The 55,023-nt window shown below is 63.2% G+C and carries 57 protein-coding genes and 1 pseudogene (1 of these 58 only partly in view); 16 read left to right on the top strand and 42 right to left on the bottom strand.

Annotation, left to right across the window (positions count from 1 at the left end):
- Positions 1-186, top strand: a pseudogene (locus F758_RS51420) (hypothetical protein); the annotation flags it as partial.
- 167 nt (positions 187-353) lie between these two features.
- Here the strand turns inward: F758_RS51420 and F758_RS0116960 are convergent.
- The 8 genes from F758_RS0116960 to F758_RS0116995 form a co-directional block, all read right to left on the bottom strand.
- Positions 354-3,035: a PAS domain S-box protein gene (locus F758_RS0116960; RefSeq protein WP_024508978.1), complete on the bottom strand. Its 2,682-nt coding sequence runs from the start codon at positions 3,033-3,035 to the stop codon at positions 354-356.
- A gap of 126 nt (positions 3,036-3,161) precedes the next feature.
- Positions 3,162-3,962: an NUDIX hydrolase gene (locus F758_RS0116965; protein WP_024508979.1), complete on the bottom strand. Its 801-nt coding sequence runs from the start codon at positions 3,960-3,962 to the stop codon at positions 3,162-3,164.
- A 3-nt stretch (positions 3,963-3,965) separates the two neighbouring features.
- Positions 3,966-4,934 (bottom strand): dihydrodipicolinate synthase family protein, encoded by a 969-nt coding sequence (locus tag F758_RS0116970; RefSeq protein ID WP_024508980.1) that lies wholly within the window; start codon positions 4,932-4,934, stop codon positions 3,966-3,968.
- Between the two features lie 104 nt (positions 4,935-5,038).
- Positions 5,039-5,917 (bottom strand): SDR family oxidoreductase, encoded by an 879-nt coding sequence (locus tag F758_RS0116975; protein WP_024508981.1) that lies wholly within the window; start codon positions 5,915-5,917, stop codon positions 5,039-5,041.
- A 106-nt stretch (positions 5,918-6,023) separates the two neighbouring features.
- Positions 6,024-6,884 carry a MaoC family dehydratase gene (locus F758_RS0116980; RefSeq protein WP_024508982.1) on the bottom strand — a complete coding sequence of 287 codons (861 nt, stop codon included), beginning with the start codon at positions 6,882-6,884 and terminating at the stop codon, positions 6,024-6,026.
- A 147-nt stretch (positions 6,885-7,031) separates the two neighbouring features.
- Entirely contained in the window at positions 7,032-7,421 is a 390-nt protein-coding gene (locus tag F758_RS0116985) for a Zn-ribbon domain-containing OB-fold protein (protein ID WP_024508983.1), read from the bottom strand.
- Positions 7,422-8,570 (bottom strand): thiolase family protein, encoded by a 1,149-nt coding sequence (locus tag F758_RS0116990; RefSeq protein ID WP_024508984.1) that lies wholly within the window; start codon positions 8,568-8,570, stop codon positions 7,422-7,424.
- Between the two features lie 102 nt (positions 8,571-8,672).
- On the bottom strand, positions 8,673-12,167 hold the full coding sequence (locus tag F758_RS0116995) for an indolepyruvate ferredoxin oxidoreductase family protein (RefSeq protein ID WP_024508985.1): 3,495 nt from the start codon (positions 12,165-12,167) through the stop codon (positions 8,673-8,675).
- A 278-nt stretch (positions 12,168-12,445) separates the two neighbouring features.
- Here F758_RS0116995 and F758_RS0117000 point away from each other — a divergent pair, with 278 nt between their 5' ends.
- Positions 12,446-13,654, top strand: a complete 1,209-nt coding sequence (locus F758_RS0117000) for a c-type cytochrome (protein ID WP_024508986.1) — start codon at positions 12,446-12,448, stop codon at positions 13,652-13,654.
- 231 nt (positions 13,655-13,885) lie between these two features.
- Complete coding sequence (locus F758_RS0117005) at positions 13,886-14,275, top strand: hypothetical protein (protein ID WP_024508987.1); 390 nt, start codon at positions 13,886-13,888, stop codon at positions 14,273-14,275.
- A gap of 63 nt (positions 14,276-14,338) precedes the next feature.
- Here F758_RS0117005 and F758_RS0117010 read toward each other — a convergent pair whose 3' ends face one another.
- Together F758_RS0117010 and F758_RS0117015 are read right to left on the bottom strand one after the other, a co-directional pair.
- Entirely contained in the window at positions 14,339-15,154 is an 816-nt protein-coding gene (locus F758_RS0117010) for an isocitrate lyase/PEP mutase family protein (RefSeq protein ID WP_024508988.1), read from the bottom strand.
- Positions 15,155-15,204: 50 nt separating this feature from the next.
- Positions 15,205-15,513 (bottom strand): NIPSNAP family protein, encoded by a 309-nt coding sequence (locus F758_RS0117015; protein ID WP_024508989.1) that lies wholly within the window; start codon positions 15,511-15,513, stop codon positions 15,205-15,207.
- Between the two features lie 202 nt (positions 15,514-15,715).
- Here F758_RS0117015 and F758_RS0117020 point away from each other — a divergent pair, with 202 nt between their 5' ends.
- The 3 genes from F758_RS0117020 (at position 15,716) to F758_RS47860 (ending at position 18,005) form a co-directional block, all read left to right on the top strand.
- Complete coding sequence (locus tag F758_RS0117020) at positions 15,716-16,411, top strand: ArsR/SmtB family transcription factor (protein WP_024508990.1); 696 nt, start codon at positions 15,716-15,718, stop codon at positions 16,409-16,411.
- A 135-nt stretch (positions 16,412-16,546) separates the two neighbouring features.
- On the top strand, positions 16,547-17,554 hold the full coding sequence (locus tag F758_RS0117025; protein WP_024508991.1) for an alpha/beta fold hydrolase: 1,008 nt from the start codon (positions 16,547-16,549) through the stop codon (positions 17,552-17,554).
- Between the two features lie 220 nt (positions 17,555-17,774).
- Positions 17,775-18,005: a GCG_CRPN prefix-to-repeats domain-containing protein gene (locus tag F758_RS47860; RefSeq protein WP_084305467.1), complete on the top strand. Its 231-nt coding sequence runs from the start codon at positions 17,775-17,777 to the stop codon at positions 18,003-18,005.
- 364 nt (positions 18,006-18,369) lie between these two features.
- On the opposite strand, the gene F758_RS0117035 is transcribed toward F758_RS47860, so the two are convergent.
- Entirely contained in the window at positions 18,370-18,684 is a 315-nt protein-coding gene (locus F758_RS0117035; RefSeq protein WP_024508993.1) for a hypothetical protein, read from the bottom strand.
- A gap of 207 nt (positions 18,685-18,891) precedes the next feature.
- Between F758_RS0117035 and F758_RS0117040 the strand changes: the two genes are divergently transcribed.
- Together F758_RS0117040 and F758_RS44120 are read left to right on the top strand one after the other, a co-directional pair.
- Positions 18,892-19,353 carry a VOC family protein gene (locus F758_RS0117040; RefSeq protein ID WP_024508994.1) on the top strand — a complete coding sequence of 154 codons (462 nt, stop codon included), beginning with the start codon at positions 18,892-18,894 and terminating at the stop codon, positions 19,351-19,353.
- 322 nt (positions 19,354-19,675) lie between these two features.
- On the top strand, positions 19,676-20,131 hold the full coding sequence (locus tag F758_RS44120) for a hypothetical protein (protein ID WP_198026513.1): 456 nt from the start codon (positions 19,676-19,678) through the stop codon (positions 20,129-20,131).
- A 601-nt stretch (positions 20,132-20,732) separates the two neighbouring features.
- On the opposite strand, the gene F758_RS0117055 is transcribed toward F758_RS44120, so the two are convergent.
- From F758_RS0117055 to F758_RS0117065, 3 genes are all read right to left on the bottom strand, one after another.
- Positions 20,733-21,752 carry a nucleoside hydrolase gene (locus tag F758_RS0117055; RefSeq protein WP_024508997.1) on the bottom strand — a complete coding sequence of 340 codons (1,020 nt, stop codon included), beginning with the start codon at positions 21,750-21,752 and terminating at the stop codon, positions 20,733-20,735.
- 65 nt (positions 21,753-21,817) lie between these two features.
- A complete protein-coding gene (locus F758_RS0117060; RefSeq protein ID WP_024508998.1) occupies positions 21,818-22,168 on the bottom strand; it encodes a hypothetical protein in 351 nt (116 codons plus the stop codon).
- A gap of 11 nt (positions 22,169-22,179) precedes the next feature.
- Entirely contained in the window at positions 22,180-23,712 is a 1,533-nt protein-coding gene (locus F758_RS0117065; RefSeq protein ID WP_024508999.1) for an acyl-CoA carboxylase subunit beta, read from the bottom strand.
- Between the two features lie 142 nt (positions 23,713-23,854).
- On the opposite strand from F758_RS0117065, the gene F758_RS0117070 reads away from it, so the two are divergent.
- The 3 genes from F758_RS0117070 (at position 23,855) to F758_RS0117080 (ending at position 25,242) form a co-directional block, all read left to right on the top strand.
- Positions 23,855-24,283 (top strand): DUF4260 domain-containing protein, encoded by a 429-nt coding sequence (locus F758_RS0117070; protein WP_024509000.1) that lies wholly within the window; start codon positions 23,855-23,857, stop codon positions 24,281-24,283.
- 121 nt (positions 24,284-24,404) lie between these two features.
- Complete coding sequence (locus F758_RS0117075) at positions 24,405-24,893, top strand: hypothetical protein (RefSeq protein ID WP_024509001.1); 489 nt, start codon at positions 24,405-24,407, stop codon at positions 24,891-24,893.
- Between the two features lie 169 nt (positions 24,894-25,062).
- Positions 25,063-25,242, top strand: a complete 180-nt coding sequence (locus tag F758_RS0117080; RefSeq protein ID WP_024509002.1) for a hypothetical protein — start codon at positions 25,063-25,065, stop codon at positions 25,240-25,242.
- 33 nt (positions 25,243-25,275) lie between these two features.
- On the opposite strand, the gene blaOXA is transcribed toward F758_RS0117080, so the two are convergent.
- From blaOXA to F758_RS0117100, 4 genes are all read right to left on the bottom strand, one after another.
- Entirely contained in the window at positions 25,276-26,094 is an 819-nt protein-coding gene (gene blaOXA, locus F758_RS0117085; protein ID WP_024509003.1) for a class D beta-lactamase, read from the bottom strand.
- Positions 26,095-26,165: 71 nt separating this feature from the next.
- Positions 26,166-26,438 carry an EscU/YscU/HrcU family type III secretion system export apparatus switch protein gene (locus F758_RS0117090; protein WP_024509004.1) on the bottom strand — a complete coding sequence of 91 codons (273 nt, stop codon included), beginning with the start codon at positions 26,436-26,438 and terminating at the stop codon, positions 26,166-26,168.
- On the bottom strand, positions 26,435-28,111 hold the full coding sequence (gene fliK / locus F758_RS0117095) for a flagellar hook-length control protein FliK (protein ID WP_024509005.1): 1,677 nt from the start codon (positions 28,109-28,111) through the stop codon (positions 26,435-26,437). The genes F758_RS0117090 and fliK overlap by 4 nt, the downstream gene beginning before the upstream one ends.
- Positions 28,112-28,165: 54 nt before the next feature.
- Entirely contained in the window at positions 28,166-28,960 is a 795-nt protein-coding gene (locus tag F758_RS0117100) for an ATP12 family chaperone protein (RefSeq protein WP_024509006.1), read from the bottom strand.
- Positions 28,961-29,112: 152 nt separating this feature from the next.
- Here F758_RS0117100 and F758_RS0117105 point away from each other — a divergent pair, with 152 nt between their 5' ends.
- Entirely contained in the window at positions 29,113-29,538 is a 426-nt protein-coding gene (locus tag F758_RS0117105) for a hypothetical protein (RefSeq protein ID WP_502689158.1), read from the top strand.
- 96 nt (positions 29,539-29,634) lie between these two features.
- Here the strand turns inward: F758_RS0117105 and F758_RS0117110 are convergent, their stop codons facing one another.
- Both F758_RS0117110 and F758_RS0117115 read right to left on the bottom strand, forming a co-directional pair.
- Complete coding sequence (locus F758_RS0117110) at positions 29,635-30,858, bottom strand: NAD(P)/FAD-dependent oxidoreductase (RefSeq protein ID WP_024509008.1); 1,224 nt, start codon at positions 30,856-30,858, stop codon at positions 29,635-29,637.
- 153 nt (positions 30,859-31,011) lie between these two features.
- Entirely contained in the window at positions 31,012-32,481 is a 1,470-nt protein-coding gene (locus F758_RS0117115; RefSeq protein ID WP_024509009.1) for a L,D-transpeptidase family protein, read from the bottom strand.
- Between the two features lie 358 nt (positions 32,482-32,839).
- Between F758_RS0117115 and F758_RS0117120 the strand changes: the two genes are divergently transcribed.
- Together F758_RS0117120 and F758_RS0117125 are read left to right on the top strand one after the other, a co-directional pair.
- Positions 32,840-33,364, top strand: a complete 525-nt coding sequence (locus F758_RS0117120; RefSeq protein WP_198026514.1) for a class I SAM-dependent methyltransferase — start codon at positions 32,840-32,842, stop codon at positions 33,362-33,364.
- 215 nt (positions 33,365-33,579) lie between these two features.
- Complete coding sequence (locus F758_RS0117125; RefSeq protein ID WP_035722319.1) at positions 33,580-34,410, top strand: class I SAM-dependent methyltransferase; 831 nt, start codon at positions 33,580-33,582, stop codon at positions 34,408-34,410.
- 68 nt (positions 34,411-34,478) lie between these two features.
- Here F758_RS0117125 and F758_RS0117130 read toward each other — a convergent pair whose 3' ends face one another.
- Together F758_RS0117130 and F758_RS0117135 are read right to left on the bottom strand one after the other, a co-directional pair.
- Positions 34,479-36,242: a hypothetical protein gene (locus F758_RS0117130; protein ID WP_198026515.1), complete on the bottom strand. Its 1,764-nt coding sequence runs from the start codon at positions 36,240-36,242 to the stop codon at positions 34,479-34,481.
- Between the two features lie 572 nt (positions 36,243-36,814).
- Positions 36,815-38,023: an RluA family pseudouridine synthase gene (locus F758_RS0117135; protein ID WP_024509013.1), complete on the bottom strand. Its 1,209-nt coding sequence runs from the start codon at positions 38,021-38,023 to the stop codon at positions 36,815-36,817.
- 110 nt (positions 38,024-38,133) lie between these two features.
- Here F758_RS0117135 and F758_RS0117140 point away from each other — a divergent pair, with 110 nt between their 5' ends.
- Positions 38,134-39,078: an alpha/beta hydrolase gene (locus F758_RS0117140; RefSeq protein WP_024509014.1), complete on the top strand. Its 945-nt coding sequence runs from the start codon at positions 38,134-38,136 to the stop codon at positions 39,076-39,078.
- A 3-nt stretch (positions 39,079-39,081) separates the two neighbouring features.
- On the opposite strand, the gene F758_RS0117145 is transcribed toward F758_RS0117140, so the two are convergent.
- From F758_RS0117145 to F758_RS0117155, 3 genes are all read right to left on the bottom strand, one after another.
- The gene (locus F758_RS0117145; RefSeq protein ID WP_024509015.1) at positions 39,082-40,419 is read right to left on the bottom strand and encodes a replication-associated recombination protein A; all 1,338 of its coding nucleotides are present in this window, start codon (positions 40,417-40,419) and stop codon (positions 39,082-39,084) included.
- Complete coding sequence (locus F758_RS0117150) at positions 40,416-41,810, bottom strand: DegQ family serine endoprotease (RefSeq protein WP_024509016.1); 1,395 nt, start codon at positions 41,808-41,810, stop codon at positions 40,416-40,418. Before F758_RS0117150 ends, F758_RS0117145 begins: the two co-directional genes overlap by 4 nt.
- 66 nt (positions 41,811-41,876) lie before the next feature.
- The gene (locus tag F758_RS0117155; protein WP_024509017.1) at positions 41,877-42,254 is read right to left on the bottom strand and encodes a winged helix-turn-helix transcriptional regulator; all 378 of its coding nucleotides are present in this window, start codon (positions 42,252-42,254) and stop codon (positions 41,877-41,879) included.
- Positions 42,255-42,372: 118 nt separating this feature from the next.
- On the opposite strand from F758_RS0117155, the gene F758_RS0117160 reads away from it, so the two are divergent.
- Complete coding sequence (locus tag F758_RS0117160) at positions 42,373-43,386, top strand: zinc-binding alcohol dehydrogenase family protein (protein ID WP_024509018.1); 1,014 nt, start codon at positions 42,373-42,375, stop codon at positions 43,384-43,386.
- A gap of 153 nt (positions 43,387-43,539) precedes the next feature.
- On the opposite strand, the gene F758_RS0117165 is transcribed toward F758_RS0117160, so the two are convergent.
- The 17 genes from F758_RS0117165 to rplE form a co-directional block, all read right to left on the bottom strand.
- Positions 43,540-44,850 (bottom strand): chloride channel protein, encoded by a 1,311-nt coding sequence (locus F758_RS0117165; protein WP_024509019.1) that lies wholly within the window; start codon positions 44,848-44,850, stop codon positions 43,540-43,542.
- 103 nt (positions 44,851-44,953) lie between these two features.
- Positions 44,954-45,250 (bottom strand): DUF1330 domain-containing protein, encoded by a 297-nt coding sequence (locus tag F758_RS0117170; RefSeq protein WP_024509020.1) that lies wholly within the window; start codon positions 45,248-45,250, stop codon positions 44,954-44,956.
- Positions 45,251-45,261: 11 nt separating this feature from the next.
- Complete coding sequence (locus F758_RS0117175) at positions 45,262-46,056, bottom strand: SDR family NAD(P)-dependent oxidoreductase (RefSeq protein WP_024509021.1); 795 nt, start codon at positions 46,054-46,056, stop codon at positions 45,262-45,264.
- Positions 46,057-46,371: 315 nt separating this feature from the next.
- Complete coding sequence (gene rplQ / locus F758_RS0117180) at positions 46,372-46,788, bottom strand: 50S ribosomal protein L17 (RefSeq protein ID WP_024509022.1); 417 nt, start codon at positions 46,786-46,788, stop codon at positions 46,372-46,374.
- Positions 46,789-46,899: 111 nt separating this feature from the next.
- Entirely contained in the window at positions 46,900-47,943 is a 1,044-nt protein-coding gene (locus F758_RS0117185; protein ID WP_198026520.1) for a DNA-directed RNA polymerase subunit alpha, read from the bottom strand.
- A gap of 107 nt (positions 47,944-48,050) precedes the next feature.
- Positions 48,051-48,440 carry a 30S ribosomal protein S11 gene (gene rpsK, locus F758_RS0117190; protein WP_007603045.1) on the bottom strand — a complete coding sequence of 130 codons (390 nt, stop codon included), beginning with the start codon at positions 48,438-48,440 and terminating at the stop codon, positions 48,051-48,053.
- A gap of 115 nt (positions 48,441-48,555) precedes the next feature.
- Positions 48,556-48,924: a 30S ribosomal protein S13 gene (gene rpsM, locus F758_RS0117195; protein ID WP_024509024.1), complete on the bottom strand. Its 369-nt coding sequence runs from the start codon at positions 48,922-48,924 to the stop codon at positions 48,556-48,558.
- Between the two features lie 188 nt (positions 48,925-49,112).
- Complete coding sequence (locus F758_RS0117200) at positions 49,113-49,955, bottom strand: adenylate kinase (protein ID WP_024509025.1); 843 nt, start codon at positions 49,953-49,955, stop codon at positions 49,113-49,115.
- A gap of 72 nt (positions 49,956-50,027) precedes the next feature.
- Positions 50,028-51,359: a preprotein translocase subunit SecY gene (secY, locus tag F758_RS0117205; RefSeq protein WP_024509026.1), complete on the bottom strand. Its 1,332-nt coding sequence runs from the start codon at positions 51,357-51,359 to the stop codon at positions 50,028-50,030.
- 149 nt (positions 51,360-51,508) lie between these two features.
- Positions 51,509-51,994 carry a 50S ribosomal protein L15 gene (gene rplO / locus F758_RS0117210; RefSeq protein ID WP_024509027.1) on the bottom strand — a complete coding sequence of 162 codons (486 nt, stop codon included), beginning with the start codon at positions 51,992-51,994 and terminating at the stop codon, positions 51,509-51,511.
- 19 nt (positions 51,995-52,013) lie between these two features.
- Positions 52,014-52,202 carry a 50S ribosomal protein L30 gene (rpmD, locus tag F758_RS0117215; RefSeq protein WP_024509028.1) on the bottom strand — a complete coding sequence of 63 codons (189 nt, stop codon included), beginning with the start codon at positions 52,200-52,202 and terminating at the stop codon, positions 52,014-52,016.
- Between the two features lie 24 nt (positions 52,203-52,226).
- Positions 52,227-52,802: a 30S ribosomal protein S5 gene (rpsE, locus tag F758_RS0117220; RefSeq protein WP_024509029.1), complete on the bottom strand. Its 576-nt coding sequence runs from the start codon at positions 52,800-52,802 to the stop codon at positions 52,227-52,229.
- A gap of 108 nt (positions 52,803-52,910) precedes the next feature.
- A complete protein-coding gene (gene rplR / locus F758_RS0117225; RefSeq protein WP_024509030.1) occupies positions 52,911-53,273 on the bottom strand; it encodes a 50S ribosomal protein L18 in 363 nt (120 codons plus the stop codon).
- 11 nt (positions 53,274-53,284) lie between these two features.
- Positions 53,285-53,818, bottom strand: a complete 534-nt coding sequence (gene rplF / locus F758_RS0117230) for a 50S ribosomal protein L6 (protein ID WP_024509031.1) — start codon at positions 53,816-53,818, stop codon at positions 53,285-53,287.
- 17 nt (positions 53,819-53,835) lie between these two features.
- Positions 53,836-54,234 (bottom strand): 30S ribosomal protein S8, encoded by a 399-nt coding sequence (gene rpsH, locus F758_RS0117235; protein ID WP_024509032.1) that lies wholly within the window; start codon positions 54,232-54,234, stop codon positions 53,836-53,838.
- 13 nt (positions 54,235-54,247) lie between these two features.
- Positions 54,248-54,553: a 30S ribosomal protein S14 gene (rpsN, locus tag F758_RS0117240; protein WP_024509033.1), complete on the bottom strand. Its 306-nt coding sequence runs from the start codon at positions 54,551-54,553 to the stop codon at positions 54,248-54,250.
- Between the two features lie 46 nt (positions 54,554-54,599).
- Positions 54,600-55,023 carry the 3' portion of a 50S ribosomal protein L5 gene (gene rplE, locus F758_RS0117245; RefSeq protein ID WP_035722323.1) on the bottom strand. 134 nt of this gene lie beyond the right edge of the window, so the window shows 424 of its 558 coding nt (coding positions 135-558); its start codon lies beyond the right edge, outside the window — the gene reads right to left on this strand; it ends in the stop codon at positions 54,600-54,602.

The raw sequence follows: 55,023 nt of genomic DNA on the forward strand, positions 1-55,023 counted from the left end.
TCCGCCTGTACCTGTGGTCAACGCGCGCTTCGCGCAATTTCTTTGCGCGGAGGCCCCGGGTGCAGCGGCCACCCGGCCTTCCCTGCGCCCTCTGTTTCCGAAGAGGGCGATGGTGACGCAAAGCTCGGACGCGAAAAGCGCCGCGAGGATGCCGGGGTGCGCCCTTTTTTGGCGCTTGAAAATTGAAACGGGAATATCCCCGCGTCGTCACGGACAAGCTCGCGACAGCGAGCGCCACTCCGCGACCCATAATCACAGGATTTGGTTGTTGCGAAGAATACCTACCGAAGGAAGTCCATGGACAGATCCGCGGCATGCCCCGGGGGCTTCCGCCAGGACCAACATAACCACTCCTATTCCGCCGCCTGCTCCAGCGGCGCGACGCGCGGCAGGATCATCTGGATGCGGGTCCCGCCGCCGGGCTCGGAATCGAGATCGAGCCGGCCGCCGAGCCGGTTGGTCACGATGCTGTAGACGATATGCAGGCCAAGCCCGGTGCCGCCCTGGTCGCGGCGGGTAGTGAAGAACGGATCGAAAGCACGGCGGCGTACGTCCAGACTCATGCCCACCCCGTTGTCGGAAAAAATGATCTCGACATTGTCCTTGCCCGATTCGCGCGCGGAGATCTCGATCACGCCGGGGCGACCATCGGGAAAGGCATGCGCCACCGCGTTGAGGAACAGATTCGTCAGCACCTGCCCGTAAGGACCGGGATAGCTGTTCATCATCAGATTGGGCTGGCAATCGACACTCAACGTCAGATTCTGCTTGCGCAGGCCCGGCCGCAGACTCATCACCACCTGCTCGGTGAGATCGGCGAGATCGAAGCTGCGCTGGTCCGAATAGTTGCGGTCGGCGGCCACCTGTTTGAACGACTGGATGAGCTCGGCGGCACGATTGAGATTGGCGACGAGCTGCGACGACGCATCCTGCGTGGTGTTGAGGAAGTCCTTGAGGCTGGAGCGGCGCAGATCGCCGCGCGCCACTTCCGCGGCGAAATTCGCTGCCTTGCGCTCCAGGGCGGACGCCACCGTGAGGCTGATACCGACGGGGTTGTTGACCTCATGCGCAACACCCGCGACCAGCCGCCCGAGCGCGGCGAGCTTCTCCGCCTCGATCAGGGAAGCCTGCGTCTCCCGCAGATTGCGCAGGGCGGTTTCGGCGGCATCACGCGCCTTCCGCATCTCCTGCTCGCCGCGCTTGCGCTCACCGATATCGAGCGCGACGGTAACGATGTGCTCGATCTCGCCTTCGGTATCGAGCAGCGGCAGCTTGTTGACCAGCCAATGCCGCAGGTTGCCGGCCGAGTCCAGATACGCCTCTTCGTAGAAGCCGAGCCCGTTTTTGGTCCTCAAGACGCGCTGGTCGTTCTCGTCGGTCTTCGCCGCGCCATAGCGCGACATCAGGTCGGTGGTGGTGTGGCCGATGGCCTCATGAGGCTCGATATCGAAGATGCCGGCCATATAGCGGTTCATGAGCACGTAGCGCAGGTTGCGGTCCTTGACGTTGATCACCGCCGGCACGGTATCGATCACCTGCTGCAACAGGCGGCGGCCTTCGGCGATCGCATCCTCGGCGCGCTTCTGGTCGGTGATGTCGCGCACCGTCCCCTCATAGCGCACCACCTCGCCCTTGTCGTCGCGCACCGCGGTCGCACTGTCGGAAAGCCAGAGAATGCCGCCGTTGCGCTGACGCACCTGGTATTCGAAGTCGCGCACCATACCGTGCCGCTGCATCAGGCGCTTGTATTCCTCGCGGGCCTCGGGATGGACATAGACATTTTTGGAGACGTCGCCGATGCCGTTGATGAGCTGTTCGGGCGTGTCATAGCCCATCATCCGCGCCAGCGACGGATTGGCGTTGAGCAGCGCCCCGCCGGGGGTGGTGACGTAAATGCCCTCGACCGAGCCCTCGAACAATTTGCGATAGCTTTCCTCGGCAAGGCGCTGCTCGCTGAGCGCACGCAGCGCCGCCTCGCGCGCAGCATCGGCATCGACCAGGGTGCGCCGGAACACTTCGGCGGCGCGCGCGATGTCGCCGATCTCGTTCCTGATATCGGTCGCCGGGATCGAGGCGCTCTTCTCGCCGGCGGCGAGCGCGCGGATCGAGCTCGCGATCGAGGCCAGGGGACGCACGGTGCGGCGAACCACGAAGGACGCCGCGAATGTGCCGATCAGCACGCCGATGGTGGAGAGAATGATGCTCTGCCATTTCGCTTCGGCGAGCGTACGCGCAAAATCGTGGCTCAGCACCCGCCCCCGCTTCGCGCTGAGCTCGCGCAGCAGCTCGGTCACGCGCCCGATCAGGCGCCCCTCCGCACCGAGCACGTCCTTGTCCAAGGAGGAAATCTCACTTTCCGTTCCAGCGATCGCCGCGATCGCCTGCGCATAGGCATCGGCCGCCTCGTGCAGCGCGGGATCGTCGATCGCAAGCGCCTTCATTCGTCTGGCCGCCTCCTCGGCGCGGGCGGTGTCCCTGGCGAGCAAGGCGTTGGCGATCTCGTTCTGGGCCAAGAACAGGGCGCGGCGGCTGACGCGATCAGGCGCATCGGTGACGGCTTGCTCGAAGCGGGCACGCACCGGCGGCAAAGCCGCAACCAGTTCGGCGCGACGCGAGATCAGGGTCGAGACCCGCTCGATGCCCTCGCGATAGTTCGCAAGGCGCTGACTGACGCCGTCGATCATGGCCTGCTGCTCGGGCGCGAGCTGCAGCCGCGTCTTCTTCAGGAGCATGCTCAGTTCGGAAGCGGCTTGCGCCACGCGGTCCGACTGCGCCCCAGGGTCGGTGACGAAATCGCGCGCGGCGAGCCGCAGTTCGTTCATCTGGCGGTCGATTTCGGCAGCGAGATCGCCGACATCCTGCAGCCGCTGCAACTCGCTGAAGGTGGTATCGATATGACGGATCGCAATCACGCTCGCCATGGAGATCGCGGCAATGACGGCGAGCAGCAGCAAAAAGCTGCCAAAGGTCAGTTGCCCGATCGACAGCGAAAAGGATCGGGCACGTTTCAAGAACGCCGCGAAGGCAGGTGGCATGATAATTTGGGCCTAGGACTAAAGCCCCTATTATACGCTGTATTTTGCGCCGGCGAACATGCAGGAACCGCCCCTGCGGCGGCAAATGGGCCGATTCGGCCGAATCAGGCCTGCGCCGGTGCGGCGTTAACCAAGTGCGCCGACCTCGAAGACCTCGCCATCATAGCCGGCTTCGCGGGGAATGCGGAGCTGGCGGCCGCCGTTGAGCCGGGTCATCACGGGCATTACCGTGACAATCGGCTGGTCGCGGGCATCCGCCAGCGTACCCCCGACACTCGTCTGTTTGCCCAGCTTGATCAGATTGCGCGTGGTCGGAAACGGCAGCTTGAATCGGCCGCTTTCGGCGCCCTCCAACGCCTCGCGGGGCGACAGCCAAATCGAATCGGTCGATTCCCTGCCATCATGCGCGCCGAGTTGGTCCGGCGGCGCTGCCGCGAGGAAGAACCAGGTGTCGAAGCGCTTGGGCATGCCCTCCGGCGTGATCCAATGCGCATAGGGCACGAGTTCGTCCAGCGCCAGCCAGAGCTCGTTCTCGGCCAGCACGTTCAGGAACGTGGTCTTGCCCTCGCACAACGGACCGCGGCACTCCGCCTCGATCTCTTTCGCGCGGGCGGCATCGATCAGGTCCTGCGACCCTTTCGGCCGCGCCAGCAGAATCCCGCTCTCCTCAAAGGTCTCTCGAATGGCCGCCACGCGGAAGCTCGACGCGCTCGGGTCGAGCCCCGCTCCGCCGGCATAGAGCTCCGGCCTTTCGACGATCTCCTTGTCGCCCTGGTCGATGCTGCCGCCGGGAAACACCAGCGCGCCCGAGCTGAACTCGATCTGATGGTGACGGACCATCATGAACACCTCGATGCCGCCAACTCGTGCGCTGTCGCGCAACAGCAGCGTGGTCGACGCAGGACGCGGGGCGACGATCTCAGCCATGGATCATCCTGCGGCGCTCGACTGCGGCTGCAGATTGGCGCGGCGATCGAGGCGGCCAACGCGCGACAGCAGATAATCGACCTCGGCTTTTGCCGTCGGCGTGATGCTCGCGCCGGGCTTGCGCTGCGCGCTGGACGCGATGATGCCGCGCTTCTGCAGCACATATTTGCGCACGGCGAGTCCTGCGCCGGGCTGCTGCTCGTAGCGGATCAGTGGCAGGTGCGCGTCGAACAGATCGTGCGCGGCATCGCGCTGGCCTGCCTTCGACAGCTTTACCACGTCGATCAGGAGCTCGGGGAAAGCGTAGCCCGTCATCGCGCCGTCCGCGCCGCGCTCCATCTCGAAATCCAGGAACAACCCACCATTGCCGCACAGGATCGACAGCGGCCGCAGCGAGCCATCTTTCTGGAAATTGCGCAGCGTCGAGATCTTTTCCAGCCCCGGCCAGTCCTCGTGCTTGAGCATCACGCAGGAGGGATTATCCATGACGATCTTGCGGATCACCGCCGGCGTAAAGACGACATTGAGCGTCAGCGGATAATCCTGCAGCACCCAGGGCACGTCCTCGCCGATCGCTTCCTGCGCCTGCTTGAAGTAGTTGATGATCTGGTCGTCGGTACGCAGGCTCGGCGGCGGCGCGATCATCACGCCGGCCGCCCCGGCATCCATCGAAGCCCGTGCCAGCGAGCGCATCGAGGCAAAGCCCGGCGCCGACACGCCGACGATCACCTGCATGGATTTTTGCCCGGAATTGGCGCGCTTGACAAAGCGGACCGCGACCTGCTCCGCCTCGGCGGCGTCGAGCTTTGGCGCTTCGCCGAGAATGCCGAGCACCGTCACGCCTTCGCAGCCGACCTCGGCGTAAAAATCGGTGAGCCGGTCGATCGACCGCTCGTCAATGCGGCCGTCGTCGTGAAACGGCGTCGGCGCGATCGCAAAGGTACCTGCGGCCTGGGGGGTCAGCTTCGTCACGTGCGTCTCCAATCTCTTCCGTCATTTCGGGGCACGCGAAGCGTGAACCCGGAATCTCGAGGTTCCGGGTTCGATGCTTCGCATCGCCCCGGAACGACAACCCATCAAAACCTCCGCGCCGACTTCTTGATCTCCTCGTCTGAGAAGAAGATCTCGCGCGCGTGCTCCACAATGTCCTGCGCCTTCCAGCCGGTGTGCGGCGGTTTCCAGCCTTCCATCTCCATCATGCGCATTTCGCGCACGCCGCGCGGGCCGGAAACGCCGAGCACCTTGCCGGTTTGGCCGCCCGACAATTCGCTCACCATGTATAGCACGGCCGGCGCGATCCCGTCCGGTCCCAAAGCGGCGCCAGGGTTCTCTTTATATCGGGGCAGGTCTGCCGTCATGCGGGTCAGCGCGCCCGGCGCGAGCGTCCAGACCCGGATGTTGTATTTGCGTCCCTCGATGGCGAGCACGTTGGAAAAGCCCCAGATGCCGCCCTTGGCGGCGCCGTAATTGCTTTGGCCGAAATTGCCGATGAGGCCGGACGTGGAGGACGTATTGACGATGACGCCACCGCCATTCTCGCGCATCCAGCGGAATACCGGGAGCGTGGCGCAGAAGGTGCCCTTCAGGTGCACCTTGATGACCTTGTCCCAGTCCTCCTCGTTGGACTTCGCAAAGGTCTGGTCGCGCAAGATGCCGGCATTGTTGACGAGGATGTCCGCACGGCCGAAATGCCTAATCGCGTCGTCGAAGATCGACTGGCCGCCTTGCATGGTCGAGATGTCCGCGCCATTGGCGACAGCGCGGCCGCCCTCGGCCCTGATCGCCTCCACCACCTTCTCAGCCATCGACTTGTCGGCGCCGGAACCATCGCGGGGACCGCCGAGATCGTTGACCACAACCGCCGCGCCTTCGCGCGCAAACAGCTTTGCATACGCCTCGCCTAACCCGCCGCCCGCACCGGTGATCAGCGCCACCTTACCGTCGAGCAATCCCATGCTGTCCTCCCGATTTTGTGGGTGTCATTCCGGGATGGTCCGAAGGACGAGACCCGGAACCTCGAGATTCCGGGTTCGCGCTATCGCGCACCCCGGAATGACGACGTTAACCGAGCACCGTCATGCCGTTCTTGATGACCGTGACGCCGCGCGCCTTCACCTTGGCCTCGAACGAGATCACGTTTCCATCCTTCCACATCTCCAGCGTCACGGTTTCGCCGGGATAGACCGGCGACGAAAAGCGCGCCGCGTGGCGCTTGAAAGCGCTAGGATCGTAGTCAGCATAGGTCTGAAGAATACCGCGGCAGGTGATGCCATAAGTGCACATGCCGTGCAGGATCGGCTTTGGAAAACCCGCGCGCCTGGCGAATTCCGGGTCGGAGTGCAGCGGGTTGCGGTCGCCGCAGAGACGATAGATCAGCGCCTGGTCCGGCCGGGTCGAGATGTCGATGGTCCTGTCGGGCCTGCGGTCCGGCACCTCGTGCGGCTCGGGCTGGCCTTCCGACGGTCCGCCAAAGCCGCCGTCGCCGCGGGCGAAACGGGAGGCGACCAGCGTTGCCAGCGGTTCACCATCAGCGTTCCTCAACACGGTCTGGTGCCGGATCACCGCGCCTTTGTCCTTGCCTTTGTCATAGACGGCGAGCACCGAAGAATCAGCGGTGATGTGCGCCGCAGTCTGAAGCGGCTTATGGAAGGTGATGTCGCGCTCGCCGTCGACCACCATGACGCGATTGAGATTCATCTCGCCGGGCCCAGCGCCCCAGGCCGCAACGGAGGCAAAGGTCGGCACCACTTTCAGCGGGCGCGGCGTGGCGGCCGCCTCGTTGACGAAGGCGAGTTCCTTCTCATCCAGCGGATCGGCGCCCATTCCGATGCCGTAGGCGTAGAGCATCACCTCGCGATCGGTGTAGCTGTATTTCTGGCCGAGATTTTTCAGGGCCATCAGCTCTTCGTATTTGATCGGCATTTTTGCTGTTTTCCTCCGCTCCCTCTCTTCCTCATGATGAGAAGGCGCTTCGCGCCGTCTCGAACCATGAGGAAGCCCGTATCCTACCAGCGTGTCCTCATCCTTCGAGACGCGCGCTTAGGCGCGCTCCTCAGGACGAGGTTCCGGCTACACCGGCGTGAAAAACGGCAGCGGTGCGCCCTCGGTCGGCTTGAACACCACCTTTACCTTCTGCCCGATTTTCAATTTCTCGATGTCGCAGTCGACGAAATTGGTCTGCAGCGACGGCCCTTCCTTCAGAGTGACATAGCCGATGGCGTAAGGGCCTGTCGGCGATTTGCGCATCAGGCTGAAGGTGTAGATCGTACCCTCGCCCGCACTTTCCTCCCACACAGTTTTGTCCGAAAAGCAGAACGGGCAGATCGAGCGCGGGAAGTAGTGCGCTTCGCCACAGGCGGTGCAGCGCTTGATCAGGAATTTGCCTTGGGCCGCCGCCTCCCAGAACGGCTTCGTCTCAGGATTGGTGACGGGCGCCAGATATTTTCTCGCTTCGGTCATTTAGACGCGCTCCAGAATTGCAGTCGAGGCCGCATGGCGAACACCGAGCAATCCACCCGTGCCATGGGCGATCGCGAGGTCGCAATTTTTCACCTGCACCTTGGGATGCGCTTCGCCGCGCAACTGCCGCACCGCCTCGATGATCTTGGTCATGCCGCCGCGATTGACGGGGTGGTTGCTGCACAGGCCGCCGCCGTCAGTGTTGAACGGCAGCTTGCCGACGCCGGAGATCAGGTTGCCGTCCGCGACGAACTTGCCGCCCTCGCCCTTCCTGCAGAACCCGAGGTCCTCGAGCTGCATCAAAACCGTGATGGTGAAGCTGTCATAGATCGATGCGTATTTGATGTCTTTCGGCGTGACACCTGCCTCTTCGAACGCGCGCGGACCGGACCAGACGCCGGCGGAATAAGTGAGATCGAGATCCTTGCCACCACGCGGTCCCTTCATCGCCTCACCGTGGCCGATCAGGCGCACCAGCGGCTTCTTCAGGCTCTTGGCGATCTCCGGCGTGGTCACAATCAAGGCGCCGCCGCCATCGGTAACGACGCAGCAATCCATGCGATGCAGCGGATCCGAGATCATCGGCGAGTTGAGCACGTCCTCGACCGTGACGACGTCTTTCAGAAACGCATGCGGATTGTATTGCGCGTGGTGCGAAGCGGCGACCTTGATCCAGGCGAGCTGCTCGCTGGTGGTGCCATAGTCGTGCATGTGACGCATAGCACACATGCCGTAGGCATTGTGGGTGGTTGCGCCATAGGCCGCCTCGAAATCGGCCTCGGCGCCGGTGGCGCGCGGCGGCATCGGGCCGGTGCGCGGCTTGCCCGCGAGCGTAATCAACGCGATCGAACATTTGCCGGCGGCGATCGCCTCCGCGGCATGGCCAAGATGAATGATGTAGGAGCAGCCGCCGGTCTCGGTGGAATCGACATGGCGCACTTTCAGGCCGAGATAATCGACCATCGGCCAGGCGCCGCCAGGCGCGTCGCCGGCGCAGAAATAACCGTCGATGTCTTCCTTCGAGAGCCCTGCGTCTTCGATCGCGCCCTTGGCAACCTCGGCATGAAGTTGTGCGGTGGATTTGTCCGGTGCGTGCCGGGTCGGATGCTCATAGATCCCGGCAATGTAGGCCTTGCCTTTGATGGTCAAGTCGTTCTCCGCTGGCGTTTCTTCTTCCAGCGGATTTCTTGGCCTGTTGCTGCGACCTTGGCAAGCGGCGAAATATTCCGCCGCGCGAGATGGAGCGACAACTCACTCCGCCGCGAGCTGCCGCGGCGCCGGTGGCGGATTGGCGAGATCGGCGGCGAGCTGCGCGTGCCGGGCTTTCGCTTCCTTGACAGCCTTCTCCTTCACCGGGCCGAAGCCGCGAATGCGATCGGGGAGCGACAGCAGTTCGACGGCGGTGTCGATCGTTGCCGGCGACAGCAGCTCCAGCGCGCTGGCGACATCCTTTTCGTAAGACGTGATCAGCTCACGCTCGAGCTTGCGATCGGCACTGTACCCGAAAATGTCGAGCGGCGTGCCGCGCAAGAACTTCATCTTCGCGAGGAAGCGGAACACCGGCATCATCCATTCACCGAACGCGCGTTTCTTCGGGCGCCCGAGCGCATCCACACCGCTCGCGAGAATTGGCGGCGCGAGATTGAAGTTGAACTTGAATTCGCCTTCGAACTGATCCCGGAGCTGCTGCTCGAATCGGCCATCGGTATAAAGCCGCGCCACTTCGTATTCGTCCTTGTACGCGAGCAGCTTGGCGTAGTTGATGGCAACTGCACGCGGCAGCGCCTCACCGTAACCTCCGGCAGTGGCGGTGTCGCGCACTTTGTCCACCAGCTTGCGATAGCGCGCGGCCAGGCGCTTGTTCTGGTAATCGGTCAAGAGCGCGCTGCGATGGGCGATCACCTCCTCGAGCGACATCGAATCCAGCGTCTTCGCCGGGGCGGCCGGCGTCTCCTGGCCCCTGATCATGGCGTCCAGCCGGGCCGGATCGACCACGGCGAGCCGCCCGAGCCGGAAGGCTTCGGTGTTCATCTTGATGGAAACGCCATTGACCTCGATCGCCTTCTCGATGGCTTCCGCCGAAAGCGGCAGCAAGCCTTTCTGATAGGCGTAGCCCAACATCATAATGTTGGTGGCGATGGCATCGCCAAGCAGGAGCTCAGCAGGTCTTGTGAAATCGAAGAAGACAGACCCTTTGCGCAGCGCGCTTTCCAGGACCGAATTGATCTTGCGAGTCTGGAAATTGAAGTCGCGGTTGAGGATGAAATCGGCGGTGGGAATAACGTGGCTGTTGATGATGCCGGTGGTGCGATTGGCTTCGCAGAGCGTAATCGTATCTTTGGACGCCGCCACCACCTCGTCGGCCGCGAGTACGAGATCGGCCGTGCCGGTGACGATACGCGAGCAGGTCACATCGGCCGTATGCTCGGAAAGTCGAACATGGCTCAGCACGGCCCCGCCCTTTTGCGCAAGGCCGGACATGTCGAGGATCATGCTGGCCTTGCCCTCGATATGGGCGGCCATCCCCAGCAGCGCGCCGATGGTCAGCACACCAGTGCCGCCGACGCCGGCAACGCCAATGTTGTAGGGCTGCTCCAGCGACGGAAAGGATGCCGGCTCCGGCAGCTCGCCGATATCGCCGAGTTCGGCCGGCGCGCGGCTCCGCAGCTTGGCGCCGTCGACGGTTACAAAGGACGGGCAAAAGCCCTTGAGGCAGGAGTAGTCTTTGTTGCACGCCGATTGATTGATGGCGCGCTTGCGTCCGAGCTCTGTCTCAAGCGGCTCGACCGAGATACAGTTCGACTGCACCGAGCAGTCGCCGCATCCTTCGCACACCGCCGGATTGATGATGACGCGGCGAGCGGGATCCTCCATCAGACCGCGTTTGCGGCGGCGGCGTTTTTCGGCGGCGCATGTCTGCACAAAGACGATGGCGGATGTGCCCTTCGTCTCGCGGCAGGTCTTCATCACAGCGTCGAGCTCATCGCGATGCGCAACCTTGACGCCCGGCGCAATGTCTGACGGCGGATAGAGATGCGGATTTTCCGAGACCAGATAGATTTCGCGGATGCCTTCGGCATGAAGCTGGAAGGTAATCTGCTGCGGCGACAGATCACCGTCGTGCCGCTGACCGCCTGTCATGGCGACGGCATCGTTGTAGAGGATCTTGTAAGTGATATTGGCTTTCGACGCGATCGCCTGGCGGATGGCGAGAATACCGGAATGGAAATAGGTGCCGTCGCCGAGATTGGCGAAGATGTGCTTTTCGCCCGTGAACGGTGCAATGCCGACCCACGGCACGCCTTCACCGCCCATATGGGTGAATGTCTCCGTGTTGCGGTCCATCCAGAGTGCCATGAAGTGGCAACCGATCCCGGCCATGGCGCGGCTGCCTTCCGGCACCTTGGTGGAGGTGTTGTGCGGGCAGCCCGAGCAGAAATAGGGCGTGCGGCTGATCGGGGCGACCTTCTGCACCTGCGTGGCCTCGCGGCCGTTGAACCAATCCGCCTTGGCGCGCAGCATCTCCGCGATTTCGGGATTGAGATTGAGCCGCAACAGGCGTTCGGTCAGCGAGCTTGCCAGCGAAGCGACGGAAAGCTCGGCGGCAAACGTCAAGAAACGCTTGTCGTGCTCGTCCATTTTGCCGACGATCCGCGGGCGCACGTCGTCGCGCCAGTTGAACAGCTCCTGCTTGACCTGGTTCTCGACGATCTCCCGCCGTTCCTCGACGATGAAGATCTCTTCCAGGCCCACGGCGAAATTCCGCACCCCTTCCGGCTCGAGCGGCCAGGGCATGCCGATCTTGTAAAGTCGAAGTCCGATCTTGGCGGCGACTTCTTCGGTGATACCGAGCTCGCGCAGCGCCTGGCGGACATCTTCGTAGCTCTTGCCGGATGCCATGATGCCGTAGCGCGCATTCGGGCTGTCCATGGTGATGCGGTTGACCTTGTTGGCGCGCGCAAAGGCAATCGCGGCAAAACCCTTGTAGTCCTGCAGACGCAGATCCTGCTGATAGCGATCATCGGGCCAGCGCAGGTTCAGCCCACCGGGCGGCAGCTCGAAATCGGTCGGGATGACGAACGGCTTCATCTCATCCGTGAGATCGATCTCGGCGGTGGTCTCCACCACTTCCGTGATCACCTTCATGCCGACCCAGCAACCGGAATAGCGCGACATTGCGATGCCGAGCAGACCCATCTCAATCATCTCGTGGATGCTGGAGGGATAAAGATAAGGCATCAGCGCCGAAATGAACGCGTGGTCCGACTGATGCGGGACGGTCGAAGATTTCGCCCCGTGATCGTCGCCGGCGAGGCAGAGCACGCCACCGTTCTTGGCCGAGCCTGCGGCGTTGCCGTGCCGAAAGACATCGCCGGAACGGTCGACGCCGGGGCCCTTACCGTACCAGATTCCGACCACGCCATCATATTTGGCGCCGGGGGACAAGTTGAGCTGTTGCGAACCCCAGATCGCGGTGGCGGCGAGATCCTCGTTCACGCCGGGCTGAAATCTAATGTTGTACTGCTCAAGGTGCTTGCGGGCGGCGAAGAGTTGCTGGTCGTAGCCGCCAAGGGGCGAACCGCGATAGCCGGAAATGAAACCTGCGGTATTGAGGCCCATGGCGCGATCCCGGCGGATTTGCGCCATGGGCAAGCGGACCAGCGCTTGTATGCCGGTTAGGAAGACGTGGCCGGTGCCCTGAGTATATTTCTGATCGAGGCTGATCGCACCTTGGTTGATTCCCATTCCACCCTCGCTAAAGCCTTTGGCCGTCTCGGCTCTTTGTCAGCCATCGATTAGCTAATGTCGCCGCTTGCGATTGCCAATGTAAGGCGGTTTTTTGCCCCCGCGCACCACAAATCTGGGGCGCCGAGACCGGCACACCCAAATCGCAATTTCGTGGCTTGGCAGCGGCTCTGTTTTTCGTCTTGTGTCGCTGCCAAGCATGCCCGCGAAACGACATAACGCCCATATAATCCGTATAATGCGGCGTGAGCGAACGGGTGCAGGGAAGAGCTAGATCGATGCGGGCGATTCTTGCTTGTGTGTTTTTGTGCAGTGCATTCGCGAGCGGCGGGCAAGCCGCCGATCCCACCGACGAGATGATCGCACACGGGAAAGCGCTGGTGGATGCCGGCGACTGCACGGGCTGCCATACCGCAGATCCGGCAAAACCGTTCGCCGGCGGCGTCCGGATCGACACCCCGTTCGGCGCCATCTATTCCCCCAACCTCACGCCGGATCGAGAGACCGGTATCGGGGCGTGGAGCGACCAGGAATTCTACAATGCGTTGCGGTTCGGGATCGCGCCTGACGGTTCGCGCTACTATCCGGTCTTCCCCTATCCCAATTTTTCCAAACTCACCCGACCCGACATCCTTGCGGTCCGCGCTTACCTCGCCACGCTGACGCCGTTCGCCAACAAGGCACCGCCGCCACAGCTCCGCTTCCCGTTCAATTTCCGCGTGACCATGCGGCTGTGGAACTACCTGTTTTTCCGGCCCGGCATCCTGGAGCCGGACCAGCAGAAGGGTACGGACTGGAATCGCGGTCGTTATCTCGTCGAAGGCCTCGGGCATTGCGGCGTCTGCCATACGCCGAAGAACTTCTTTGGCGCCGACAGACGCGGGCGCGCCTTCAGCGGCGGGACGGTCGACGGCTGGTTCGCGCCGCGGCTCGATAGCGCCCAGCGGAGCGGCCTGAAATCCTGGAGCGTCGATGACATTGCCGAATATCTGGCGAGCGGGCGGAACGGCAGGAGTCACGCCGATGGGCCGATGGCCGATATCATCGTCAATTCCACCTCGAAGATGAGCGATGCCGATGTCCACGCAATCGCGGTCTATCTGAAGAGCCTGCCGCCGGGCCCACCCGAGGCCGCCACCGTGCAGCCGCCTGATGCCAGCATGAGGGAGGGGGCGGCGATCTATGCCCATGCCTGCATCGCCTGCCACGAGGCCGACGGCTCGGGCGCGCCGCGCATCTATCCGCCGCTGCCCGGCAATGCGCTGCTGCAATCGGCCGACCCATCGAGTACGTTGCGCGTCATCCTCGATGGCGCGCAGACCGTCACCACGCCGCGCGCACCCAATACGGGTTCGATGCCGGGCTATGCGAAGCAATTGTCCGATCAGCAGATCGCCGACGTCACGAATTACATCCGAAATTCCTGGGGCAATGCGGCCTCGCTGGTGACGGCAGACCAGGTCGCCAAGGCACGCAATACTCGCTAGGCGCTTACCGCTCCTCTGCGCCATTTGGATGCCCGCGACAATCACGATCACCAGCGAAGCATCCATCTGCCATCGCTTGGTGGCCAGTTCCGCATGGTGTTCCCCGGAAAACAGCTCCGGTTGGGACCGTGAACTGCAGGTTCCAACCTGAACGGGGCCGAAGGAACTGCCTGGCTCCGGGAACGGTGACCTCCATCCGACGATTGTCCTTGCGCAACGGAGGAGCCCATCATGGCACGCATTCCGAATGATCCTTATGATCCCTACCGCTCCGCGTTCAGCGACGATCCCGTCGACCCCCGGTTAGACAGAGAGGCGCAGGTCGATCCCCAGCTATCGGAGGGGCCCGCCAGCAGTGGCAAGGTTATGCTGTACGCAATTGCCATCGCGCTGGTGCTCGGCGCCATTTTCTATGGCCTCAACAACACAAGCATCCACGAAGCCTCGACCGCGCCACCGGCTCAGACCGCGCAGACCCAGCCGGCGAACCCCAATAACCAACCCGGCATGACTACTGGTTCGGCAACCAACCGCCCGACCGCTCCGCAGTCTTCGTCGACGGGCTCGGAGCTCGACCGCTCGGCCAATCCGACGGCCGGTCAAAACAACGACAACCGCTAGTGCGTTCACCCCTTCAGCTCGCGGCGGACATTGGCCATTGTCCGCCGCGTTCGTTCGTCCGGACTATTCGAACATCTTGTTCAGTTCGCCGCCCGGATAGCCGCCGGCCAATTCTGCAAACGTGCCCTTCTCGGCCATCTCGCGCGCCGCCCGCATGAATCCTGCCCAGGCCATGCGCGCCAAGGAGCCGCCGACGCTGATGCGGCGCACGCCAAGCTCGGCCGCTTCATTGAGCGACAGGCCCGATGCCCCGATCAGAAGATTGACCGGCTTCGGTTGCACCGCCTTCACGACAGCTGCAATGTCCTCTCTCGTCTTGATGCCCGGCGCATAAAGGCAATCTGCGCCCGCATCGGCATAGGCAGTGAGCCGATCGATCACCAGCTTGAGATCGCTTTGCCCCCACAGAAACGCCTCGCAACGGCCGACCAGCATCACGCCGGTGTTGTCGGCGTCGATTGCCGTACGCGCCGCCTTGATACGCTCGATCGCCAGCGCGCGATCGTACAGCGGATTGGCCTTGTCGCCGGTGGAGTCTTCGATCGATAGTCCGGCGACGCCCGTCCTCACCCCGCGCGCGACATTGGCGGCAACTTCATCCGGCTCCCGCGCAAATCCGCCCTCGAAATCGGCGTTGACGGGAATATCCACCGCCGCGCAAAGCGCGGTGAGATGCGCGCAAACATCATCGACGGTGACATGGTTATCGGCCTTGCCGATCGACCAGGCGAAACCGGCGCTGGTGGAAGCGATCGCCTTGAAACCGAGGTGCTGCAGCGCCTTCGCCGAGCCGACGTCGAAAGGATTCGGCAGCACGAAACAGCCGCTCTCGTGCATCTTGCGGAACGCGGCGCGCTTGTCAGCAGTTGTCAGCGGCATGGCTCTCTCCCGTTTTGCTTTTGCGAGAGCGCAACATAGCGTTGCGCGGCTTAAGCGACAACCTTGCGCAGGAACGTTCGCTCTTCCGCCAGAATGAACTTGTGCTCCTCGGCGAAATTGAAGTTTGCAACACCATCGGCATCGCCGCGCAGCCTTGCGCGATAGGCTTCATAGGCGGCGAGACTCTCGAACGAGATCAGGCCGTAAGCGATGTTGTTGGTGCCCTCGTGCGGCATGAAATAGCCGATCAATTCGCCGCCGCATTTGGGAATGATGGCGAGCCAGCGCTTGGCATATTGCTCGAACTGCGCGCGCTTGAACGGATCGATCTGGTAGCGGATGAAAACGGTGACGGTCATGGGAACCTCCGATGTTTTGCGTCATTGCGAGAAGGGTAGCGACGAAGCAATTCAGTACCTCTCCCGTGACCCTGGATTGCCTCGCGGAGCCTGTCATCGGGCGCACGTTCGCGCGACCCGTTGGCTCGCAATGACGGCGGCCAATTTTCGTTCCTGACGATAGCCGCTTGCACCTCATCAATGCTTCGGTTATCATCGAAGCATGAAAGCCGGACCCGACATCGCCATGGTTGCATCGTTGGTGGGCGATCCCGCCCGCGCCAACATGCTGACCGCGCTTCTGAGCGGCCGCGCGCTCACCGCAAGCGAGCTCGCGCAGGAGGCCGGCATCACGCCGCAGACCGCAAGCTCCCATCTTGCGAAGCTCGAGGCCGGTGGCCTGGTCGAGCCGGAAAAGCAGGGCCGCCATCGCTACTACCGCCTCTCCGATCCCGATGTTGCGGGCGTCCTCGAAGGTCTTGCCGGGCTTGCCGCGCGCGCCGGCCATATGCGTGTGCGCACGGGACCGAAGGACCCGGCGCTGCGGCGCGCGCGCATCTGCTACGATCATTTGGCCGGCGATCTCGGTGTGCGGATGCTCGAGAGCATGAAGGCACAAAGACTGGTGCGGCAGAAGAAGCAGGATATCGAGCTGACCCCCGAGGGCGAGCGTTTCCTGGAAAAGAATCTGCAGATATCGCCCCACATGCTGGCCCACCCGCGCCGCCCGGTGTGCAAAGCCTGTCTCGACTGGAGCGAGCGGCGTCATCATCTTGCAGGCATGCTGGGCGCTGCGCTGATGGCGCGCTTCACCGAATTGAAATGGGCCGCCCGCGATCCCGCGCCCGGCAGCCGCGTGGTTAATTTTTCGCGAACCGGCGAGAAGCGTTTTGCCGCGCTGTTTGGCAACGGCGAATAACAGAATAACATTCGCGTGTGACTAATCATTGTCCTCACCGCCGGGCTTGACCCGGCCGTCTGCGTGTTTATTGCCTGCCGCACCGTGGAGACGTGGATGCCCGGCGAAGCCAGGCATGACGATGGAGTTCTTCGAATGCACCGCCTACCTGCCGCGACATTGGTCGTGGCCGCCCTGCTCTCACCCTTCATGCCCGCCAACGCGGCCGATGCGCCGCGCGAGCCCTATGGCATCGCGCTCGAGGGTTATCCCTATCCTTATCCCGTCAACCTGCTGCCGCTGGTCAATGACGGGGAGCAACTCCGCATGGCCTACATGGATGTGGCGCCCAATCAGCCGAACGGCCGTACGGTGGTGTTGCTGCACGGGCGCAACTTCCCGGCAAGCTATTGGGCGCCGGTCATCAAGGTGCTGAGCGAGGCCGGCTATCGCGTGGTGGTGCCGGACCAGATCGGCTTTGGCAAATCCTCCAAGCCGATGGGCGAATTGCATTTCGATACGCTGGCGCGCAACACCATCGCGCTGCTCGATCATCTCCAAATCCAAAAGGCCGATATCGTGGCCCATTCCATGGGCGGCATGCTGGCGGTGCGGATTGCGCGCGCCTATCCCGATCGCGTCGCGCACCTCGTGCTCACCGCGCCGATTGGTCTCGAGGACTACCGGCTCTATGTGCCGCCGGTGCCAACCGAGAAGATCCTGGAGAACGAGGACAAGCTGACCGCGGAGGGCTACCGCAAGCAGCTTCAGACTAACTATGCCATCAAGCTGCCGCCGGACCAGATCACGCCGTTCATCGATGCGCGCTTCAACATCAAAGGCAGCGCCGAATATCCGCGCTGGCTGCGCGCCTTTGTCAGCTCGGGACAGATGATCTATCGCGAGCCGGTGGCGCACGAGATCCCGCTCATTACCCAGCCGACGCTGTTCATCATGGGTGCCGACGACCACAACGCACCGGGCCGGCCGAACGCTCCCGAAGCACTGCGGCCGAAGATGGGCCATAACGCCGAGCTGGCGCAGGCGCTCGCCGCCAAAATGCCCAATGCACGCGCCGAGGTGATCCCGAACACCGGTCACCTGGTGTTCCTCGAAGCGCCGCAGAAATACGACGAGCTGGTGCTTGGATTCCTCAAGCAGTGATTCGGAAGCGCATGTGGCGCAATGCGCCATGCCGTTTTTGCTGGCTGCGTTCATCGGGCATATAGCTGGCGTCCTTTAGTCTCAGTGGCGCGTGTCGACATGTCGCAACGATTTTGCATGTCGACTCGCGCAACATGAGAAGGGCCGCACTCGCCTCGATAGCGGTATCCGCTTTTCCGGGTCACGCTCTGATGCGGCTCCAAGAAAAAGGAAGACATCCATGAAGTATCTTGTCGCTATCGCTCTCGTCGCTGGCACGGTCGCGGGCTTCAGCGGCGCAGCCAATGCCGCCGGCGGCTGCGGACCCGGCTTCCACCGCGGTCCGTATGGCGCCTGCCGCCCCAACTATGGGCCGCCGCCGCGCGTGTATGGACCGCGCGTGGTCGTACCGCCCCACCGCTTTTGTCCTCGCGGTTTTGTTTGGCGTTTCGGACGCTGCCGTCCGATCTGACGATTCTTGCCAGGTCAAATCTGGCCAAGTCAAATCTTGCCAAGTCAAATCTGGCCAAGTCAAAGGCCGCGCCGAATACCCGGCGCGGCCTCATTTGCGAATCGCCATTGCCCAATCGCCTTGCCTTGAAGCGTCCGCGCCTCCGCACGATGAAGATCGTACATTGTTCTGTTGACGATACACGCCCCGGACTTTTTGGCCGAGAGAGCAACATCGTGTCCGGTGGATTCGAAACCGATGGCCCGGCGGGCAAATCACCTCGTCGTCCCGGCCAAGCCAACGGGTGGCCCGATGACAGGCCTCGCGCGAAGCCGGGACCATAATCCCAGGACGTCGTTTTTTTGCGACGGTCACGGCGCGACGCCTACGCCCTCACCTCCTGCGCCAGAACAAAGGTCTCTCGCGTCCGCGGAATGCCGGGCCAGTCGCGATCAAAATCCTTCACCAGCCGCTTCAGCTCCTCGCCTTTCAGCATGCGCTCGAGCGAGGTTTCATCATCGAACTGATAGATCGCCTGGTGCAGGGAAGGATCGGACAGGCTCCAGAAGCGCCACGCCTTCGTCACGCCGAACGATTTGATGGCGTCTGGCAGATGCTCGGTCTCGTACCATTTGTCGAAGGCGGCGCGCTTCGAAGCATCGGACACGGTGGCGCGGACGACAAAGAAGGCGGCGGGCATAGGTTTCCTCCCGTGGTTGTTTTGTCCTACGCGGATGAGATGGAACCCGTGCATTGGCTCGATCCATCATGTGGCCGGACCATCACGCTTGTTACACGGCGGTCACACTTTCTGCAAAGAACAGGAGAAGGATTTGGAAAAAAACGAGACGCAGGGGCTGAGTTCATCCTGACGTGAACCATGTCCAGTAAACCAGAGGAGACAGCCATGGCAACAAAAGCAAAACCGGTTCCCGAGGGCTACCACACCATCACGCCGTATCTTGTCGTCGATGGCGCAGAGAAGATCATCCGTTTCATGAAGGAAGCCTTCGGAGCCCAGCCTCTGTTCGAGCCGATGATGCGGCCGGACGGCAAGATCATGCACGCGGAATTCAAGATCGGCGATTCCATCGTGATGATCGCCGATGTGTCCGAACGCGCGCAGGCCACCACTGACGCGTTGCATGTGTACGTACCCAATGTCGATGCGGTCTATCAGAAGGCCCTCAAGGCAGGCGCCAGCTCGCTGATGGAGCCGGCGGATCAATTCTATGGAGACCGCAGCGGCAGCGTCAGGGACCCGGCCGGCAACCGCTGGCACATCGGCACCCATATCGAAGATGTGCCGCCAACCGAGTTGAAGAAGCGTGCGGAGGAATTTATGAAGCAGCAAAACAAGGCGGCGTAAGCCTCGTCTGTCGCATCTGTCGGCGGGCGAGCGAAGCAAAAAATCAAGCGAGAGCGCCCGCCGCAGCATCCAAATGGTCAGTCCTTCGGATGGCTTGAGCAAAGTGAACCCATCACGACGACGAATGGATTGCGGAATCTGTCATCGGGCGCGCGTTCGCGCGACCTGGGTTCAACTCACCTCGATGGTGCGGTCGCGCGGCCCTGTTGCAAGCCGCAATGACGGTTGCGCATGAGGCTCTGCAACCATTGCCGATCACGTTTGAGTCGCGCAAACGTCATTCTGGCTATCGCAGCCCGGTCGGAAGAATTGATGCTGGCCGATGTTCTCCCCTGATCCGGCAATGAAGCCGGACAGCAAAAGCAAAAGAAAAGGGAGACGTAAGGTGGTCAAAAACTTGCTCGCAGCAGCCGCCGTCGCTGCAACCGTCTATGCTTTCGTGCCTGTCCATGCCGCCAAGGTCGGCGTCGGATGCACTGGCGAGAACCTGGCCAGAGCGGAAGGCGCCGTCGAGACCATGGCTGACAGTCCCAGCAAGTCCATCGCGGAAAGGGAGGTCGCCGCGGCGCAGGACGCGATGCTCACGGGCAGGATGAGCGGATGCGCGTTGCATCTTGCGCGGGCCATGCATGCTGGCGCCATGGCTCAAGCCCCCCGCCCGGGAATGCCGGGCCAACCTTCCTACACAAACACGATCGCTCAGCCCTCGGCCGAAACCATGCCGCAAGCCCCATCGCAACCTCAATGGGGATGGAAGCCGCTGCAGTCGGCGCAGTAAGCCTCGTGTGAGAGATACGAACTGACCGGCGGGCCCCGTCTGGATCGGGGCCCGCACACAAAGCCGCGCTCCACCTGGAGCGCAGCAACAGCGACGGATTACGCTCAATCCGCCCTACGTCGCTGTTGAGGCTGGGCGCGGCCCTTACTCCCGCTTCGCGGGCGGGCCGCTCTTGTTTCCAGGCATGCCCTGGATTTTCGCGGGGTCCTGCTGCCGAACCGTGGAATTGTCCTCATTCCCTGTCGCGGAGCCGACTGTACCCGAGCGCGCGGCTGGCCCGCTCTTGCTCCCCGGATGACCCTGTATTCCCGCACCCGAATTCTGGCCGCTGGGAACTGTAACATTCGGGCTTGCATTCGGGCTGTTGCTCGATTGCGCCAACGCTGGCAGGGCCGAGGTCGTCAGCACGATCACTATTGCGCTTGCAATCATCTTCATGGTGTCAACCTCAATGGCGTCTCCATGCTCTGCGAACGTCCGCCCGCATCCGCCGTTCCGGCGCGCGACGAATTTAAGTAGATCAATCTCCCTGCCCTTTCATTGCAGTGCCGAAATCCCTGCAGCGCCACATGCGCCGTCCCAAGGAGAGACCGGTTCCGGCTCAAGGCAACTTCGCACACGAGCCGGCCAATTTCTGCTGCATCAGGCGCGGCATATAGAAGTTGAAGAACCGGTCGGAGTCGGAGTTCAGGCAGACGGAGCTGTTCGCCGCACCGGAAACGGCGCGCGTAAAGCCCTTGTCGTCTATCTCGATCCGCATAGGCGATGCTGGGCACATCGCGGGATCGATCGCGTAGGCCACGGCGACGTCGTCATACAGGATCGGCGTCTGCTGACGGAATCCCTCGGCCCATTGCAGGTACAACAGCGCCAGATCGTCCGTGAGATTTGTGCTCTCGGTGAAGAGCTGCTGCCGCTTCATCTCGTCCAGTTTGAGCTGCGTGGCATCGAGCGGCATCACGGTGAGCGGCACGCCGGCGTTGAAGACCGCGCGCGCCGCCGCGACGTCTCTCGCGATATTGTATTCCGCATCGGGATGCGGATTGGGCGCGTAAGGGTCACCGTAGCCGCGATGGATCGAACCGCCCATGATCACGATCCGCTTCAGCTTCTTGAAAGTGGCCGGATCACGCTCCATCGCCGCGGCCAAATTCGTCAGCGGCGCGATGCCGATCAGAGTAATTTCGCCGGGATGCTGGCGGACCTGCTCGAGCAGAAAATCAACCGCCGCCGGATGGGCCTTCTCCGCCTGCCGCGCGGCCCAGCGCGCCTGGCTGAACATCGCCTCGCCCGGACCGTGCTTCTCGACACCAACCGCAACAGGAATATCGCTGCGCCCGGTGTCGCACAGGAGCCGGTCGAGCAACCGCGCGCGCAAGGCGGTGTCGCCCCAGGCCGAGGTGATGCCGAGAATCTTCAGCTCCGGGCTAGCGAGGGCAAGGCCAATGGCGAAGGCGTCGTCGATGTCGTCGCCGATATCGGTGTCGATGATGACGAGCTGCTGGCGCGGGGCGGCTTCCGCCGCGAGCGCCGGCGGCCCTTTTTCGAAAGCTCCCGATATCAGCGGCGCGATCGCGATGCAGAAGAGCGGGAACAAGAGAGACCGTTTGACAAGGCGCATTTGGCGCACTCCAACAGAACAGCCGCACGCATCTTGCTACCGCCTATGCGTTGCTATTAGTCAAGCTATTCTATAGTGGCCACGTAAGTGAAGGCGTTAGGAAAGGCGATCCGCAAATCAGTATCACACGATGCTGGGTCGAACACCTCTGGACTAGCGGGGATTATTTCTCGGCCGAAAAGTCGGTTTAATCTGCCGGCATCGAGGTTTCCTCGGGGAGAGCTCTGCTGACCATAGAGAGCTATCAGCGTTGCGAGAATCCAACGATCGGCCTTCTGCGCCGCGACACCCGATCCGGTTCTCTCCTTTGCAAACAATGGAGTCAGTGCGCCCGATCTTTCGTTGATCGTCACTTTGTATTGCGCCCCGATCCCCACTATCTCAGGAATGAATTCCGGCATCTTGTGGACGAACATGTCGCCCCCTCTCACAACGGCAGATTATCGTGCTTCTTCACGGGCATCTCGACATGCTTGTCCCGCAGCATCGCGAGCGCGCGGGCGATGCGGCGGCGCGTCGAATGCGGCATGATGACGTCGTCGATATAGCCGCGCTCGGCGGCGATGAAGGGCGACAGGAAGCGATCCTCATATTCCTTGGTGCGGGCGGCGATCTTCTCGGGATCGCCGATGTCGGAGCGGAAGATGATCTCGACCGCGCCCTTGGCGCCCATGACGGCGATCTGCGCGGTCGGCCAGGCGTAGTTCATGTCGGCGCCGATCTCTTTCGAGGCCATGACGTCGAAGGCGCCGCCATAGGCTTTCCGCGTGATCACGGTGACCAGCGGCACGGTGCACTGCGAATAGGCGAACAGGAGCTTCGCGCCGTGCTTGATCAGGCCGCCATATTCCTGCGCGGTGCCCGGCAGGAAGCCCGGCACGTCCACGAAAGTGACGATCGGGATGTTGAAGGCGTCGCAGAAACGAACGAAACGCGCGGCTTTCCGCGAAGCGTCGGAATCCAGCACGCCCGCCAGCACCATCGGCTGGTTGGCGACGAAGCCGACGGTGCGCCCGGCGATGCGGCCGAAGCCGGTGATGATGTTTTTCGCGAACGCCTCGGAGATCTCGAAGAAGTCGCCCTCGTCCACGACCTTCAGGATCAATTCCTTCATGTCGTAGGGCTTGTTCGGATTGTCGGGGATCAGCGTATCCAGCGACATGTCGACGCGCTCGATATCGTCGAAGCTCGGCCATTCCGGCACGCCGTCGGTATTGTTGGAGGGAAGGAAGTCGATCAGCCGGCGCATCTGCAACAGCGTCTCGACGTCGTTCTCGAAGGCGCCATCGGCGATCGAGGAGCGCGTTGCATGCACTGAGGCGCCGCCGAGCTCTTCGGCGGTGACGACCTCGTTGGTCACGGTCTTCACCACGTCGGGGCCGGTGACGAACATGTAGCTCGTGTTCTTCACCATGAAGATGAAGTCGGTCATGGCAGGCGAATAGACGTCGCCGCCGGCGCAGGGGCCCATGATCACGGAGATCTGCGGGATCACGCCCGAGGCGATGACGTTGCGACGGAAGACGTAGGAATAGCCCGCGAGCGCCGCCACGCCCTCCTGGATTCGCGCGCCGCCGGCATCGTAAAGCCCGATGATCGGGGCGCGCGCCTTCATCGCCATGTCCTGGATTTTCACGATTTTCTGCGCGTGGGTTTCGGAGAGCGAGCCTCCGAACACCGTAAAATCCTTGGCGAAGACGAAGGTCTTGCGGCCGTTGACGGTGCCCCATCCCGTGACGACGCCGTCGCCCGGGATCTTGGTTTTCTCCATGCCGAACTCGGAGGAACGGTGTTCGACGAACATGTCGAACTCCTCGAAACTGCCCTTGTCGAGGAGCAGCTCGATGCGCTCGCGCGCGGTCAGCTTGCCGCGCTTGTGCTGCGCCTCGATGCGCTTCTCGCCGCCGCCAAGGCGAGCCCCGGCGCGCCGCTCTTCAAGGGTGTCCAGAATGTCTTTCATTGGCCTTCGCCCGTCCCCGCATTAGGATGGTTTTGAGGGGTTCTACACGGCCATTTCGCAAATCGGAAGGCGCATTCTGCCCATCCGAAAGCCCCTAATACGCGTTAGAAGGGGTCTCGAATCGAAACGGGGAGCGACAGAAATGACCGAAACGACCATGGCCGCCAGCACCGCGCCCGCTCCGGCCGGCGCCGTCACGGGCGGGGTGAAGATCCTGCTCCGACTCGAAGGCCTGACGCTATTCGCCGGCATGGTGGTGCTCTACGACGTCTGGGGTGGCTCCTGGTGGGTGTTCGCGCTGCTGTTTCTCGCGCCCGATCTCAGCTTCATCGCCTATCTCGACAATCCCAAGACCGGCGCGGTCATCTACAACGCGGCCCACAGCTACATGGCGCCGGTGGCGCTGATGACGACGGGATTTGCGTTCGGCGAACCGCTGACGCTATCGATCGCGATGATCTGGCTCGCCCATATCGGCATCGATCGCGCGCTCGGCTATGGATTGAAATATCAGGCCGGTTTCGGTTTCACCCATCTCGGCCGCATCGGCCGCGCGCAAGGCCAGGCCTGACGGCGAGTTGCCGCAGGCCGTGCACCGGCCCTGATGCAGACCAGCGCCGGCAGGCCGTGGAACCGGATTGAACTCCTTCAACATTGCGGAGTTGACGTGCCAAACCGAACGGAGGTCGACCATGACTGCTTCCAATCTGGCGCGAACGGGCTTGCTGGTGATGTCGCTTTCGATCGCCGGCAGCGCCGCTCAGGCAGCCATCAACTCTCCCTTCAGGGCCATGGCGGGCTCGTGGATCGGCGGCGGCACGTTGAGCATGGCCGACGGCCAGCAGGAGCGGCTGCGCTGCCGCGCCGCCTATGACCCCGCCGGCGGCGGCGAGGCGCTTCGCCTCAACATCCGCTGCGCGAGCCCCAGCTATAATTTCGATCTGGCTGGCGACGTGCAGGCGCGCGGCAGCGCGATCTCCGGCTCGTGGAGCGAGGCCAGCCGCAATGCGTCCGGCTCGATCTCGGGACGCGCGATCGGCGATCATATCGAGGCTTCGGCGCAGGGCCAGAATTTCGCGGCGAACCTGTCGCTGACGACGCGCGGCGATCGGCAGAGCATCGTCATCCGCCCGGCCGGCACCGATGTGAGGGCGGTATCGCTGACGCTGGCGCGGCGTTGACGCCAGATTGCCCGTCGCGCGGGCGCGCCTCGCGCGATGTTGGGCGATCTGCCCCCCTCTTTGCCCGCGGGCACCCGAGCCGAGATTAGCGGATCGTTAGATATTTCTTCTGAAGAATCCCTGCTTTGATGAGGGCGTTCGCCCTGCTAACTCGTGCAGGATTCGTGAGATGAAGAAGTTCGTGCTTGGAGATGTGGTCAACAGCGACAAGGGGCGGCGCGGCATTGTCCGTGCCATCTTCCGGTCAAAGGATGGCCAGCAGCTCTACGCGATCGAGAAGGACGGTTCGCTGGATTTTATCGAAGAGGCCCGGCTGTCACCGGCGCCGCGCATTGAGCTCGCCGCTTAGCCGAGACGAGCATCCGCTTCGACCCATCACGCCCTAAATCGCCCCGATGTCGCGCAGGCAGGCCTGCATCAAGGTCATGCGGTCGGCGATGTGGCGCGGCTCGCGGCAATCCATGTTCAGCGCGAACACGGTTTGCGCTGAACCCTTCTCGGCCCAGCCGACCATCCAGCCGAGCGACGGCTCGCCGCGCTCGGCGCCGACCAGCCCGGACTTGAAGTGGATGACGGCGTCACCGACTTTGGTCACGGGCAGAATGTCGCGCACCAGATCCTGGCTGCGCTTGGAAATCGGCAACGCGCCGCGGCGCAGGCGGTCGACGAAATCGACCTGCTGCACCGGATCGATGCGCAGATTGCCGGTGAGCCAGAACTGATCGATGCCGCCGCCGATGTCGCGGTTGCCATAGTCGAAGAGATCGACATATTTCTGCATCCGCTCCTGGCCAATGCGGCGCGCGATTTCCTGATAGACCGGAACGACCGAGGCCGCGATCGCCGAGCGCATGGTGTGATCCTTATTCCAGGCCTCGATCGGACGTTTCACGCCGTCCCATTTGAACACGTCCTTGTCGGGATCCTGCACCACACCGGTTTCCAGCGCGATCAGCGAATTCGCGATCTTGAAGGTCGAGGCCGGCAGTTGCGGTTCGCCCGAGCGCTCCCTGTCGCTGGCGATGATGAGATAGTCATCGACCTTGTAGGCGACGAAGGTGCCCGCCGTCCCGTCATCGCTGAAGCGCGTCGCCAGGCCTTCGCGAATCTCGCTGTTCATCGGTGCGATGTCGGCGAGGCTGCGGCGGGGCAATAAGGTCGCCGCGGCCAGAAGTGTTAGCGCATGACGACGGTCGATCACGACTGGCTCCATTCCGGTTGAAAAACGGCCGCGACGATGCTGATGCGATCGTGGTGAAAGCAAGGCGAGGCTCAGCCCGCGGGCCTGCTGAGCCTGAGAACGAACACCAGGACCTCGGCGACGGCCTTGTAGAGCTCCACCGGAATTTCGTCGCCGAGTTCGACATTGGACAACGCGCCCGCAAGCACCTCGTTCTCCTCGATCGGAATGTCGTGCTCTCTGGCGATCTCAACGATCTTGGCGCCGATCGCGCCCCTGCCCTTGGCGACGACGGTGGGCGCTCCCTTGCGATCGCGGTCGTAGTGCAGCGCGACCGCGAGCTGGTTCTTGGCTGGTGCGTTCATAGCGCGCGGTCCAGGAAATGGCCCGCCTTGGCGAGCGCCGGTTGCGGCGGCACGCCCTCGCGGATCACGATGTCGCCGGGCGACAGTTCGGCCCGGCTCAGCGCCTGGCTGAGCTCGGCGGCGCTGGCGCGCAGGCGCGCCGCGGTCTGCGGCCGTTCCGCCCACATGCGCACCGAGGTGCGCTCGCCGCTCAAGGAAACCAGCGCATGCACCGGACCGGCCGGCTCGATGTCGAGCGTGAAGCGCGCCCGCCAGACCCGTTTTGCGCCTTCGCGCTCGGCGCCCCCGCCGCCATCGCGTGAAATCTCGAACTGTGCCATGGCGGTGCCCTGCTGGGCTGCGAAGGGGATTTCGAAATTCCAGCGCTGCAGGGTGGGATCGATGCGGGTCTGGGAGGGATCGGCCTGGCCGGGCAGCGAGGCGACCTGCAAGAGCGTCTGGCGCGCCAGCGCCGCGTCGGTATCCTCCAGCAAGCGGTGGGCGACCGTTGCCAGCGGCGCGTTCTGCGGGATCGAGGGGGTCGCGACCGGCTGTGCCGACGGCAGCGCGCCGCGAAACGGCGGCGGCGGTGTCAAAGTGTGAAGAGTGACGTCCTCGCTGCGCCCATCCGGCAGGGTGATGGTGGCCGTCGGGCCGCCCGTGGCACGCGGGATCTCCTGCAGCGCCTCCTGCACCAGGGTCAGCACCGCGGCTGTGTTCGCCGAGCCGGTTTCGAGGCTGAGCAGCGCGTCGGACAGCAGGATCTGCGCATTCCCGGCCACACCCTGCTGAGGGGGCGAAAGCTGCGCCTGCGGGAGCAGGATGTCGTGGCCGAGGTCTTGCGCGTTCATGTCCGGCGACAGCGGCGGAGCTTGCGGCGCGGCCGCTGCATAGGTCGCCGGCCTGGCCATGCCGGCCTGCGGACTTGCGGCCGAAGGCCAGGCCGGGGCCGCGCTTGTGGTCTTCACCGTCGCGGCCAGCGCCTCGCGCAGCACGATCAGCGCGGCCTTCAGGTCGGGAATGCCGCCGGATGGCAGAGATGATGGCGAGGCGAGCGAGGCCTCCAGAAACAGCCCGGATTTCTGAAACGCGGCCTGAATGTCGCCGCCGCTGAGATTCGGGCCGAGGCTGGTCTGCTGCGACAGCACATGCATCACCGCCCGCTGCAGGGCTGGGGGCAGGCTGTTGGACGCCGCGGCGGCCGTGAGATTGGCAAACAGCGGGCCCAAGCTTTGCTGCCGGGTCGCGGCGGTTTCAGAAGCGACAGACACCGCCATGCGTTCGAGCGGCGTCAGCGGATCGCTCGGCGCGGCCGCAAGCGGTGATGCGATAGGCGCAGCATTCACCACCGCATTTGGTGCGAGGCTCACGGTATCGGTGATGGTGGCGAGCGCCGTGCCTGCGCCCGTCCCCTGCCCCTGCCCGACGATGGCGAGCCTGACGCCGCCGTCCTGGGTTTGCGAGACCGAGAGCTGCAGCGCCTGACCTGCGGTCAACGGCACTTCCGCGAGTACGTCGAGCGTCAGACCGGCAATGGCAAGCTGCACCAGATTGTCGGCGACCTTGAGTACCTCCGCATTGACCACCGTGCCCGGCTGCAGCGCGACGCCGCCGGTCGCGGTGCCGGCACCGACACCTTGACTGATGCCTTGGACGGCAATGACAGGAAGAGTCGGGTTGATGGAGAGGGCCATACGCGGAACTCGGCTGAAGGCTTGAAGCCTAACCTGTCGTGCGTAAACCTCGCCTTAACCGACGCGCAGCTCGCTCTGGTTCATGATGCGGATGATCTCGGCGGCGGCGCGGAAATCGACCAGCCGCGCCGCACGGCGCTCCGCCGCCTCCTCGTCCTCGCCCCATTGCGACGCATTCCAGTCCTCATCGACATGCGCGGCGGCCCAGACCTGGTCGGGGTCGCGCGCGCCGTGCAGCAGCGCGATCGCAAGCAGCGCCGAGCCCGTCAGCGTCGTCACGACGTGCAGAGCGGCAATCGACCAGGGTTCATCGGGCAAGGCCGCGCGCGCGGCCTCGACCGCCGCTTCCGGCTGGCGCACATGCATGATGCCTTGAGCCAGGATGAAATGCGCACCCAACTCGTCCGCCGCCCAGAACAGCACCGGGTCCCAATGCTCGGCCTCGCGTGCCACCAGGCCTTCCGGATGGCCGGCGCGATAAAACAGGAGATCGGAGTTGAAGTATTTGGCGATGTCCTCGGCGACAAGACCAACCCGGTCGACCACCGCCTCGACTACGCTGTTGGCAAAGCGGGTCATCGGCATGGTCAGCGGATCGATGGCGTCCTGTTGCGCCTCCCATTCGGCCGCAATCGCTTGCGCGATCCCCCGCGCCGGCGCAGTGACGACGCGCCCCGAGGGCGTGCGGATGGGCCTGCCATCCAATGCTACCGCAAAGCCGTTTTCGGCCTCGATCACATCGGCCTTGGCATAGAACCGCTTGCTCTGGGGCGCGCGGGCCGCCCGCCGCGCCGCCTCCTGCGGGTCGAGTGGCGACTGGCCCGCCACTTCGTCAAACAGTTCACGCATGTGATTTTTCGCTTCCTTTGGCCGCGTCAAGATTTGCCGCCATCTATGATAGGCATGGGCCTGAAATAAAGCGAGCGGTGGGTTCTCGAAAGTTCGGCTAGCGGAATATTCGCGCTGAAGGATTTGGGTTGCGAGGGAGCATTCGGGCCGGAGTGATCCTGCTTGTGGGCCTCAGCGCCTGCCGCGCCGAGGCAGGGTTCCGTTCGCCGGAATCGCTGGTCCGCAATGTCTATGCCCATTACGGCGACGGCGCACCCGAACTGTCCAAGGGACTGCCGCGCGACCAGGACACCGCGCGAAAATTCTTCGATCCCAGCCTGCGCGTACCCTGGACTTCCGTGAAGAACGAGCCCTACGACTTTCTGGTGCAGAGCCCGACCTGGAAGCTTTCCGCCATCTCGATTTCGATTTTGCGCAAACAATACGACAAGACCTTCGTGGCCGTCGCCTTCGACAATGAAGGCCGCCGCGTCAGCCTCAATTTCATTCTGGTCAAGGGACCGGAGGGCTGGCTGATCATGGACGTCGAAAGCCCGTATGATTCCTTGCGGATGTTTCTCGAGCAAATCAGGAACTGAGGACCTGCATCTCCCGATTATTGCGCTCCGAACCTCTTCTCGACGACCGCGGCCGCAACGAGTTGATCAGCGCAAGATCGTGCGCGCGGCTTCCGACTATGCAGTCGATGTCCGCGAGCCCGGTGGGCCCTGGATGGTCGGGGCGGCCGCGGCGAGGAGATCCGAGCGGTCGCGTGTTCGCGGCGGATAAATTCGCTTGTGATTGATGGTTTGCTTGGTCAGCTTGGCGGATGCGCCGACCGTGTGGACCTGGCGATCCCAGCCGACGGTGTAGAGCGCACCCCACGCGCCAAGATCGAGCACGGTGACATACCAGTCGATCTCAAGAGGCAGCATGGGAAGACCGAACAGATCCGCGACCACATTGTGTCCCGCAAAGCGTCCCATGGGTCGGGCGAACTGGCATGACATGACCGTCGCGTGAACGCTATCGACCACACTAGAAGCGATATCGCCGGCGGCAAAGACGTGTTTCAATTCGGTAGCGCGCATGAATTGATCCACGAGAAGACGACCCTTGTCGTCTCGCGTGGTCCCTAATGCGGCGGCGACCGGGCTTGCCCGCATCCCTGCGCACCACACCACTGTGTCGGTCGCGATGAACTCGCCCGAGCTGAGGCTGATGCCATCTGCATCAACCGCGCTCACCGAAACGTTCAACCGAGTTTCGATGCCGAGCGCCAAGAGAGCCTCATGGATCGTCGGTCGCGCATTGACCCCAATCGTCGCGCCAACATCCGAATTTGGATCGACGAGTATGATCCGATACGGGCCGGAGACGTGCGCGCTGTCGAGCTTGGCCGGCATCTCGGTCGCAACCTCGATACCGGTAAAGCCGGCTCCAACCACGACAACCGTAGAGCGTTCCAGCGAAGGCGTCCGTCTGCCAAGCTCCGCCAAGTGGGCCCGGAGTCTGGAAGCGGCCGCGTAGGTATCTACGTCAAAGCCGTAGACGGCCAGGCCGGGAATGGCGGGTCGCACCAATTGGCTGCCCAGCGTCAGCACAAGTCGATCATAGTCCAGACACTGTTGGCCATGGTCGATCGCTAGCCTCACCTGCCGGGTGGTTGGATCGACCGCTTCGACCTCCGCGACGACATGCTTGACGCCGATCGGATCAAGCAGTTCGCCAAGCGGGATTGCAACATCACTCAGATCGACTTCGTAATTTCGCACCCGGATGTTGTGATAATCGTTTCGGTCCACGACCAATATCTCGACCTCGGATGCGGCCCGCCCGATTTGATCGAGTTTACGCGCCGCACCGATAGCCGCCCACAGGCCAGCGAACCCCGCTCCAAGGACCAAAATGCGCGGCACCTTGCCCTCCGGTTTACTGCAAGCGAGCCCTGCTTACGCGACTATATCGGAGAGGCCGCCGTTGCGGAATGAGCGCAGTCTGATTTTCGCGTGGTCAGCGGCGCGGGATCATGCTCCAGCTTTTCGAGACCACATGCGCTGCAAGGCCAGCCCTCACCAAGTAGAGAATGGAGCGCCGAAAGGTGAGCCCCAAAACGGCTGGCGTTCGCGCGGACGCGCGTAGCCGAATTCGGTCGCGGGAGCGCGTCGTCGGAACTTGATTCCTCCTTGCGGTTCGCCGCTCAACAGGACCACGAACTCCGTTCCCTTGCCGGTCTCCGTGCTCAACGCCTCGTCCGTCACGATCAGCGACGATCGCGGCACAATCCCTGGGATGCGATCCAGGACGTCCTGCGGAATGACGATCCGGTCGAGCGCGGCCTTTGCACTCTCCGGCTCGCTCGACGCCGGCTTGGCATTTTGGACGCCGCGACGCCTGCTGTGTGGATCAGCATCGCTGTCCACACTTGCATCGTCCAGCGAGACGACGCTCCATCGAATCTTGGCGTCACCGCCAGTCCGCTCCATGGCGGTGAAGACATGCGTGCCAATCGGACGATCAGGATCAACGATCGTGACCGGAGCATCAAAGAGGGGCTCAAAGCCCTGCCGGACGTAAAGCCTCTGTGTCTTGCGGCTAATCAACACCGATACCGGCTCGAGTTCGCGCGCGGCCTGACGCGCCGCCTCGGCCGCAGCGGCGCGCGCAGTCTGCGCCGCCTCCGCTGCCTCACGCGCGGCCGCGCGGGCATCGAGCTTCGGTTGCAACTCCGCCTTGGCGGCGGCCAATTGCGCTTCCAGTTCAGCGATCCTGGCGGCAGCCCTCGCCTTGGCATCTTCGGCCTGTTGCTTGGCGTCATCGGAGATCGCCGAGGCGCGCGCGGTTTCTGCCGTTGCCAGTTCGGCCTCGGCTCTGAGTTTTAGGTTTTCCGCCGTGCGCACCGGCACCATGGCCTTCGAGGCCTCCCGAAACGCCGACGCGGCGGCAGATCTCGCCTGATCGGCTTTTCTGGCCGCCTCGTCCGCCTCCGCGATGCGCGCAGCGATCAAAGCGCCGGCACCTGGTTTTGGCTGGAACAGAAGTGGGTGGGTGATCTCGACGGGGGCTACATCGGTCGGCGCGACAATCACCCGAAGGCCCAGGTCTGTCACGTCGAACAGGCGCGCCGCGAAGTCGAAGGGCATCCGGATGCAGCCATGGGATGCCGGATAGCCCGGCAAGGGACCGCCGTGGAGCGCGATGCCGGACCAGGTGAGGCGTTGCATATTCGGCATGTAAGCGTCGTCATAGATGTTCGAGTAGTGCTCGGCATCCTTTTGGATGACGCTGAAGATTCCGGCAGGCGTCTCGCGTCCCTTCTGCCCGCTCGACACCGGTGCCCTCAAGATCCAACCATTGGCGTCGTAGACGGTGATCCGCTGCCGCTGCAGCGAAACGATGGCCATGATCGGCTCGCCGGCGGTGCGCGACTCCACGGCCTCGACCGAGCGTTCACTGCCCCTGCCTCTGGCGCCGGCAGGATCGCCCGTCGCGATCAGCGCAGCCAGAACGGCGATCGCAAGATGCGCGGCACGTATCGGCATGCGCTTGGGCTTCGATCTCAAAAGGCCACACGTCATGCCCGTCTCATCTGATCAGACTACGCCGGCTTGCGCCTGACCAGACTAACCCCATTCGGTTGAATCAGCCAACTCGGAACTTTCCCAATGTGATGGAATGGTTCCGCGTAGGCTCCAGCGGGAATTGACCTTCGAGGTGCATGAGATAGAAGGTCGTTCGAAGGTGGCCCGCCGCTGATGTGGTAATCGCCGACGCGGCTTCGGCGGCCGATAAAAAGCCATGTCAAAATCCCGGCGCTTGATGATCAGGATTTTGCGCATTGCCGCTGGGCCTCTTCCAGCCGGCATGCGCGATTGGGCGCGGCAGATTGTGGAGACGCGCATGATGCGCCGCTTTCCCGACCGCGCGATCCTTCTGGAGACAATATTTCCAGCACTTGGCCAAACACGCGCCATGGCGAACACCTCAAGAGTCCTTTGGATCGGATGCCGGCCCTACACAACGTTGTATTATGATCTCATCGAACAAAAGGGTGCGGAGTGCTGGTCGATCGATATCGACCCTGAGATGCAACCCTTTGGCAGGCCGGGGCACCACATAACCGGCGACATGTTGAAGCTGGAGCAGCTATTTCCGGCGAACTATTTCGACGCCGTGCTGTGCAATGGCGTGCTTGGATATGGCGTCGATCGTCCAGCCGATCAGCTGCGGGGATTCGAAGCCCTGGCTGCGGTCACCAAACCAGACGGCTGGCTTCTGATCGGATGGAATACGGACCGAATATCCGACCCGCTGAAATTGGCCCTCGCGAACCGGCGATTTGAGCATGCACCGCTGCCTGGCGTTACCGCTCGTTACGTCGTCGAGGGATGCACGCATGTTTATGACACCTACCGCAGGCTTTGAGCGGAAGGTCCGCAGAGCAAACGCCATCAAGCGCTGAAGCGAGACCGGCGTATGAGGTCGCACCAATCCCGGTGCCGCACAATTTGGACGACAGATGGTTGTTGTGCGCGAGCAGCGGCTGTATCGTGAACGACGCTTTGGAGTGGGCAGTCAATTCCCGCCGATGTGCATGCGATCGATCACCCGCCCTGCCGCATAAATGAGGGGCGTCCTCAATGAGGGAAAGCCACTGGCGCTCGATAAAAGAGATTGTCCGGCATGTCATGCACGTCGCCGGCCTCGGCCGGCTCTATCGTCTGGTCAAAGCCCTTCGGGGAAACAAGACGCTCCATTTGTTGGGAAACCATGACTTGGAGAGCGCCTTCAGCAACATCTATCAATTGGACGTTTGGCGCGGGCACCAGGGGACCTCCAGGTCTGGACCGGGGTCCGACCTATTGGCAGCTTGCGAAATCATAGAGCCCCTAAAAGGGCTCCTTGTCGAATTGGAATGCACATGCCTGGTCGATATCGGCTGCGGTGACTTCAATTGGATGCAGCAGGTCGTAGCTCGCGGGACATTTCGATATATTGGATGCGATATCGTACGATCTATCGTCGACGCAAATTTAGCGAGGCATCAAACAGAGAGAGTTACCTTTCGCCATTTGAATGCATGTGAAGAGCCGATCCCATTTGGTGACGTGATCATTTGCCGAGAGGTTTTGTTTCATCTTTCGTTGGCTGATATCTCCCGGCTGATCAGGAATGTGAAATCCTCTCCTGCCGCGTATTTTATCGCTACGCTGGATACGTCCACCTGGTTCAATTCCAACATCCAATCAGGTGATTTCAGACACATCAACCTGCTTTTGAAGCCATTCCGCTTTCCTATACCATTGATGGCGATTCCCGATTTCGAGGGGCGTACGCTGGCTGTATGGCAGGTCAATCAGATCCCAACGATTCCCTCCTCGCTCGATCCCGGTCCGGTCAAGTCGACTAACGCGAAGCGCTTGCACGGAGATCACAAAACGGCCCGTGCCGAGAAGCGCGACGGGATATGAAGCGATCCCATCGCGCGCCGCCTTTACTGATTTCCGGCGACTGCCCGGACGGCTCCCGCGCGGCTTGGTCAGTCCGCGTCGCGACAATCGTCGGCGTGGTGGTCGTGGCCGCACGAGCCGCGCGCATCCGCCTCGTCGTGGTCGAAGTCGGTGCCCGGCGTGAACGACACGCCGCGGAGGGCTTCGGCGAAGCCCGCGCTGCGCACGGTGACGAACTTCTCGTTCGTGGGCAAAGTTGTCGCGGCAAGCTGGTCGGTGATCATCACGAGCTTGTTCGGATCAGCGCCCTGGTCGCCGCTGCCGCTCACGGTCGAGGTGGTTGCCCAGATGGCTACGGTTCCGTCGCGATTGACGCGGCCCGTGATGTTGCGCAGGCCATCGGTGGCGGGTGACCACGGCAAATTGGTCGCGGCATTGTTGCCGGTCGGATAGCCCTGCACCGTGTAGGGCATGCCGAGATCGAGGCCAGCCTGCAGCGTGTAGGCAAGCGTCCAGCTCCCGGTCGCATCATTGAACACCCACTTCTGCAAGCCGGCGCTCGTTTGCGCCGCGGCGGCGGTGTAGGTCTTCGAGCTGGCGTCATAGGTCGCGATGCCGTTGCCCTCATCGGCCACATAGAGCGTCTTGGCATTGGCAAACCAGATGCCGAACGGGAACGTGGTCGCGGTTTTCGCGAGATTGGTCGGAAAGCCCTTCAGCACACACATATTGTAAGGCGTCACGCCGAGCGTCTGGAGCTGCGATGCGTTATAGACGATCGGCGTGATCGGCAATGACGCCGATGCGCTGGGTACACCGGCGCCATTCGGGCACGCCAGCGGCTTGCCGTTGGCATCGAAACCCGAGGTATCGATGAAGTAGACCGTATTGACGCCGTTGCCGCCCGAGCCCTTGGTCACGTAGATCACGTTGTTGAACACGGTGAGGCCGCGGAAATTGGTGTCCTTACCAACCTTGTCGGCCTTCAACCCGAGCTGCGTAATGTTGAAGCTGCCCACTGGCGTCGGCAGGCCCGGATCCGGCTGCTGGGCGAGCGGCACGTGCGCCTCGGTCATGATCTGCGCGCCGGCGCCGACGATAATGCCGTTCGGCTGCGGATTGCCGCCATTGCCGGCGTTGCCGACGGTGTAGAACACGTTGGCACCGTGCTGGTCGTTCAGGATCGCGGCGCGGCCGTTATTGCCGCTGTAGGCGTTGGTCTTGGTGAAGCGGAAATGGCCGTTCTCGTCCACTTCGGCGATCACGCGCGAATAAGACGACGTCACCGGGTTGGTCGGATCGACCACGTCGGGCGTGTTGGAGTTCGAAACGTCGATCGCATCGACCGGGGCGAGGTAACCCATGAACGACACGGTGCGGCGATCGAGCGACAGATTGAGCGCGAGCTCGGATTTCGATGGGAAGCTCGTGACGAGCTGGTCCTTATTCGCGCTGATTCCGCGCTCGGCACTGTTCGGCACTTCGAGCGACCGCACCGGCTGGCCGTTGAGCCTGAGCTCGTCGAGCATGATCTTCGCGGTGATGCCGAAGGAGCCGTCGACGAGCACGTTGTTGAACACCATCGGATAGGTGCCGTTCGCGGTGGCGGTGACGCAATTCGGCGCCACGCAGTTCGGCGGCAACTGGGTGATGCCGGCGGTGATGGTGGCCGCCTTGTTGTCATAGGCGGTACGGCTGACGAGCAGATGGCCGGGCCGGAAATGAACCCCATCGTCATCGGCACGCGCGACCGTGCTGGTGAGCATCGTGGAGGCGAGCAGCGCCAAAGCAAAGCTCGATGCGAACAGCGAACGCCCCGCAAGCGGGCGCAATTCTTCTGTCATCATTGTCATTATGCCGATGCTGAAATGTTGCAAATGCGAGGGCCAAGTGAGCGCATGTGGGGCCAGCGGGGCGCAATCTGCGCGCTGTCTGTTACAGGATTGCGAACGGGATGCGACGGCTGTGCGCGACGCGCGGACGGGAGTCATCGACAGCCGCGCGCGTGTCCTCGCGGCTGAGCGCGATGGCAATCGACCGACTGCGCAATAAGAAACGGCGCTGTTACCAGCGCCGTTCTGGTGCACCTTAACGCGTGGTATCGCCCCACTTTGACTGGCGCTGACGGGAGCGACCCGCTCTGGCTCTGCTGGCGTGGGAAGCCTGTTCGCGATCCACCGAAAAAGGTACGCCGCCTCCACGCGGAGTCAATCGGATCGATAACAAATTTAGGCTAAAGCGATCCCGCACGCTGCACAGCAGCATCGGGGCGGGATCGCGCGATTGCGCCTGATCTGCGCGCAAAAGCTTCGCCCCTCGCGAGGGGAACTGGCTTTCGCTTTGAGCTTACGCGGGTGTTCGGCCCGGATCATGCGCCCAACGGACCAGTCGCGACGCTTCGCAGAGCCGCGACTGAAATCGCCCTCTACTCCTCGGGCGCGTTTTCGATCGGATCGAACCGGCTCGCCTCAAGCCCCAGAAGGTTCCATGATTGCTGCATGTGCGGCGGCAACGGCGCGGTGGCATCGATCACCCCGCCGCGAGGATGCGGGATCACGATGCGGCGCGCGAGCAGGTGCAGGCGGTTCTGCAGGCCGCCGGGAAACTCCCAGTTCTCGCGATTGAAATATTTGGGATCGCCGACGATGGGATGACCGATATGCGCCATGTGCGCGCGCAATTGATGCGTGCGTCCGGTGACCGGCTTCAGCGACACCCAGGCGAGCTTGTTGCCGGCGGTCTCGACCACCGCATAATAGGTCACCGCATGGCTTGCGCCCTCATCGCCATGCGCGGCGATGCGCATGATCGTCTCCTCCTCGCCCTCCTCTTTCGCAAGATAGGTCGAGATGCGGCCCTGCTTCGGTTTCGGCACACCCGCGACCAGCGCCCAGTAGATCTTTCGCGCCGAGCGATGCCGGAAAGAGCCGGTCAGCGCGGTGGCGGCGAAGCGGGTCTTTGCCACCAGCAGGCACCCTGCGGTCTCCTTGTCCAGGCGATGCACCAGCCGCGGCTTCTGGCCCTTCGCATCGCGCATGACTTCCAGCATCTGATCGACGTGGCGCGTGGTGCCGGAGCCGCCCTGCACGGCGAGGCCCGCCGGCTTGTTGAGCACGAGGACATCGTCGTCCTCGAACAGCGTCATCTCCTTCAGCGCTGCAAGCGTCTTCTGTTCCGCTTCCGACAATGCGCCCGCGAGCTTCGGCGCATCGAGCCGGAGCGGCGGAATGCGCACGCTCTGCCCCGCCTGCAGCCGATCCTTGGAATCGGCGCGCTTGCCGTTCACGCGCAGCTCGCCTTTGCGGACGATGCGCTGGATATGGGAGAACGACAGGCCGGGAAAACGCGCCTCGAGAAAACGGTCGACGCGCATGTTGTCTTCATCCGCGGTCACGACCACGGTTTGCACCTTGGTCGGAAGCGGCAGCGGCTCTGCGGGGGACTTGGCTGGTTTCGCCGGCTGTTGTGCAACAGGCCGTTTCTCGCCGCGTTCGGCGGCAAAGCGAGCAGCCTTGCCGGGCGCGCGAAAGCCCGCCTTCGGTTCGCTATGTGGCCGCTCGCGAAACGGACGCGGCGCCTTGCGATCCTCGCGTGCGCGGGGGTTTGACTGGGTTCTCTTGATGCGGCGGCTCATGAAGCCTCCTAGCGCAAAAGCCGCGAATCGTCACGGCGAAATCGGTATAAATCCGCGCGGATATCGGGCAAGTTGGGCAAAGGACTTCAAGATAGTCGAGCAAGGCCCTTATGAGACCAGCAAAATTCGTCACCGCCGCCATTGGCGTCACCTTGCTCCTGACTGTGGCTGTACGAGCCGAGGGTCCGATGCCCGACGACATCGCCTGGCGGCTGATCGAGATGGGCCGGACCATTAATCCGCCCGAGACGGCCGCGCTTTACGCGCCCCTCCAGCAGAAGGAGCCCTATCCAGGCGTCACGGTCGAGCGCGATATCCAATATGGGCCGGCGGAGCTGAGCCGGCTCGATCTCTTCGCGCCTGAGGCCCGCTCCGACGCCCGCCCGGTGCTGGTCTTTGTTCGCGGCGGCGCTTTTATTACCGGCGACAAGCACATCTCCGGCAGTTCGTTCTACGACAACGTCATGCTGTGGGCCGTGAAGAACGGCTTTGTGGGCGTCAACCTCAATTACCGCCTCGCACCGCAATCGCCCTGGCCCGCGGGCGCCGAGGATATCGCCGCTGCCATTCAATGGGTCATCGAGAATATCGCTGCGCGCGGCGGCGATCCCACGCGGATTTATCTCATGGGCCATTCCGCCGGCGCGGTACACGTTGCGACCTACGTGTCACATCCCGAATTTCACAAGCTGAAAGACGCCGGGCTCAAGGGCGCGATCATGGTGTCCGGCATCTACGATCTCACCGCGACACCGCTGGCCGAGCCCGAGAGGGCCTATTTTGGGTCCGATCCGGCCCGCTACGCGGAACGATCTTCGCTGGACGGCCTGAAAGCGACGAGGATTCCTTTCATGATCGTCACCGCGGAGCTGGACCCGCCCGGGTTCAACAAGCAGTTCGATCTGCTGAAGGAGGCGCGCTGTAAGGCGGAGAGCGGCTGTGTCCGCGCGCTGCTGCTGCCGCAGCACAGCCATATGTCGGAAGTCTATTCCATCAACACCGCGGATACGCGGCTGACCGACCAGATCCTGGATTTTGTGAAAAGCGGAAAGTAGCGGCTACTTCCCTGACCGTTCCCGCCTGAGCTTGGCCCAATAATCCAGCCGTTTCCTGATCTCGCGCTCGAAGCCGCGCTCGGGCGGATCGTAGAAGGTCTGACGTCCCAGGCTTTCCGGGAAATAGTCCTGACCGGAGAAGGCATCCGGTGCGTCGTGATCATATTCGTAGCCGGTGCCGTAGCCCTCTTCCTGCATCAGCCTGGTCGGCGCATTGAGGATGTGCTTCGGCGGCAAGAGCGAGCCCGCCTCCTTCGCCACCCGCTTGGCCGCGCCAAAGGCCGTGTAGGCGGCATTCGATTTCGGCGCGGTCGCGACATAGATCACGGCTTGCGCGATCGCGAGTTCGCCTTCGGGAGAGCCGAGAAAGTCGTAGGCATCCTTGGCAGCATTGGCGATCACCAGCGCCTGCGGATCAGCAAGGCCAATGTCCTCCACCGCCATGCGCACCACGCGCCGCGCCAGAAACAGCGGGTCCTCGCCGGCGTCGAGCATGCGCGCGAGATAGTACAATGCGGCATCGGGATCGGAGCCGCGCACCGCCTTATGCAGCGCGGAGATCAAATTGTAGTGGCCGTCGGCCGATTTGTCGTAGATCGGCGCGCGCCGCTGCAGGATGTCCTGCAATTGGGCGGCATTGAAAATCTCGCCGCGACGCGCGGCGCGCCAGACTTCTTCGGCAAGCGTCAGCGCGGCGCGGCCGTCGCCATCGGCCATGCGCACCAGCGCGGCGCGCGCTTCCGCATCGAGCGGCAGCTTTTTGCTTTCGACCTCCTCAGCATGCTTGAACAGCTTTTCGATTGCGGCGGCATCGAGGGAATGAAACACCAATACGCGCGCCCGCGACAGAAGCGCCGCGTTGAGTTCGAAAGAGGGGTTCTCGGTGGTGGCACCGACCAGAACCACGGTCCCGTCTTCCATCACGGGCAGGAAGGAATCCTGCTGCGCGCGGTTGAAGCGGTGCACCTCGTCGACGAAGAGCAGCGTGCCCTTGCCCGTCTCGCGCCGTGCGCGCGCCGCATCGAACGCCTTCTTGAGATCTGCCACGCCGGAGAAGACCGCGGAGATCTGCTCGAAATGCATTTCCGTGGCATCCGCCAGCAGCCGCGCCACCGTGGTCTTGCCAGTCCCCGGCGGCCCCCAGAAGATCAGCGAGCCGAGCGTGCGCGTCTCCAGCATGCGCGTCAGCGCGCCGTCCGGCCCCAGGATGTGATCCTGGCCGACGACTTCAGACAATTTGCGCGGGCGAAGGCGGTCGGGGAGCGGGTGCGGCGCGTCCTGCTCTAGCCCTGCCGCGGCGAACAGGGTTGAACCGGTATCGCGTGGTCGCTTCGCGCTCATCCGCCCAGGGTCACGTTGATCTGCTGGCCGCCGCGCACCAGCGTGATGCGCCACAGCCGCGCCTGTTCGCGCGCCGCCTTATCGAGGTCGCTGGTTCTGGCGATCTTCCTGTTGTTGACGGCCATGATGATGTCGCCCTTCTGGAAGCCGACATTGGCGGCGGCGGAATCCTCGGCAATGTTGGTGACCACGACGCCCTCGGTATCGGCATCGAGATGCAGCTCGTCCGCCACAGCCGGTGAGATATTGGCGATGGTTGCGCCGGAAAAGGGCGAGCGGCCCGAAAGCGTAATCTCGTTGCGATCGGTGTCGGGTGCGGTTTCGAGCGCCACCGTCAGCTTCGTGGGCCGCCCCGCCCGCACCACGTCGATCTGCGCGGTGCCGCCGAGCGGACGCGTCGCAAAGCGGTAGTCGAAGGCATTGGGATCCTCGACGGTCTGACCATCGATGGCCGTGATGAGATCGGACGACTTCAGCCCGGCGCGTGCCGCGGGAGAATTGGGCACGATGCTTGCGACCAGCGCGCCGCTCGGGGTCTTCAGCCCGAGGCTGTCGGCGATGTCAGGCGTCACCGCCTGCAGCCGCGCGCCCAGCCACGGTCGCTTCACCGCCTTGCCGCCGTTCTTGGCGGAGGCGACAACCACGCGCACCATGTTGGAGGGAATGGCAAAGCCGATGCCCTGCGAGCCGCCGGAACGCGAATAGATCGCTGTGTTGATGCCGACCAGGTGGCCGCTCATGTCGACCAGCGCGCCGCCGGAATTGCCGGGATTGATCGCCGCATCGGTCTGGATGAAGAACTGGTAATCGGTAATGCCGACCTGCGTGCGTGCCAAGGCCGACACGATGCCGTGGGTCACGGTCTGGCCGACGCCGAAGGGATTGCCGATCGCGAGCACGACATCGCCGACCATCAGCTCGTCGGAATTGGCGAAATCGAGCGTCGGGAATTTTTCGTGGGAATCCTTGAGCCGCAGCACTGCGAGATCGGAGCGCGAATCCTTCAGTACGATCTCGGCCTCGAACTCCCGCTTGTCAGAGAGCGAGACCTTGACCTGGTCGGCACCCTCGATGACGTGAACATTGGTGACGACGAGGCCGGAGGGATCGACCATCACGCCCGAGCCGAGCGAGCGCTGCATCTGCTCCTGCGGACCGCCGGGAATGCCGAAGAAGCGCCGGAAGATCGGATCATCCAGGAACGGATTGTGATTCTGCACGACCTTGGCCGCGTAGACGTTCACCACTGCCGGCTGCACGCGCTGCACGATCGGCGCGTAGGACAGCCTGAGCTCTGCGGGTGAGCTCGGCACACGGCGGTCCTGCGCGGCCAGGGGCGTTGCAATCAGCGCGGAGACACACAGCGCGGCAAGGAAGCGGATCAGCGTCATCTGGAAAGGTCCTGAAAATGACTGCCCTGACATGGGCGGAAGGTCAGTTGGGAGAAAGCGCGAGCGTCAAGCCGCACGGCCGGGCGCTTGTGCGACGCCCGGGGCGGGGGCGCAAGATAGACGCTCCTGGTGGCGTTCGCCCCATTCTTTCAGCGTGTCGATCACCGGGCGCAGGCTTTCGCCGATCTCGGACAGGCAATACTCCACCCGCGGCGGCACTTCGGCATAAACTTTCCGGATGATCAGCCGGTCGTCCTCCAGCGCACGGAGCTGCTTGGTGAGCATGCGCTGGGTGATGCCGGGCATCCGCCTGCGCAGTTCGCCAAAGCGCTGCGTGCCCTGCTGCAGATGGAACAGGATGACCCCCTTCCACTTGCCGTCGATCAGGTCCAGCGTCGCCTCGACCGCACAGCCCGGCCGATGCCCGAAATTCCGCCTTTTCATGAGGAGTTTTCCAATAGTATCCAAACGGGGACTATATCCCTGAATTTACAGTACTTGCCAAGTCGGCGCCAGCGCGACAGTTAGCGTGGCGAGTTTCTCAACGACGAGGAGACAATCCATGAAGGCCGTAGGCTACAAAAAATCGCTGCCGATCGACGCGCCGGATGCCCTGATCGATTTCGAGACCGCCAAGCCGGAACCGGCCGGGAGGGACATCCGCGTCGCGGTGAAGGCGATCTCGGCCAATCCGGTCGATTACAAGGTGCGCAAGCGCGCCGAACCCCCGGAGGGGCAGTACAAGATTCTGGGCTTCGATGCGGCCGGAATTGTGGATGCGGTCGGGCCTGATGTTACGCTGTTCAAACCGGGCGATGAGGTCTTCTATGCCGGCTCGATCCAGCGCCAGGGCACCAATTCCGAGTTTCATCTGGTCGACGAGCGCATCGTCGGAAACAAACCAAAATCGCTGTCCTTTGCGCAGGCCGCCGCCCTGCCCCTCACCTCGATCACCGCCTGGGAATTGCTGTTCGACCGGCTGGGCGCGGTGCCCGGCAAGAGCCTTGATCCGCGCACGCTGCTGATCACCGGCGGCGCCGGCGGGGTCGGCTCGATCCTGATCCAGCTCGCGCGGCGGCTCACGGGACTGACGGTGGTCGCCACCGCGACGCGGCCGGAGTCGCAGAAATGGTGCCTCGAGCTCGGCGCGCATGCCGTGATCGATCACGGCAAGCCGATGAAGGAGCAGATCGAGGCCTTGAAACCGCCGCCGGTCGCGCTGGTCGCGAGCCTCACCGCCTCTGACCAGCACTACAAGGCGATCGCCGATTTCATGGCGCCGCAGGGCAGGTTCGGCCTGATCGACGATCCGCCGGAGTTCAACATCGCCGTCTTCAAGGGCAAGGCGATTTCGGTGCACTGGGAGTCGATGTTCACCCGCTCCTCGTTCCAGACGCCCGACATGATCGCCCAGCATCAGCTCTTGAACGATGTGGCCGACCTCATCGACAAGGGCGTGCTGCGCACGACGCTGGACCAGATCTTCGGCACCATCAACGCGACGAACCTGAAGCGCGCGCATGCGCTGCTGGAGAGCGGTAAATCGCGCGGCAAGATCGTGCTGGAGGGGTGGTAGGCCCGCTCATCATTGCGAGGACCGAAGCGGACGAAGCAATCCAGAGTCTCTTGCGCGGCTCTGGATTGCTTCGCTTCGCTCGCAATGGCGGAGGTTAACAACGGGCTTGGCAGGATGGTGGGAACGGCGCTATGGGCCTTTGCCGACCTAGGTCTAGGTCCTGTCGCGAGGAGGCTCGGCGCGCTCGATGAATCCCTTGGCGAGGGCGTGGTAGACGCCCTCCTCGCAAATGACCCGCGACGAAGCGTGGGCGATCAGGGCCGCGGCCATCAACGGCACCACCATGGCGTGGTTGTCGGTCATCTCGGTCACGATGACAAAGGCGGTGATCGGCGCCTGCACCACCCCGGCGAAATATGAGACCATGCCGAGCAACATGATCGCGGGCAGCGGCGCACCGTGAAAGAGCGAGGCGACGTTGGCGCCAAGTCCGGCGCCCACCGCAAGCGATGGGGAAAAGATGCCGCCGGGAATGCCGCTGATTGCGGCGAAGGTGGTGGCCAGGAATTTAAGGATGCCGAAGTCGGCGGGCAGCGGGGCGCCATTCTCGAGCGCCGCCTTCACCTGTGCGTAACCCGTGCCATAGATGGTGTCGCCGGAGATCAGGCCGCAGACCGCAACCGCAAGGCCGCAGAGCAGCGCGAAGGCGAGCGAATGGCGTTTGATCGCGCGCCCCAAGCCGTTTGGCAGGCCACGCGCCATCGTGATCAGGATGCGGCTGAACAGCCCGCCCATCAGGCCGCCGACGACCCCGCAGACCGGAATCGCCAGCCAGTCGATGCCGTTCCGCAGCGCCATGGGGCTGGAGCCGAAATAGGCGTAATTCCCCATCAGGGCGATCGAGGTCAGGCCGGCCGCGATCACCGCCGCGATGATGAGGCTGGAGGTACGGGTCTCGAATGCCCGGCTCATCTCCTCGATGCCGAACACGATTCCGGCCAACGGCGTGTTGAAGGCGGCGGCGACGCCGGCGGCCGCGCCGGCCAGAATCAATCCCGGTTGCCGGCGTGGCGAGAAGCGACCCAGCGCGAACATAATGGACGCGCCGACCTGAACCGTCGGTCCTTCGCGCCCCACCGAAGCGCCACATAACAGTCCAAACAGCGTGAGGATGATCTTGCCGATCGCAATACGGATCGAGACGAGGCTGCCGCGGGCCGCCTGGTCCGTCAGGTGGCGTGCCGCGATCGCCTGCGGGATTCCGCTGCCCTGACTGTTTGGAAAGAAACGGTTGGTCAGGAACACCGAAAGCGCAAAGCCAAGCGGCGTCACCACCAGCGCGGCATAACGCGATTTCGAGAGCAGAAGCGCAAAGGCAATTTGTGCCTGATCAGCGAGCGCGGCCAGCGCCACCGCGGCACCGCCGACCACGACGCCGCCGAGCAGGAAGATCGCGCGGCGCTGCCACCGTGCCGACGTGATCTTCAGACGTCGCCTATTGCGGGTGGAGAGCGCCGGTATCATGCGCTGAGATTGCCGATCGCCGCGCAGGATGCAAGCCGATATCCTGCGCAGCGCCGTTTGGTGCCTGCCCACCCGGCGTGGCCCATCGGCGAGTTCGCTGGGCTCAGACGACTGGCAGCCCCTCGACGAAAATCAGCCGCCGCTCCAGCGCCGTCCGCCGCACCTTCAGTGCTTCGCCGTATTCTTTCGAAGCGTACCACTCGTGCGCACGCTGCATCGAGGGGAATTCGACAATGACCAGCGCCTTCGGCGGTGGACCGCCCTCCACCAGTTCCGCCGCACCGCCTCGCGCCAGATAGCGGCCGCCATATAGCGCGATTGATTGGGCAGCAAGCGTGCGGTAGCGCTCGATCGCGTGCGCGTCCCACACCTCGACTTCGGAAATGACGTAAGCCGTCATCGCGCCGCGCCTCAAGCGATGGTATCGACGATGCCGCCCTCGACCCTCAGCGCCGCGCCGTTGGTGGCGGACGCCTCCTTCGAGGCGACATAGACGACCATGTTGGCGACTTCGTCGGTCGAGGCAAAGCGCTGCAGCAGCGAACCCGGCCGATGCTGCCTGACGAAGTTGGTGGCCGCCTCCTGCTCCGACTGGCCGTTTTGCCTGGCGAGATCCTTCACGAAGGTCTCGACGCCTTCCGACAGTGTCGGGCCCGGCAGCACGGAATTGACGGTCACGGCCGTGCCGCGGGTCAGCTTGGCGAGCCCCCGCGCGATCGCGAGCTGCGCGGTCTTGCTCATGCCGTACTGGATCATCTCGGTCGGGATGTTGAGCGCGGACTCCGAGGAGATGAAGACGATGCGACCCCAATTGCGCTTCAGCATGCCCGGCATATAGGCGCGCGACAGCCGCACGCCGGACATCACGTTGACCTCGAAAAAGCGCGTCCAGTCCTCGTCGGAGATCTCGAAGAAATCCTTCGGCTCGAAAATTCCGGCATTGTTGACGAGGATGTCGACCTCCGGCAGCGCTTTGAGCAGGGCGTTGCAGCCGGCTGATGTCGAGACGTCGGCGGCGATGCCGCGGACCTTGGCGCCGGGCGCAGTTTTCGCGAGCTTTGCCACGGCCGCATCGACCTTGCCTTGACCGCGCCCGTTGATCACGACATCGGCCCCCGAGGCCGCTAGGCCTTTGGCAATGGCGTAGCCGATCCCCGCGGTCGAGCCGGTAACCAGCGCGGTTTTTCCGGAAAGGTCGATGTTCATGCGTTATCTCCGTCAGTTGGTGCGGGAGATATTGGAGACGGTGATTGCAGACGCAATCGCCGACGCGTTGCTTTTCAGCATGGCGGCTCCCCTCCCCCGTCGTCGTCGCGGAGAGGCGGGACCGTCAGCGCGAGCGCTTGTCGCGACACCCGCAAGCTATCAATTGGAGCCGGTGGCAGACACCGTCCGCAAAACCGCGGCCTGTGGTTATGGGGTCCTGGCTTTTCGCCAGGACGACGGTGGGGAGATGACCATCGCGCAAATAAAAAGCGGCGCCCTTGGCGCCGCTCTTGAAACCTGGGCGAGGCAGCCGGCTTACGCCGCTTCGGCCTTCGTCTCTTCCACCGGGCCGGAGTCCTGGCCCTTGGCATCGACGTCGCGGTCGACGAACTCGATCACCGCCATCGCCGCGTTGTCGCCGTAGCGGAAGCCCGCCTTGATGATACGGGTATAACCGCCCTGGCGGTCCTTGTAGCGGGTGGCCAGCGTATCGAACAGCTTCTTGACCATGTCGACGTCGCGCAGCTCGCTGATCGCCTGGCGGCGATTCGCGAGGCCACCCTTCTTGCCGAGCGTAACCAGCTTCTCCACGATCGGCCGCAGCTCCTTGGCCTTGGGCAGCGTGGTGACGATCTGCTCGTGCTTGATCAGTGCCGCGCACATATTGGCGAACATCGCGCGCCTGTGCTCGTGCGTGCGATTAAGCTTCCGATGAACCCTGCCGTGACGCATAGTCTATTCCTCTACGTTTGATCTGCCGCGACGGTTCGTCGGACATGTTGCTCAGGTGGGCTTCCTGCGTTCGCCCGCCAAAGCGCAATCGCGCTTTGGCTTTTTGTTTGATCAGTAATGATCCTCGAAGCGCTTGGCGAGCTCGTCGATGTTCTCCGGCGGCCAGCCCGGCACTTCCATGCCGAGATGCAGGCCCATCTGCGCCAGCACTTCCTTGATCTCGTTCAGCGACTTGCGGCCGAAGTTCGGGGTACGCAGCATCTCCGCTTCCGACTTCTGCACGAGGTCGCCGATGTAGACGATGTTGTCGTTCTTCAGGCAGTTTGCCGAACGCACCGAGAGCTCGAGCTCGTCGACCTTCTTGAGGAAGGCCGGGTTGAAGGCGAGATCCGGAATGATCTCCTGCGCAACTTCCTTGCGCGGCTCTTCGAAGTTGACGAACACGTTGAGCTGATCCTGCAGGATGCGCGCGGCATAGGCGACGGCATCCTCCGGCGTAATCGCGCCGTTGGTCTCGATCGTCATGGTCAGCTTGTCGTAGTCGAGGATCTGGCCCTCGCGGGTGTTCTCGACCTTGTAGGAGACCTTGCGCACGGGCGAGAACAGGCTGTCGATCGGGATCAAGCCGATCGGCGCGTCCTCGGGCCGGTTGCGCTCGGCGGGCACATAGCCCTTGCCGGTCGTAACTGTGAATTCCATGCGGATCTCCGCACCCTCGTCCAGCGTGCAGATCTGCAGCTCCGGATTGAGCACGCTGATATCACCGACCGTCTGAATGTCGCCGGCGGTGACGACGCCCGGGCCCTGCTTCTTCACGACCATGCGCTTGGGGCCTTCGCCCTGCATCTTGATCGAGATGTCCTTGATGTTGAGCACGATGTCGGTCACGTCCTCGCGCACGCCGGCGATCGAGGAGAACTCGTGCAGCACGCCGTCGATGTGCACCGACTGCACGGCCGCGCCCTGCAGCGAGGACAACAGCACGCGGCGCAGCGCGTTGCCGAGCGTCTGGCCGAAGCCGCGCTCCAACGGCTCGGCGACGAGCGTCGCAAAGCGCGAGGCATCGGAGCCCGGCGTCACCTGGAGCTTGTTAGGGCGGATCAATTCCTGCCAATTTTTCTGGATCGTCACGGTTTCACCCTCAGGCCGGCCAATCTGCCATGTCGATTGCCGGCGTTGGAAACTTCGCGGATCACTTGCCGCGGATCATCAATAAAAGTCCAAGACGCCGCGAGGGACAGGCTCTCCCTGCGGCGACAACATCAAACGCGCCGGCGCTTGCGCGGTCGGCAACCATTATGCGGAATCGTCGTCACGTCGCGGATCGAGGTGACGGTGAAGCCCGCCGCCTGCAACGCGCGGAGCGCGGATTCGCGGCCCGAACCGGGGCCCGCGACCTCGACTTCCAGCGTGCGCATGCCATGTTCCTGCGCCTTCTTGGAGACATCCTCCGCCGCGACCTGCGCGGCATACGGGGTCGATTTGCGCGACCCCTTGAATCCCATCGTGCCCGCCGACGACCAGGCGATCGTGTTGCCCTGCGCGTCGGTGATGGTGATGGTGGTGTTGTTGAACGACGAGTTCACATGCGCCACGCCGGAGGCGATGTTCTTACGCTCGCGACGGCGGACGCGGGTGGCTTCCTTGCCCATTTAAAACCTTTCCTTAAGATCTCAACGCCGCCGTAATGCCAGCGGCTACACCTGTGAACGCGAACGATCGGCGGTGAACAAACCTGCTCGCCGCCCACTGCTCGCAAAATCTCAATTACTTCTTCTTGCCGGCGATCGCCTTGGCCGGGCCCTTGCGCGTGCGCGCGTTGGTGTGGGTCCGCTGACCACGCACCGGCAGGCCGCGGCGATGGCGCAGGCCACGATAGCAGCCGAGATCCATCAGCCGCTTGATGTTGATGCCGGTCTCGCGGCGAAGGTCGCCTTCCACGACATAGTCGCGGTCGATGACCTCGCGGATCTGCAGCACTTCCTGGTCGGTCAACTGGTTGACGCGGCGATCCTCGGGGATCTTGACCTTTTCCACGATGTCGGCCGCGATCTTGGGGCCGATACCATGGATGTACTGGAGCGCGATCAACACGCGCTTATTGGTCGGGATGTTGACGCCGGCAATACGGGCCACGGACTTCTCTCCTGTCGCCGCTCCCTCCGGGGAGGCAGCTTCTTAAGTTCTTGCTCTCGGGCAGGTGTCCGCAAACGCGAACACGACGCCTTGCCCTCTGCTTCCTCGGGGCGAGGCATCGTCTGAAAAACTATCCGACTTGGATGCCGCGCTTATTAATGGATTCAAGTGGCTTTCGTCAACCGCCTCTAGCCTTTAGCTCGCCTTTTCGTGAGCTTTTTTGCCACCTTCCGGGGCGCCTTCTTGGCCGCCTTCCGGGTGGCCTCCGAGGCCCGTTTGACCGCCCTGCGGGCCGCTTTTGGGGTCTTTTTGGCCGGAGTTCGGCCCTTGGCCGCCTTGGCAGCCGATTTTACGGGCCTCGCTGCGGTCTTTTTAGTGGTCTTCCGCGCCCCTGTGGCGCTCCGCTTGGCGGAACCCGCCTTCTTGGGCGGCTTGGCTTCCACCGCGCCGATGGCGTGCAGGATGCGGTTGATCTCGCGGGTGACCTCCTCGATCGTCATCATGCCGTCGACGGTCAACAGCTTACGCCGCTCGGAATAGTAGTGAATCAGCGGCTCGGTCTGGGCGCGATAGCTCGCTAAGCGCTTGGTGAGGACTTCCGGCGTGTCGTCGACCCGCACCTCCTCGCCGCGCGCGCGCATCTGCTCGACCCGCGTCTCGACGCGCGCGAGCAGCGCGCTCTCATTGACGCGCAGTTCGATCACGGCATCCAGCTTCACGTGCTTTTTCTTCAGTAGCTCATCCAGCGCCTCGGCCTGCGGAACCGTGCGCGGAAAGCCATCCAGCACAAAGCCGTTCTTGGCGTCGGGCTGCTCGATTCGGTCGGAAATGATGCTGACGACGATCTCGTCTGGGACCAAGCCGCCGGCCGCCATAATGTCTTTGGCCTGCAACCCGACCGGCGTACCCGCCGCGACGGCCGCGCGCAGCATCTCGCCGGTGGAAAGCTGCACAATGCCGTAACGCTGGACCAGCCGCTGTGCCTGGGTGCCCTTGCCCGACCCCGGCGGTCCCAGAAGAATCAGTCTCATCGGTGTTCGCCCCCCGGCGATCGGTGAGCGAAACTCACCTGTAGTTATCTATCCACCGCGGCAGCCGCAGCTCTAGCGGCGCCGCCCTCTCAGTTTCGACTTCCTGATCAGCCCTTCATATTGATGGGCGAGCAGGTAGCCTTGAACTTGCGCCACCGTATCCATGGTGACACTGACTACGATCAAAAGCGACGTACCACCAAAGTAGAACGGCACCGACGCGTAGGAAATCAGTATTTCGGGTATCAGGCAGACGATCGCAAGATAAATCGCACCGACGACCGTGATCCGCGACAGCACATAGTCGATATATTCCGCGGTGCGTTCACCAGGGCGGATGCCCGGAATGAAACCGCCATGTTTCTTCAGATTGTCAGCCGTCTCGGTCGGGTTGAAGACGATCGCGGTATAGAAGAAGGCGAAGAACACGATCATCGCGAGATAGAGCACGAGGAACAGCGGCCGGCCATGGCCGAGCTGAGTCGTGATCCACTGGAACCATTCCGGCCCCTTCCCGGCATTGAAGTTGGCGACGGTGGTCGGCAGCAAGAGCAGCGAGGACGCGAAGATCGGCGGAATCACACCCGAGGTGTTCAGCTTCAGCGGCAGATGCGAAGACTGGCCCTCGAACATCTTGTTGCCGACCTGACGCTTCGGATACTGGATCAGCAGCCGGCGCTGCGCGCGCTCCATGAACACGATGAAGGCAATCACGGCGACCGCCATCACGATGACGATCAGGATAAGACCGGTCGACAGCGCGCCCTGGCGGCCGAGCTCGAGCATGTTCGCGAGCGCCGTGGGCAGCTCAGCCACGATGCCGGAGAGAATGATGAGCGAGATACCGTTGCCGATGCCGCGCGAGGTGATCTGCTCGCCCAGCCACATCAAGAACATGGTGCCGCCAGTGAGCGTCACCGCCGTGGAGAGGCGGAAGAACAGGCCGGGGTCGGTGACGACGTTGCCGGCGCCTTCGAGACCGACCGCGATACCATAGGACTGGAACGCGGCAAGCAGCACCGTGAGGTAGCGGGTGTACTGGTTCAGCGTCTTGCGGCCAGCCTCGCCCTCCTTCTTCAGCGCCTCGAGCTGCGGCGACACCGTGGTCAAGAGCTGGATGATGATCGACGCCGAGATGTACGGCATGATGTTCAGCGCAAAGATCGCCATGCGGTGGATGCCGCCGCCAGCGAACATGTTGAACATGCCGAGAATGCCGCCGGCCTGGGTGCGGAACACCTGCTCCCAGACGTTGGGATCGATGCCGGGCAGCGGGATGTAGGTGCCGAGCCGGTACACCAGCAGCGCACCCAAGGTGAACCAGATGCGCTTCTTGAGTTCGTCGGCCTTGGCCAGCGCGCCGAAGTTAAGGTTGGCCGCCAATTGTTCCGCTGCTGAGACCATCTTTGACTTTCTCCCGCCGGCCCTGCGACGTCATGCTCGCGCGACGCGAGACATCAGGCAGGCGCCGGACAGTATTTGGTGCTCGGCCTTTGATAAGTCCATCGCAAATCCTGCGTCGTCGCCCGCGAAGGCGAAGAATGACGCAGAATTTACGCCGCCTCGCCCTCTTCCTTCGCAGGTGCGAGGACCTTGACCGTACCGCCGGCCTTCTCGACCGCGGCGATCGCCGACTTCGAGGCGCCGTGCACCTCGACATTCACCTTCGACTTGATCTCGCCCCGCCCGAGCAGCCGCAGGCCCGCTTTCGCGCGCCGGAGCACGCCGGCCTTCACCAGCGCTTCGGCGTTGATCACGCTGCCCGCATCGAGCTGCTTGGCGTCGATCGCCTGCTGGATACGGTCGAGGTTGACTTCGGCGTACTCGACCCGGAACACGTTGTTGAAGCCGCGCTTGGGCAAGCGGCGGTGCAGCGGCATCTGGCCGCCTTCAAATCCCTTGATGCGCACGCCCGAGCGCGCGGTCTGCCCCTTGCCGCCGCGGCCCGAGGTCTTGCCTTTGCCTGAACCGATGCCGCGGCCGACGCGCATGCGCTTTTTGCGCGAACCGGCGTTGTCGGCGATCTCGCTGAGCTTCATCGCCCTTCTCCTTGTCTCACTACTTCTCGTCGACGATGCGGACGAGATGTTGAACCTTTTCAATCATGCCGCGAACCGCCGGCGTATCCGGCAGTTCGGCGGTGCGGCCGATCCGATTGAGCTTCAGCCCGATCAGCGTCGAACGCTGCGAGTGGTGGCGGCGGATCGGGCTGCCGGTCTGCTCGACCCTGATGGTCTTTGCGGCCATGGTCCTAAACTCCGAAAGCTTGAATTAGTCCGCCGCCGCCTCGGCATCGCCGCCGACGCGACGAGCCTGCAGCGTGGAGACCTTGATGCTGCGGCGCGCCGCGACCGAGCGCGGCGAATCCTGGTTCTTCAGCGCGTTGAAGGTCGCGCGCACCATGTTGTACGGGTTGGACGAGCCGATCGACTTCGCCACCACGTCCTGAATGCCGAGAGTCTCGAACACCGCGCGCATCGGACCGCCGGCGATGATGCCGGTACCGGCGGGGGCGGCACGCAGGTAGACGCGGCCCGCGCCGTGGCGGCCGGCGATGTCATGATGCAACGTGCGGCCTTCACGCAAAGCGACCCGGGTCAGGTTGCGCTTGGCGGAGTCCGTTGCCTTGCGGATCGCCTCCGGCACCTCGCGCGCCTTGCCGTGGCCGAAACCGACCCGGCCCTTCTGGTCGCCGATCACGACCAGCGCCGCAAAGCCGAAGCGCTTGCCGCCCTTGACGACCTTCGCCACGCGATTGATGTGGACCAGCTTGTCGACGAACTCGCTGTCGCGCTCCTCGCGCTCCCTGCTCCGTTCGCGTCCGCCGCGTTCGCGTTCCGCTGCCATAGCTCTTTCCAATCTCTAGAGAGGCCTTCGCCTCTGTCCTATCCGTTCAGTTCGTTTTGAGCATGATCCTGTCGGAAAACCGGTACCCACTTTTCCGGATCATTCTCGTTAGAAGCTCAACCCGCTCTCGCGCGCCGCGTCCGCGAGCGCCTTGACGCGCCCGTGATAGAGATAGCCGCCGCGATCGAACACCACTTCCGTGACGCCGTTCTTCACGGCGCGTTCCGCCAGCAACTTGCCGACGGCCTTGGCCGCATCGATGTTGGCGCCGGTGTTGCCGCTTGTGCGCATTTCCTTCTCGAGCGACGAGGCCGAAGCCAGCGTCTCGCCCTTCAGGTCGTCGATCACCTGCGCGTAGATGTGCTTCGACGAGCGGAACACGCTCAGCCGCGGACGGCCATTGGCCGAGCGCCGCAACGCCAGGCGCACGCGCTGCTTGCGCCGGGCATTCGTGACCTTGTTTCTGGACATGACCGGCTCCGTTACTTCTTCTTGCCTTCCTTGCGGAAGATGAATTCGTCGACATACTTCACGCCCTTGCCCTTATAGGGCTCCGGCGGACGGAAGGCGCGGATCTCGGCGGCCACCTGGCCGACGCGCTGCACGTCGTTGCCGCTGACCGTGATCTCGGTCGGCTTCGGCACCGCGATCGAGATACCCTCCGGGATCGGATAGATCACGTCGTGGCTGTAGCCGAGCGCGAGCTGCAGGTTCTTGCCCTGCATCGCGGCGCGGTAGCCGACGCCGGTAATCTCGAGCTTCTTCTCGAAGCCCTTGGTGACGCCGGCCACCAGGTTGGCGATCTGCGCTCGCGCCGTGCCGTAAAGCGCACGCGCACGGTTGGTCTCGTAGCGCGGCGCGACCTTCACGGCGCCGTTCTCGAACTTCACCTCGACGTCGTCATGGACGACGAACTGAAGCTGGCCCTTCGGCCCCTTCATCTTGACGGTCTGCCCTTCGACGGTCGCGGTCACACCGGACGGCACCGCCACGGGCTTTTTGCCAATGCGTGACATGGCGTAAAAATCCTTCCTCAGAACACCGTGAAGAGAACTTCGCCGCCCACATTCGCCTCGCGCGCTTCGTGGTCAGCCATGATTCCCTTCGGCGTCGACAACACCGAAATGCCGAGCCCGTTGTTGACCCGCGGCAGGTTCTTCACCGAGGTGTAGACCCGCCGGCCCGGCTTGGAGACCCGCTCGATCTCGCGGATCACCGGCTCGCCATCGAAATACTTCAGCTCGATCTCGAGCTCGTTGCGTCCCGAGGGGTGCTCGACCGTGGCGTAGCCGCGAATGTAACCTTCCGACTTCAGCACATCGAGCACGCTCTGGCGCATCTTCGAGCCCGGAGACGTCACCTTGGACTTCGAGCGCATCTGCGCGTTGCGGATGCGGGTGATCAAATCGCTGATCGGATCGTGCGTTGACATCGTGCGACCCTCCTTACCAGCTCGACTTCACGAGCCCGGGAACCAGGCCCTTGGAGCCGAGTTCGCGCAGCGCGATGCGGGAGAGCTTGTTCTTGCGGTAGTTGGAGCGCGGACGCCCCGTCAGCTCGCAGCGGTTGCGGATCCGCGTGGCCGAGGAATTGCGCGGCATATCCGCGAGCTTCAAGGTCGCTGCGAAACGCTCTTCCATCGGCTTGGTCTTGTCGGCGATGATCGCCTTCAGCCTCGCCCGCTTGGGCGCGGCATTCTTGGCCATCCGCTTGCGCCGGTTGTTCTTCTCGACTGAACTCTTCTTTGCCATGCTTGGCTCCTAGGTATCCGCGTTTGAGACGCTTCTCGTCAGCGTCTCACTGCCGGAACGGGAAATTGAAAGCGGTCAACAGGGCACGTGCCTCGTCGTCGGTGCGCGCGGTGGTGCACACGGTGATGTCCATGCCCCAGGACTCCCCGGCCTTGTCGAAATCGATCTCCGGGAAAATGATGTGCTCCTTGATGCCGAGCGAATAGTTGCCGCGGCCGTCGAAGCTCTTCGGGTTCAACCCGCGGAAGTCGCGCACGCGCGGCAGCGCGACGTTCACGAGCCGGTCAATGAACTCGTACATCCGTGCCTTGCGCAGTGTGACCTTGCAGCCGATCGGCTGGTTCTCGCGCAGCTTGAACGTCGCGATCGCACCCTTGGAATAGGTCACCACGGCCTTCTGGCCAGCGATCAGCGACAGGTCGGCCGCCGCCGTCTCCGCCTTCTTGCGGTCGTTCACGGCCTCGCCGACG

Source organism: Bradyrhizobium sp. ARR65 (assembly GCF_000472385.1).
Taxonomy (GTDB): domain Bacteria; phylum Pseudomonadota; class Alphaproteobacteria; order Rhizobiales; family Xanthobacteraceae; genus Bradyrhizobium.

Excerpts from the sequence above, each read along its gene's own strand:
- F758_RS44120 (WP_198026513.1), top strand. The coding sequence starts at position 19,676 with ATGTTCTCCCCTGATCCGGCAATGAAGCCGGACAGCAAAAGCAAAAGA.
- F758_RS0117150 (WP_024509016.1), bottom strand. The coding sequence starts at position 41,810 with ATGACGCTGATCCGCTTCCTTGCCGCGCTGTGTGTCTCCGCGCTGATT.
- rplR (WP_024509030.1), bottom strand. The coding sequence starts at position 53,273 with ATGTCCAGAAACAAGGTCACGAATGCCCGGCGCAAGCAGCGCGTGCGC.
- F758_RS0117025 (WP_024508991.1), top strand. The coding sequence starts at position 16,547 with ATGCACCGCCTACCTGCCGCGACATTGGTCGTGGCCGCCCTGCTCTCA.
- F758_RS0116975 (WP_024508981.1), bottom strand. The coding sequence starts at position 5,917 with ATGGGATTGCTCGACGGTAAGGTGGCGCTGATCACCGGTGCGGGCGGC.
- rpsN (WP_024509033.1), bottom strand. The coding sequence starts at position 54,553 with ATGGCAAAGAAGAGTTCAGTCGAGAAGAACAACCGGCGCAAGCGGATG.
- F758_RS0117130 (WP_198026515.1), bottom strand. The coding sequence starts at position 36,242 with ATGACAATGATGACAGAAGAATTGCGCCCGCTTGCGGGGCGTTCGCTG.
- rplF (WP_024509031.1), bottom strand. The coding sequence starts at position 53,818 with ATGTCACGCATTGGCAAAAAGCCCGTGGCGGTGCCGTCCGGTGTGACC.
- fliK (WP_024509005.1), bottom strand. The coding sequence starts at position 28,111 with ATGGCCCTCTCCATCAACCCGACTCTTCCTGTCATTGCCGTCCAAGGC.
- F758_RS0117060 (WP_024508998.1), bottom strand. The coding sequence starts at position 22,168 with ATGTTCGTCCACAAGATGCCGGAATTCATTCCTGAGATAGTGGGGATC.
- F758_RS0116995 (WP_024508985.1), bottom strand. The coding sequence starts at position 12,167 with ATGGGAATCAACCAAGGTGCGATCAGCCTCGATCAGAAATATACTCAG.
- F758_RS0116980 (WP_024508982.1), bottom strand. The coding sequence starts at position 6,884 with ATGCCGATCAAATACGAAGAGCTGATGGCCCTGAAAAATCTCGGCCAG.
- F758_RS0116965 (WP_024508979.1), bottom strand. The coding sequence starts at position 3,962 with ATGGCTGAGATCGTCGCCCCGCGTCCTGCGTCGACCACGCTGCTGTTG.
- F758_RS0117020 (WP_024508990.1), top strand. The coding sequence starts at position 15,716 with ATGAAAGCCGGACCCGACATCGCCATGGTTGCATCGTTGGTGGGCGAT.
- F758_RS0117005 (WP_024508987.1), top strand. The coding sequence starts at position 13,886 with ATGGCACGCATTCCGAATGATCCTTATGATCCCTACCGCTCCGCGTTC.
- F758_RS0117075 (WP_024509001.1), top strand. The coding sequence starts at position 24,405 with ATGACTGCTTCCAATCTGGCGCGAACGGGCTTGCTGGTGATGTCGCTT.
- F758_RS0117165 (WP_024509019.1), bottom strand. The coding sequence starts at position 44,850 with ATGATACCGGCGCTCTCCACCCGCAATAGGCGACGTCTGAAGATCACG.
- F758_RS0117125 (WP_035722319.1), top strand. The coding sequence starts at position 33,580 with ATGAGGGAAAGCCACTGGCGCTCGATAAAAGAGATTGTCCGGCATGTC.
- F758_RS0117015 (WP_024508989.1), bottom strand. The coding sequence starts at position 15,513 with ATGACCGTCACCGTTTTCATCCGCTACCAGATCGATCCGTTCAAGCGC.
- F758_RS0116960 (WP_024508978.1), bottom strand. The coding sequence starts at position 3,035 with ATGCCACCTGCCTTCGCGGCGTTCTTGAAACGTGCCCGATCCTTTTCG.
- rpsK (WP_007603045.1), bottom strand. The coding sequence starts at position 48,440 with ATGGGCAAGGAAGCCACCCGCGTCCGCCGTCGCGAGCGTAAGAACATC.
- F758_RS0117170 (WP_024509020.1), bottom strand. The coding sequence starts at position 45,250 with ATGACGGCTTACGTCATTTCCGAAGTCGAGGTGTGGGACGCGCACGCG.
- rpmD (WP_024509028.1), bottom strand. The coding sequence starts at position 52,202 with ATGGCCGCAAAGACCATCAGGGTCGAGCAGACCGGCAGCCCGATCCGC.
- F758_RS0117140 (WP_024509014.1), top strand. The coding sequence starts at position 38,134 with ATGAGACCAGCAAAATTCGTCACCGCCGCCATTGGCGTCACCTTGCTC.
- rpsH (WP_024509032.1), bottom strand. The coding sequence starts at position 54,234 with ATGTCAACGCACGATCCGATCAGCGATTTGATCACCCGCATCCGCAAC.
- F758_RS0117115 (WP_024509009.1), bottom strand. The coding sequence starts at position 32,481 with ATGCCGATACGTGCCGCGCATCTTGCGATCGCCGTTCTGGCTGCGCTG.
- F758_RS0117010 (WP_024508988.1), bottom strand. The coding sequence starts at position 15,154 with ATGCCGCTGACAACTGCTGACAAGCGCGCCGCGTTCCGCAAGATGCAC.
- F758_RS0117090 (WP_024509004.1), bottom strand. The coding sequence starts at position 26,438 with ATGAACGCACCAGCCAAGAACCAGCTCGCGGTCGCGCTGCACTACGAC.
- F758_RS0117055 (WP_024508997.1), bottom strand. The coding sequence starts at position 21,752 with ATGCGCCTTGTCAAACGGTCTCTCTTGTTCCCGCTCTTCTGCATCGCG.
- F758_RS0117065 (WP_024508999.1), bottom strand. The coding sequence starts at position 23,712 with ATGAAAGACATTCTGGACACCCTTGAAGAGCGGCGCGCCGGGGCTCGC.
- F758_RS0117070 (WP_024509000.1), top strand. The coding sequence starts at position 23,855 with ATGACCGAAACGACCATGGCCGCCAGCACCGCGCCCGCTCCGGCCGGC.
- F758_RS0116985 (WP_024508983.1), bottom strand. The coding sequence starts at position 7,421 with ATGACCGAAGCGAGAAAATATCTGGCGCCCGTCACCAATCCTGAGACG.
- F758_RS0117200 (WP_024509025.1), bottom strand. The coding sequence starts at position 49,955 with ATGAGACTGATTCTTCTGGGACCGCCGGGGTCGGGCAAGGGCACCCAG.
- F758_RS0117145 (WP_024509015.1), bottom strand. The coding sequence starts at position 40,419 with ATGAGCGCGAAGCGACCACGCGATACCGGTTCAACCCTGTTCGCCGCG.
- F758_RS0117120 (WP_198026514.1), top strand. The coding sequence starts at position 32,840 with ATGATGCGCCGCTTTCCCGACCGCGCGATCCTTCTGGAGACAATATTT.
- secY (WP_024509026.1), bottom strand. The coding sequence starts at position 51,359 with ATGGTCTCAGCAGCGGAACAATTGGCGGCCAACCTTAACTTCGGCGCG.
- F758_RS0117080 (WP_024509002.1), top strand. The coding sequence starts at position 25,063 with ATGAAGAAGTTCGTGCTTGGAGATGTGGTCAACAGCGACAAGGGGCGG.
- F758_RS0117000 (WP_024508986.1), top strand. The coding sequence starts at position 12,446 with ATGCGGGCGATTCTTGCTTGTGTGTTTTTGTGCAGTGCATTCGCGAGC.
- rplO (WP_024509027.1), bottom strand. The coding sequence starts at position 51,994 with ATGAAGCTCAGCGAGATCGCCGACAACGCCGGTTCGCGCAAAAAGCGC.
- F758_RS47860 (WP_084305467.1), top strand. The coding sequence starts at position 17,775 with ATGAAGTATCTTGTCGCTATCGCTCTCGTCGCTGGCACGGTCGCGGGC.
- F758_RS0117035 (WP_024508993.1), bottom strand. The coding sequence starts at position 18,684 with ATGCCCGCCGCCTTCTTTGTCGTCCGCGCCACCGTGTCCGATGCTTCG.
- F758_RS0117100 (WP_024509006.1), bottom strand. The coding sequence starts at position 28,960 with ATGCGTGAACTGTTTGACGAAGTGGCGGGCCAGTCGCCACTCGACCCG.
- rplQ (WP_024509022.1), bottom strand. The coding sequence starts at position 46,788 with ATGCGTCACGGCAGGGTTCATCGGAAGCTTAATCGCACGCACGAGCAC.
- F758_RS0117155 (WP_024509017.1), bottom strand. The coding sequence starts at position 42,254 with ATGAAAAGGCGGAATTTCGGGCATCGGCCGGGCTGTGCGGTCGAGGCG.
- F758_RS0117135 (WP_024509013.1), bottom strand. The coding sequence starts at position 38,023 with ATGAGCCGCCGCATCAAGAGAACCCAGTCAAACCCCCGCGCACGCGAG.
- rpsE (WP_024509029.1), bottom strand. The coding sequence starts at position 52,802 with ATGGCAGCGGAACGCGAACGCGGCGGACGCGAACGGAGCAGGGAGCGC.
- F758_RS0117175 (WP_024509021.1), bottom strand. The coding sequence starts at position 46,056 with ATGAACATCGACCTTTCCGGAAAAACCGCGCTGGTTACCGGCTCGACC.
- F758_RS0117040 (WP_024508994.1), top strand. The coding sequence starts at position 18,892 with ATGGCAACAAAAGCAAAACCGGTTCCCGAGGGCTACCACACCATCACG.
- F758_RS0117160 (WP_024509018.1), top strand. The coding sequence starts at position 42,373 with ATGAAGGCCGTAGGCTACAAAAAATCGCTGCCGATCGACGCGCCGGAT.